At 52.5% G+C, this 57671-nt stretch carries 57 protein-coding genes and 4 tRNA genes (1 of these 61 running past the window's edge); 22 read left to right on the top strand and 39 right to left on the bottom strand.

Translation table 11 applies throughout. The features are described from left to right. Positions 1-1220, bottom strand: partial view of a nucleotide sugar dehydrogenase gene (locus HP566_RS02375; RefSeq protein ID WP_249975650.1) — the 5' portion only. Its footprint begins 73 nt before the window's first position; 1220 of the gene's 1293 nt are visible here — the first part of the coding sequence; its start codon is at positions 1218-1220; its stop codon lies beyond the left edge, outside the window. Between the two features lie 202 nt (positions 1221-1422). On the opposite strand from HP566_RS02375, the gene ubiG reads away from it, so the two are divergent. Further along, positions 1423-2166 carry a bifunctional 2-polyprenyl-6-hydroxyphenol methylase/3-demethylubiquinol 3-O-methyltransferase UbiG gene (gene ubiG / locus HP566_RS02370; protein ID WP_249975649.1) on the top strand — a complete coding sequence of 248 codons (744 nt, stop codon included), beginning with the start codon at positions 1423-1425 and terminating at the stop codon, positions 2164-2166. Beyond that, entirely contained in the window at positions 2166-2846 is a 681-nt protein-coding gene (locus HP566_RS02365; RefSeq protein WP_249975648.1) for an HAD-IA family hydrolase, read from the top strand. Before ubiG ends, HP566_RS02365 begins: the two co-directional genes overlap by 1 nt. 52 nt (positions 2847-2898) lie before the next feature. Here HP566_RS02365 and HP566_RS02360 read toward each other — a convergent pair whose 3' ends face one another. From HP566_RS02360 to HP566_RS02300, 13 genes are all read right to left on the bottom strand, one after another. After that, the gene (locus HP566_RS02360; RefSeq protein ID WP_249975647.1) at positions 2899-3660 is read right to left on the bottom strand and encodes a YciK family oxidoreductase; all 762 of its coding nucleotides are present in this window, start codon (positions 3658-3660) and stop codon (positions 2899-2901) included. A 33-nt stretch (positions 3661-3693) separates the two neighbouring features. Continuing rightward, positions 3694-4488, bottom strand: coding sequence for a tol-pal system protein YbgF (gene ybgF / locus HP566_RS02355; RefSeq protein ID WP_249975646.1), 795 nt, complete (start codon positions 4486-4488; stop codon positions 3694-3696). Positions 4489-4537: 49 nt separating this feature from the next. Continuing rightward, entirely contained in the window at positions 4538-5077 is a 540-nt protein-coding gene (gene pal, locus HP566_RS02350) for a peptidoglycan-associated lipoprotein Pal (RefSeq protein WP_249975645.1), read from the bottom strand. 45 nt (positions 5078-5122) lie between these two features. Next, a complete protein-coding gene (gene tolB / locus HP566_RS02345) occupies positions 5123-6409 on the bottom strand; it encodes a Tol-Pal system beta propeller repeat protein TolB (protein ID WP_249975644.1) in 1287 nt (428 codons plus the stop codon). Beyond that, positions 6409-7572: a cell envelope integrity protein TolA gene (tolA, locus tag HP566_RS02340; RefSeq protein ID WP_249975643.1), complete on the bottom strand. Its 1164-nt coding sequence runs from the start codon at positions 7570-7572 to the stop codon at positions 6409-6411. The genes tolB and tolA overlap by 1 nt, the downstream gene beginning before the upstream one ends. A gap of 13 nt (positions 7573-7585) precedes the next feature. After that, a complete protein-coding gene (gene tolR / locus HP566_RS02335) occupies positions 7586-8023 on the bottom strand; it encodes a protein TolR (RefSeq protein WP_249975642.1) in 438 nt (145 codons plus the stop codon). Positions 8024-8034: 11 nt separating this feature from the next. After that, positions 8035-8730, bottom strand: coding sequence for a protein TolQ (gene tolQ, locus HP566_RS02330; RefSeq protein WP_249975641.1), 696 nt, complete (start codon positions 8728-8730; stop codon positions 8035-8037). A gap of 111 nt (positions 8731-8841) precedes the next feature. Further along, positions 8842-9240: a tol-pal system-associated acyl-CoA thioesterase gene (gene ybgC, locus HP566_RS02325; RefSeq protein ID WP_284041277.1), complete on the bottom strand. Its 399-nt coding sequence runs from the start codon at positions 9238-9240 to the stop codon at positions 8842-8844. Next, positions 9237-10274 (bottom strand): Holliday junction branch migration DNA helicase RuvB, encoded by a 1038-nt coding sequence (ruvB, locus tag HP566_RS02320; RefSeq protein ID WP_249975640.1) that lies wholly within the window; start codon positions 10272-10274, stop codon positions 9237-9239. The genes ybgC and ruvB overlap by 4 nt, the downstream gene beginning before the upstream one ends. Before the next feature lie 70 nt (positions 10275-10344). Further along, positions 10345-10953, bottom strand: coding sequence for a Holliday junction branch migration protein RuvA (ruvA, locus tag HP566_RS02315; RefSeq protein WP_249975639.1), 609 nt, complete (start codon positions 10951-10953; stop codon positions 10345-10347). Between the two features lie 68 nt (positions 10954-11021). Next, entirely contained in the window at positions 11022-11576 is a 555-nt protein-coding gene (gene ruvC, locus HP566_RS02310) for a crossover junction endodeoxyribonuclease RuvC (RefSeq protein WP_249975638.1), read from the bottom strand. A gap of 74 nt (positions 11577-11650) precedes the next feature. Further along, a complete protein-coding gene (gene aspS / locus HP566_RS02305) occupies positions 11651-13432 on the bottom strand; it encodes an aspartate--tRNA ligase (RefSeq protein WP_249975637.1) in 1782 nt (593 codons plus the stop codon). Positions 13433-13498: 66 nt separating this feature from the next. After that, positions 13499-13783: an FmdB family zinc ribbon protein gene (locus HP566_RS02300; RefSeq protein WP_249975636.1), complete on the bottom strand. Its 285-nt coding sequence runs from the start codon at positions 13781-13783 to the stop codon at positions 13499-13501. Positions 13784-13998: 215 nt separating this feature from the next. Here HP566_RS02300 and HP566_RS02295 point away from each other — a divergent pair, with 215 nt between their 5' ends. Then, entirely contained in the window at positions 13999-14949 is a 951-nt protein-coding gene (locus HP566_RS02295) for a D-2-hydroxyacid dehydrogenase (RefSeq protein ID WP_249975635.1), read from the top strand. 50 nt (positions 14950-14999) lie between these two features. On the opposite strand, the gene HP566_RS02290 is transcribed toward HP566_RS02295, so the two are convergent. Both HP566_RS02290 and HP566_RS02285 read right to left on the bottom strand, forming a co-directional pair. Then, entirely contained in the window at positions 15000-15275 is a 276-nt protein-coding gene (locus HP566_RS02290) for an acylphosphatase (protein WP_249975634.1), read from the bottom strand. A 12-nt stretch (positions 15276-15287) separates the two neighbouring features. After that, complete coding sequence (locus HP566_RS02285) at positions 15288-16196, bottom strand: YihY/virulence factor BrkB family protein (RefSeq protein ID WP_249975633.1); 909 nt, start codon at positions 16194-16196, stop codon at positions 15288-15290. 169 nt (positions 16197-16365) lie between these two features. Between HP566_RS02285 and HP566_RS02280 the strand changes: the two genes are divergently transcribed. Beyond that, positions 16366-17460 carry a bifunctional nicotinamide-nucleotide adenylyltransferase/Nudix hydroxylase gene (locus tag HP566_RS02280; RefSeq protein ID WP_249975631.1) on the top strand — a complete coding sequence of 365 codons (1095 nt, stop codon included), beginning with the start codon at positions 16366-16368 and terminating at the stop codon, positions 17458-17460. 18 nt (positions 17461-17478) lie between these two features. Here HP566_RS02280 and HP566_RS02275 read toward each other — a convergent pair whose 3' ends face one another. From HP566_RS02275 to HP566_RS02250, 6 genes are all read right to left on the bottom strand, one after another. Then, positions 17479-18396, bottom strand: a complete 918-nt coding sequence (locus HP566_RS02275; protein WP_249975630.1) for a LysR substrate-binding domain-containing protein — start codon at positions 18394-18396, stop codon at positions 17479-17481. 52 nt (positions 18397-18448) lie between these two features. Further along, positions 18449-19867, bottom strand: coding sequence for a cardiolipin synthase (cls, locus tag HP566_RS02270; protein WP_249975629.1), 1419 nt, complete (start codon positions 19865-19867; stop codon positions 18449-18451). A 105-nt stretch (positions 19868-19972) separates the two neighbouring features. Continuing rightward, complete coding sequence (locus HP566_RS02265) at positions 19973-21478, bottom strand: fumarate hydratase (protein WP_249975628.1); 1506 nt, start codon at positions 21476-21478, stop codon at positions 19973-19975. A 212-nt stretch (positions 21479-21690) separates the two neighbouring features. Next, a complete protein-coding gene (gene uvrB / locus HP566_RS02260; RefSeq protein ID WP_249975627.1) occupies positions 21691-23715 on the bottom strand; it encodes an excinuclease ABC subunit UvrB in 2025 nt (674 codons plus the stop codon). A 41-nt stretch (positions 23716-23756) separates the two neighbouring features. After that, a complete protein-coding gene (locus tag HP566_RS02255; RefSeq protein WP_249975626.1) occupies positions 23757-24164 on the bottom strand; it encodes an OsmC family protein in 408 nt (135 codons plus the stop codon). Then, positions 24164-24361, bottom strand: coding sequence for a hypothetical protein (locus HP566_RS02250; RefSeq protein ID WP_249975719.1), 198 nt, complete (start codon positions 24359-24361; stop codon positions 24164-24166). The genes HP566_RS02255 and HP566_RS02250 overlap by 1 nt, the downstream gene beginning before the upstream one ends. Before the next feature lie 217 nt (positions 24362-24578). On the opposite strand from HP566_RS02250, the gene HP566_RS02245 reads away from it, so the two are divergent. Then, complete coding sequence (locus HP566_RS02245; RefSeq protein WP_249975625.1) at positions 24579-25538, top strand: YgfZ/GcvT domain-containing protein; 960 nt, start codon at positions 24579-24581, stop codon at positions 25536-25538. Positions 25539-25564: 26 nt separating this feature from the next. On the opposite strand, the gene HP566_RS02240 is transcribed toward HP566_RS02245, so the two are convergent. Then, the gene (locus tag HP566_RS02240) at positions 25565-26341 is read right to left on the bottom strand and encodes a TatD family hydrolase (protein ID WP_249975624.1); all 777 of its coding nucleotides are present in this window, start codon (positions 26339-26341) and stop codon (positions 25565-25567) included. Between the two features lie 11 nt (positions 26342-26352). After that, complete coding sequence (locus HP566_RS02235) at positions 26353-27942, bottom strand: peptide chain release factor 3 (protein WP_249975623.1); 1590 nt, start codon at positions 27940-27942, stop codon at positions 26353-26355. A 388-nt stretch (positions 27943-28330) separates the two neighbouring features. Here HP566_RS02235 and HP566_RS02230 point away from each other — a divergent pair, with 388 nt between their 5' ends. Then, positions 28331-28621: a helix-turn-helix domain-containing protein gene (locus HP566_RS02230; RefSeq protein ID WP_249975622.1), complete on the top strand. Its 291-nt coding sequence runs from the start codon at positions 28331-28333 to the stop codon at positions 28619-28621. 115 nt (positions 28622-28736) lie between these two features. On the opposite strand, the gene HP566_RS02225 is transcribed toward HP566_RS02230, so the two are convergent. Next, on the bottom strand, positions 28737-28946 hold the full coding sequence (locus tag HP566_RS02225; protein ID WP_249975621.1) for a hypothetical protein: 210 nt from the start codon (positions 28944-28946) through the stop codon (positions 28737-28739). Between the two features lie 93 nt (positions 28947-29039). Next, the gene (locus HP566_RS02220) at positions 29040-30281 is read right to left on the bottom strand and encodes an NAD(P)/FAD-dependent oxidoreductase (protein ID WP_249975620.1); all 1242 of its coding nucleotides are present in this window, start codon (positions 30279-30281) and stop codon (positions 29040-29042) included. Between the two features lie 325 nt (positions 30282-30606). Here HP566_RS02220 and amt point away from each other — a divergent pair, with 325 nt between their 5' ends. Then, positions 30607-33987: an ammonium transporter gene (gene amt / locus HP566_RS02215; RefSeq protein WP_249975619.1), complete on the top strand. Its 3381-nt coding sequence runs from the start codon at positions 30607-30609 to the stop codon at positions 33985-33987. 136 nt (positions 33988-34123) lie between these two features. Here the strand turns inward: amt and HP566_RS02210 are convergent. The 4 genes from HP566_RS02210 to HP566_RS02195 form a co-directional block, all read right to left on the bottom strand. Further along, positions 34124-34198: transfer RNA gene (locus tag HP566_RS02210), tRNA-His, on the bottom strand. Between the two features lie 33 nt (positions 34199-34231). Next, positions 34232-34306, bottom strand: a tRNA-His gene (locus HP566_RS02205). 60 nt (positions 34307-34366) lie between these two features. After that, positions 34367-34443 (bottom strand) — tRNA-Arg (locus tag HP566_RS02200). Positions 34444-34536: 93 nt separating this feature from the next. Continuing rightward, positions 34537-34613, bottom strand: a tRNA-Pro gene (locus tag HP566_RS02195). Positions 34614-34826: 213 nt separating this feature from the next. On the opposite strand from HP566_RS02195, the gene folD reads away from it, so the two are divergent. Both folD and mtnN read left to right on the top strand, forming a co-directional pair. Next, complete coding sequence (gene folD / locus HP566_RS02190) at positions 34827-35699, top strand: bifunctional methylenetetrahydrofolate dehydrogenase/methenyltetrahydrofolate cyclohydrolase FolD (RefSeq protein ID WP_249975618.1); 873 nt, start codon at positions 34827-34829, stop codon at positions 35697-35699. A 53-nt stretch (positions 35700-35752) separates the two neighbouring features. Next, a complete protein-coding gene (gene mtnN / locus HP566_RS02185) occupies positions 35753-36460 on the top strand; it encodes a 5'-methylthioadenosine/S-adenosylhomocysteine nucleosidase (protein ID WP_249975616.1) in 708 nt (235 codons plus the stop codon). A gap of 71 nt (positions 36461-36531) precedes the next feature. Here the strand turns inward: mtnN and pyrC are convergent, their stop codons facing one another. Continuing rightward, positions 36532-37569 carry a dihydroorotase gene (pyrC, locus tag HP566_RS02180; protein ID WP_249975615.1) on the bottom strand — a complete coding sequence of 346 codons (1038 nt, stop codon included), beginning with the start codon at positions 37567-37569 and terminating at the stop codon, positions 36532-36534. Between the two features lie 161 nt (positions 37570-37730). Here pyrC and HP566_RS02175 point away from each other — a divergent pair, with 161 nt between their 5' ends. The 3 genes from HP566_RS02175 to HP566_RS02165 are packed head-to-tail and all read left to right on the top strand — an operon-like array spanning position 37731 to position 40004. Further along, on the top strand, positions 37731-38147 hold the full coding sequence (locus tag HP566_RS02175; RefSeq protein ID WP_249975614.1) for a hypothetical protein: 417 nt from the start codon (positions 37731-37733) through the stop codon (positions 38145-38147). Between the two features lie 6 nt (positions 38148-38153). Further along, positions 38154-39428 (top strand): ATP-binding protein, encoded by a 1275-nt coding sequence (locus HP566_RS02170; protein WP_249975613.1) that lies wholly within the window; start codon positions 38154-38156, stop codon positions 39426-39428. Between the two features lie 36 nt (positions 39429-39464). After that, positions 39465-40004, top strand: a complete 540-nt coding sequence (locus tag HP566_RS02165; protein ID WP_249975612.1) for a response regulator transcription factor — start codon at positions 39465-39467, stop codon at positions 40002-40004. A gap of 70 nt (positions 40005-40074) precedes the next feature. On the opposite strand, the gene HP566_RS02160 is transcribed toward HP566_RS02165, so the two are convergent. Next, a complete protein-coding gene (locus tag HP566_RS02160; protein WP_249975611.1) occupies positions 40075-40848 on the bottom strand; it encodes a 3-hydroxybutyrate dehydrogenase in 774 nt (257 codons plus the stop codon). A gap of 95 nt (positions 40849-40943) precedes the next feature. Next, positions 40944-41369, bottom strand: a complete 426-nt coding sequence (gene hybE, locus HP566_RS02155; protein ID WP_249975610.1) for a [NiFe]-hydrogenase assembly chaperone HybE — start codon at positions 41367-41369, stop codon at positions 40944-40946. A gap of 140 nt (positions 41370-41509) precedes the next feature. Here hybE and HP566_RS02150 point away from each other — a divergent pair, with 140 nt between their 5' ends. Together HP566_RS02150 and HP566_RS02145 are read left to right on the top strand one after the other, a co-directional pair. Next, entirely contained in the window at positions 41510-41773 is a 264-nt protein-coding gene (locus HP566_RS02150) for a GrxA family glutaredoxin (protein ID WP_249975609.1), read from the top strand. A gap of 119 nt (positions 41774-41892) precedes the next feature. Beyond that, positions 41893-42660, top strand: coding sequence for a DUF1338 domain-containing protein (locus tag HP566_RS02145; RefSeq protein WP_249975608.1), 768 nt, complete (start codon positions 41893-41895; stop codon positions 42658-42660). Between the two features lie 68 nt (positions 42661-42728). On the opposite strand, the gene HP566_RS02140 is transcribed toward HP566_RS02145, so the two are convergent. Continuing rightward, complete coding sequence (locus HP566_RS02140; protein WP_249975607.1) at positions 42729-43388, bottom strand: CoA transferase subunit B; 660 nt, start codon at positions 43386-43388, stop codon at positions 42729-42731. Between the two features lie 56 nt (positions 43389-43444). Continuing rightward, positions 43445-44143, bottom strand: coding sequence for a CoA transferase subunit A (locus HP566_RS02135; RefSeq protein ID WP_249975606.1), 699 nt, complete (start codon positions 44141-44143; stop codon positions 43445-43447). 146 nt (positions 44144-44289) lie between these two features. On the opposite strand from HP566_RS02135, the gene HP566_RS02130 reads away from it, so the two are divergent. From HP566_RS02130 to HP566_RS02120, 3 genes are all read left to right on the top strand, one after another. Continuing rightward, positions 44290-45189: a LysR family transcriptional regulator gene (locus HP566_RS02130; protein ID WP_249975605.1), complete on the top strand. Its 900-nt coding sequence runs from the start codon at positions 44290-44292 to the stop codon at positions 45187-45189. A gap of 120 nt (positions 45190-45309) precedes the next feature. Beyond that, positions 45310-46191 carry an acyltransferase gene (locus tag HP566_RS02125; RefSeq protein WP_249975604.1) on the top strand — a complete coding sequence of 294 codons (882 nt, stop codon included), beginning with the start codon at positions 45310-45312 and terminating at the stop codon, positions 46189-46191. 119 nt (positions 46192-46310) lie between these two features. Beyond that, on the top strand, positions 46311-47096 hold the full coding sequence (locus tag HP566_RS02120; protein ID WP_249975717.1) for a LysM peptidoglycan-binding domain-containing protein: 786 nt from the start codon (positions 46311-46313) through the stop codon (positions 47094-47096). A gap of 91 nt (positions 47097-47187) precedes the next feature. Here HP566_RS02120 and gcvT read toward each other — a convergent pair whose 3' ends face one another. After that, positions 47188-48300 (bottom strand): glycine cleavage system aminomethyltransferase GcvT, encoded by a 1113-nt coding sequence (gcvT, locus tag HP566_RS02115; protein ID WP_249975603.1) that lies wholly within the window; start codon positions 48298-48300, stop codon positions 47188-47190. Positions 48301-48395: 95 nt separating this feature from the next. Continuing rightward, positions 48396-49811 carry an alanine/glycine:cation symporter family protein gene (locus tag HP566_RS02110; protein ID WP_249975602.1) on the bottom strand — a complete coding sequence of 472 codons (1416 nt, stop codon included), beginning with the start codon at positions 49809-49811 and terminating at the stop codon, positions 48396-48398. A 413-nt stretch (positions 49812-50224) separates the two neighbouring features. Between HP566_RS02110 and gcvH the strand changes: the two genes are divergently transcribed. Both gcvH and gcvP read left to right on the top strand, forming a co-directional pair. Next, entirely contained in the window at positions 50225-50614 is a 390-nt protein-coding gene (gene gcvH, locus HP566_RS02105; RefSeq protein ID WP_249975601.1) for a glycine cleavage system protein GcvH, read from the top strand. 83 nt (positions 50615-50697) lie between these two features. Further along, positions 50698-53592 (top strand): aminomethyl-transferring glycine dehydrogenase, encoded by a 2895-nt coding sequence (gene gcvP / locus HP566_RS02100; protein WP_249975600.1) that lies wholly within the window; start codon positions 50698-50700, stop codon positions 53590-53592. A gap of 52 nt (positions 53593-53644) precedes the next feature. On the opposite strand, the gene HP566_RS02095 is transcribed toward gcvP, so the two are convergent. After that, the gene (locus HP566_RS02095; RefSeq protein WP_249975599.1) at positions 53645-54547 is read right to left on the bottom strand and encodes a LysR family transcriptional regulator; all 903 of its coding nucleotides are present in this window, start codon (positions 54545-54547) and stop codon (positions 53645-53647) included. A 159-nt stretch (positions 54548-54706) separates the two neighbouring features. Here HP566_RS02095 and ppnN point away from each other — a divergent pair, with 159 nt between their 5' ends. The 3 genes from ppnN (at position 54707) to HP566_RS02080 (ending at position 57251) form a co-directional block, all read left to right on the top strand. Beyond that, positions 54707-56089 carry a nucleotide 5'-monophosphate nucleosidase PpnN gene (gene ppnN, locus HP566_RS02090; protein ID WP_284041275.1) on the top strand — a complete coding sequence of 461 codons (1383 nt, stop codon included), beginning with the start codon at positions 54707-54709 and terminating at the stop codon, positions 56087-56089. 105 nt (positions 56090-56194) lie between these two features. Beyond that, positions 56195-56920 carry a sulfite exporter TauE/SafE family protein gene (locus tag HP566_RS02085; RefSeq protein ID WP_249975598.1) on the top strand — a complete coding sequence of 242 codons (726 nt, stop codon included), beginning with the start codon at positions 56195-56197 and terminating at the stop codon, positions 56918-56920. Positions 56921-57047: 127 nt separating this feature from the next. After that, on the top strand, positions 57048-57251 hold the full coding sequence (locus tag HP566_RS02080; protein WP_249975597.1) for a hypothetical protein: 204 nt from the start codon (positions 57048-57050) through the stop codon (positions 57249-57251). Positions 57252-57487: 236 nt separating this feature from the next. Here the strand turns inward: HP566_RS02080 and HP566_RS02075 are convergent. After that, on the bottom strand, positions 57488-57671 hold a 184-nt coding region (locus HP566_RS02075), incomplete at its 5' end, for a hypothetical protein (RefSeq protein ID WP_249975596.1).

Genomic DNA, 57671 nt, shown 5'->3' with positions numbered 1-57671 from the left:
TCATAAATGTTACGTCCATCTAATACTAACTTAGCACTTAGCAGCGAGGCTAAACGATGCCAGTCAGGGTTCCAATAAGTTTTCCATTCTGTCACCAGCATTAGCGCATCGGCGCCCTCACAGGCCAGGTACGGGTCCTGCTCAAACGTTGTCAAATCGTTGCGCTGGCCGACCAGGGCACGTAACGCTGGTGTTGCCGCCGGGTCATGTAACTGAACATTAGCACCTTGAGCCCACAAGGCTTCAAGCAGCGTAAGAACGGGCGCATGATCAATTCGCGCTGTTCCCGGCTTGAAGGCAGCTCCCCAGATCGCAATGGTTTTACCTGCCAAATCCCCCTCAAAGAACGACCAGAGTTTTCTAAACAGTGTCTCTTTTTTCTGCTCGTTGATATCCATTACCTGCTCAAGCAGCGCAGAATATCGGCCACTTGCCGACTGCACATCTGCCAAACGCATTAAGTCACGTGAAAAATTGGGGCCACCGAAGCCACAGCCAGGATATAAATACTCAAACCCAATACGGGTATCAGCGCCCATACCCTGGCGCACATGCTCTACGTCCACCCCGAGCGTATCAGCCAGGCCCGCAATTTCATTCATATAGCTTATACGCGTTGCCAGCATGCCATTGATTGCGAGTTTGGTGAGTTCAGCTGCTCTGCACGGCATGCGCTGAAATACTTCGCTACGCCGATTGAAGGCACGTAGTAGTTCACGTGTGACTTGCTCGCCCGTGGCATCGTCACAGCCTAAAAGCCAGCGTAGGGGGCGTGTGAATGAAGCCCACGCTCGGCCCTCCTCCAGGGTATCAGGTAATGCAACACTGCTATGCTGGTCGCCCATTAGCACATGCAGCCGCTCTGTTTCGCCCACCGGAAACGTGGAGTTATTGATCAGTACCGCACCACTGTGGGTTTGGAACAGCGGGTGTTGAAGTAAATCATACCCGGACTGGCGCTGGTCGGGTGATAGTGCCAGCCAAACAACCTCCGGAGTGTCGGCCTGCTCCACCGCGTCAATGATACGCAGCGTACCACTTTCTAACGCCTGCTCTATATGCGTCATCAGCTCCGGTTCGCGCCGTAACCAGTCAACATTGGAGAGCACCGGCCATGGAGCCGACTCATGCAGCAGCCAGTCCACTTGATGCCCCACCCAGGCTAGCGCAGCAGAGGCGGTAGCAGCACTTAGTTCACTTCCATGGAGTAACACGCGCATCTATTAAGCCCCCCGGTAGGATAATAGTCGGGGAAATAGGGTGTTATGAATCATGCAGAGTTCCTTTTCATGCGTTCCGCGCCAGGAATGGTTAGAATGACATAATACTGAACGATGAGCTGGATGCCAGCTTGCTGCTTGATGTCATCAGTGGCAAGGCAACAGCACCCCGCCAACGCTCACAGATAACGGGAGTCAAAACATGCCAGCAACACCTCAGGATAGCACTGCTAATCGCTATCAAGGCAACGTCGATGCAGCGGAAGTTGCAAAGTTTGAGGCACTCGCCAGCCAATGGTGGGATTCACAAAGTGAATTTAAGCCGCTGCACGAAATCAACCCTCTACGGCTTGATTTTATTGATGCCCGCGCCGGCCTTGCTGGCAAGAGCGTTCTGGATGTTGGCTGTGGAGGCGGCATATTAAGTGAATCAATGGCCCACCGCGGTGCGAACGTAACCGGTATTGACCTGGGTGAAGCCCCACTGGGGGTGGCTCGCCTGCATGCCGAAGCAAGCGGTGTAGCGGTGGATTACCGGAATATCAGCGTTGAAGCGCTGGCTGCCGAGCAGCCAGGAAAGTACGACGTGGTTACCTGTATGGAAATGCTGGAACATGTACCTGATCCTGCATCGGTGATCCGCGCCTGCAGTGAGCTGGTACGCCCAGGAGGCTACGTGTTTTTCTCCACACTAAACCGCACGGCAAAATCCTATGCCTTCGCAATTATTGGCGCAGAATATGTACTAAAGTTATTGCCTCGTGGCACGCACGACTATGCGAAATTCATTCGCCCTTCTGAAATGGCCTCATGGTCGCGGTTATCAGGGCTGGAAATACGCGAACAAACAGGCCTAACCTACAACCCGTTGACCCGGCGCTATCGTTTGGTGGCTCACGATGTATCGGTCAACTATATGATGTATTGCCGCAAAGTGAGCCAGTAATGATAACACCTATGCCTGAAGCCATACTGTTTGACCTGGATGGCACGCTGGTGGATACCGCACCGGATTTAGCCCAAGCCACCAACGCACTAAGGCTTCATCATGGCCTGACACCACTGCCTTTTGAACAGATCCGCAGCCAGGTTTCAAATGGCGGCAGCGCACTTGTTATATTGGCAACAGGCCTGGAAAGCGGCACTGATGAGCATAATATTGCCAGGCAGTATCTGCTGGATGCCTATGAACAGGCTGTTGCGGTACATAGCCAGGTATTTAAACCTCTGGACCAATGGCTTATCCGCTGGCACTCCGAAGCGCGCCCATGGGGAATTGTTACCAATAAGCCACGGCGCTATACCCTGCCATTACTGGATGCATTAGCCCTCGAACCAGGTGCACTGCTGTGTGCTGATGACCTGAGCGTGAGAAAACCCGCTCCAGAACCGCTTTGGGAGGCGGCACGACGCCTTAATGTGGCGCCAGAAGCCTGCTGGTATGTCGGTGATCATGTTCGTGATATAGAAGCGGCAAAAGCCGCTGGCATGACCGCAGTAGCCGTTGGCTATGGCTATATTAGCGAAGAGGATGACTATCAGCAGTGGCCTGCCGACATATGGTTTGAGACATGTGACGCCCTGGTCGATGCCTTGAAGGGTTTTTACCACTCGCCTGGTGTTTGATGCTCTAGCAGTCAACCTTTAGAGCAGCAAACACCGTGCCACCCTTAAGCGATTAAACGCGGGGTGGCTGAGCATCCAATCGCTGGCCACTAACGCCAGCACTGTCTGGGCCCATTAGCCACAAGTATGTGGGCATAATCTCTTCAGGCGTACGCAGCGTCTCAGGATCTTCTCCAGGATAGGCTGTCCGGCGCATTTGAGTACGTGTCGCGCCTGGATTCAGGGTGTTGATACGAATGTTAGACTGATTTTCCAGCTCATCTGCCAGCACCTCAACAAACCCTTCAGTAGCAAACTTGGAAACCGAATAGGCTCCCCAGTAAGCCCGCCCTTTCCGACCAACACTGGATGAGGTAAAGATGACTGAGGCATCTACCGATCGCTGGAGCAGTGGCAATAGCGCCTGCGTCATCCAGATCGGGCCATTGATATTCACCTGCATCACCTGCTCCCAAAGTTCAGGATTATACTGATCGAACGGTGTGATGCGCCCTAGTAATCCTGCGTTGTGAAGCAGGCCATCCAAGCAGCCAAACTCTTTATCCAGCGTCTCCGCCATATCATGGAAATCTTTGAGGGTAGCTCCCTCAAAATTGAGCGGAAAAATCGCTGGTTGTGGCCCTCCCGCCGCCTCGATTTCATCATAGACACGTTCGAGCTTTGCGATGGTGCGCCCTAAAAGTACAACAGTTGCCCCATGACGGGCATAGCTCAATGCCGCAGCACGGCCAATTCCATCACCCGCACCGGTTACCAACACGACGCGATTCTCCAAAAGATTGGGCGCTGGTTGATAGTCGATTTTGCAGCTCATGAGGTTTCCTTGAAGCAAATAAGTAATATGGCATTATCCCGCCGACTGGCGTAGAAAGTCGTTCGCAAGCCCGGCTGCACTACTTTGAGGATAGTCGTCACGAACTTGCTCAAGCAGTTCACGGCTGCGTTCAGCCTCCCCCAGACGGGCTTTTACCAGACCTAATTTGTAGAGCGCATCTGGAACTTTACTGCTATTACTGTACTGCTCAATCACACGGCTGAACGCTTCATCCGCAGCGTTCAACTCGCCTTCTGCAGCATAGAGTTCACCCAGCCAATAATGGCCATTGGCCGTCAAGCTGCTATCCGGATGATCGGCTACAAAGGCTTCAAAAGCTTCAATGGCATCACCAAAACGGCGAGCCTGCACATGAGCAAAAGCAGCCTGATAGTCCGCCTGGGCATCTTCACTGACATTGCGTGATGAAGGCGCATTCACCACTTGTTCTGCTGCCTCAGGCTCAACCTGAGGGGTCGACTGCTCAATCTGGCTGGGGCCACTACTCATCAAGCGGTCTTCAATATCCAGATATTGCTGCTGCGATTGACGACGCAATTGCTCCAACTGGTGGCGTAGCTCTTCTATTTCACCACGCAACTGTTGGATTTCCCGCTGGTGTTCCTGCACTTGGTTAAATAACACCAAGCTGCCGCCAGAAGGTTCCTGGCGTTGCATTTGCTGATAGAAACCGTTGGAAGTACCGGATGAGAGATCCTGGACAAGCGGTTGCTGAGCAACGGCAGCCATGGGCAATACGGACAGCGGGAGCACTATGGCTCCCGCACCGCACAGCCTCTCAAAATAGCGTTTGAGACTGTGATTCATGATGACTCCGTAGATACGCTATTGGCGTGCTATCAACACGCCAATGCCATCAATAATTAAATACAACGCGACGGTTCTGGGCGTAAGCGCTTTCGCTTTGACCACTTGCAGCCGGACGCTCTTCGCCATAGCTCACTACACTCATTTGCGAAGAAGATACACCTTGAGTATTCAGGAAGCGCTGAACGGAACGTGCACGACGCTCACCAAGAGCCATGTTGTATTCACGGGTACCGCGCTCATCGGTATGGCCGTGCAAAACAACCTGGGCATTTGGGTTGGCGCGCAGGTAGCGGGCATGGGCCATCACAACGGATTCGTACTCGCTTTTAATTGTATCGCGGTCAAAGTCGAAGTGGATGGTACGAACTTCGGGAATACGTGAGTCAGCCTGCTGACCAGCGCCAGAACCTGTCGTTGAACCATACTGACCACCGGTACCAGCCCCCGCAGTCCCAGCACCCATACTGCTGCCATCCTGGCTTCCGTAAGAGTCACCGTCCTGGGTTCCGCCGGTGCTGGAACAGCCAGCGATAACTACGATAGATAACGCTACTGCCAATGAGCGAGCCAACGGTTTAAGTTGCATAATCAGACTCCTTGCCTGAAAACAGAAAACTAATGCGATTCATCATCAATTTAAGAAAGGTGACCACGCGGGATCGCGGACATCACCCTGTGCTGCGGGCAACCTGAATGACGAACGGCCATCTGCCGATACGGCACTCAACACCGCATTGTTACCCTGTTGGGTAGCGAAGATTACCATGGTCCCGTTCGGAGCAACACTAGGAGATTCATCTCTTGTGGTTTCACTGAGTACAACCAGACGCCCTCCATCAAGATCCTGACGTGCAACCTGATAACCACGGCTTGAACGGTGAATCAGGAATATTTGGTCGCCATCCGGTGAGTATTGGGCACGGGCATTATAATTGCCAGTAAACGTTATCCGATTGGTTTCCCCACTGCCAAATACATACTGGTAAATCTGCGGGCCACCACTTCGATCCGAAGTAAATAACAAACTACGACCGTCCGGCGACCAGTTAGGTTCAGTATCAATACTATTGCTTTGAGTAATGCGCTCCACGGAGCGGTTGGCGACATCCAGAACATAAATTTCCGGCTGGCCGTCCTTCGAGAGCGACATGGCTATACGACGTCCATCCGGCGACCATGTCGGAGCCCCATTAATACCGTCAAATGAAGTAGCCTGAACGCGTTGCCCAGTCGCTACATCTTGAATATAGATGGCGGGACGTTCGGTTTCAAAAGAAACGTAGGCCAGCTTGCTACCATCGGGCGACCAAGCAGGTGACATGATCGGTTGGTCAGAGGTTAGCACCTGCTGACTGTTACGGCCATCAGCATCGGCAACGTATAAGCCAAACTGCATATCGTCACCCAGCCCTTGAGCCGTCACATAAGCGATGCGGGTTGAGAACGCGCCACGGATGTCGGTAATCGCTTCAAAAATCTGATCACTGATATAGTGCGCGGCACCTCGCAGATCGTCGGCGTTGGCAGTAACGGTTTCGCCAATGATACGGCGCTGGCCACTGATATCCATAAGCTCAAATTGAAGCTGATATCCACTGCTGGTTTGCTGGGCACGCCCAACCACCAGATAGCGGACATCCAGCGAACGCCAGGTGCCAAACTCCACGTCATCTGACTGGCTGGGACGGTCAAACATGGCGCTACGCTCAAGCGGTGCAAAGAAGCCGCTACGCTCCAGGTTATCCTGAATAATCTGCGCGACATCTTCCGGCATGTTGTCGCTGCCAGCGAAAGGAACAACGCCTATTGGCAAGGCCTGATCGCTCCCTCGCGTTATCTCAATAGTCAGGTTTGCGCTTGCGACACTGCTGACAAACAGCAATACGCAAAATAGCCATACTTTGCTCAAGGTTTGCATCAGCGAACATCCCCCGGGGTAAATCGCAGATTAATTTGACGTAAATTGCGCTGCTGGTCCGATGGTAAATCACGTAACTCACCAAAGGGTGCAGCATGTTCCACAGCCTGCATGGCAGAGCGGTCGAACGCACTATCGCCGCTTGAAGAAACCACTGACGTTGCCAGCAGCTCCCCAGATGGGCCAAGTCTTACTTGTATCGTAGCACTCATTGAGTCGCTCGCTCCTGGCGGAATCAGCCAGGCTTGCTCCACTGCACGGCGAACGATATTAATAAAGCTATTGGCTGCCTGCTGCGCCTGCTGGGCATTAGCCGCCGCTTCTGCTTCACCTGCCAGTTGGCGCTGCATAGCCGCTTCTGCTGCCTCAGCAGCTCGGCGTTCTTCCGCTTCACGCTGACGCTGGGCCTCCTCTTCACGGGCTTGCTGCTCTTCTGCCTCCCGCTGGCGCTGAGCCTCCTCTTCGCGGGCACGCTGTTCTTCCGCTTCCCGCTGGCGCTGAGCCTCCTCTTCACGAGCACGCTGTTCTTCCGCTTCCCGCTGGCGCTGGGCCTCCTCTTCACGAGCACGCTGTTCTTCCGCTTCCTGTTGACGCTGAGCCTCCTCTTCACGAGCACGCTGTTCTTCCGCTTCCCGCTGGCGCTGGGCCTCTTCTTCGCGGGCGCGTTGCTCTTCTGCTTCCTGCTGGCGCTGGGCTTCCTCTTCACGGGCTTGCTGGGCAGCTTGTTCACGAGCTTGTGCTTCAGCAGCCTGCTCTTCCGCCAGTTGTTGGGCCTCTTCTGCTCGACGCTGGGCTTCCGCTTGGGCCTGGGCCTCTTCTAATGCCAGCGCCTGCTCTGCTGCTTGAGCTTCCGCCTCTCTCTGGGCCGCCTCTTCAGCTGCTTGTTGCTGATCGGTTTCCTGTTGGCTAGGCTCAGGGTCGGGCTCAGGCTCAGCGGCACTATGCAGGGCCGCTTGCTGATCAGTCGCCTGCTGAGCCTGGTCGGTAAAGGTCTCAGTGCTAACAAAAGTCGCTTGCACAATCGAGGATGAGTCAGGCTCGGTGGTTTGGGTCGGTAAACTGATCAGGCTGAATATTACAACCAACGCATGCACTGCAACGGCCAAAATCGTAGGCCATGTGTAGCCAACGTCCTGGGGGTCACGTGGTGAATTGACTGCCATCTGTGTGTCACCCTTACCCATCTTGCGGCGGCTCGGAAAGCAGCCCCACATTAGCGACACCCGCACGCTGCAATGTGCTCATAAGTAGCACAATCTGACCATAAGGAACGTTGCGATCACCACGCACCATAACTGGTGTACCTGGACGCCGCTGTAAAATCGCCACTACACGCTCTGACATCTGATCCAATGAGACCTCTGTTGAATCCTCACCAAGCGTAATGAAGTACCCACCATCACGATCAACAGAGATAATGATTGGATCACTATCGTCTTGATTTTCAATAGGCTCTGATGTCACCTGAGGCAAATCCACCTGAACACCCTGAGTTAGCATGGGTGCGGTAATCATGAAAATAACCAGCAATACCAGCATGACGTCGATAAAGGGGACAACATTTATTTCCCCCATCGGCTTTTTCTTGCCGCTACGGTTGAACGGACCTTGCATGGCAGACTCCCTTAACTGGCGTTGGGTTTGCCGTCACGACCTTGCAAATTACGATGCAAGATAGCGTGGAACTCTTCGGCAAAGTCTTCATATTTACCCAGCAAACGAGCCACATCATTGGACAGCCGGTTATAAAAAATGACCGCTGGAATAGCGGCAAAAAGTCCCATGGCTGTCGCGATTAGCGCTTCTGCAATCCAGGGGGCTACCGTTGCCAGAGTGGCTTGCTCAGTCATGGAAAGTGACTGGAAAGATCCCATGATGCCCCACACTGTACCGAACAAACCGATGTAGGGGCTTGCCGATGCAACAGTGGCCAAAAAGACGAGATGTTGGGTGAGACGATCTTCTTCACGAGACCAGGCAACGCGCATACTGCGCTGAACGCCTTCCAGGATCGTATCGGCACTACGGGTTTTTGGCATCAACCGATTAAATTCACGAAAGCCCGATTGAAAAACATGTTCAGCACCATGGCGCGGATCATCGGCTGGAATGTCCCGGTAAAGCTCGTTCAGGTCGACTCCCGACCAGAAAGCTTCTTCAAATTGGTTGTATTCCTGTTTTGCTCTACGCAGTGCAATGCTGCGTTGAAAGATCACCACCCACGAGAGGATTGATCCCACTACCAGCAGCAACATCACCAGCTGTACAACCGTGCTGGCACTCATTATTAAGTGGGGAATGGACATGGTGTTATCGTTCACAGTTGCCCTCATCAATCAATTTACGCCGGTGTATCCGACTCAGTGGTGATAGTTGCGGTAGTCGCCGCCAGAATTCAAGCTTGCCTGTCATCCCCTACATTGGGATGTTCATCAATCTATCTCGAGTGCATTCAGTAAGGTAGGCCACTTTTTAGGCTTCATTGTCTCCACACTCAAGCACGCTATCTCGACTGTTGCAGCGCACAGGAGTTCCTTATTCCGCCGAACCTGTTGTCCAAACGTCATGCGACAGCGGCCAATACTCTCTACCGACGCACTCACTGTCAGTTCATCGTCAAGACCCGCTGGCTTGGCATAGTGACAGGCCAAGCGGTATACCACCAGCTGTGTACCCTCGTCTAGCAGCATTTGCTGATTTAATCCTAATTTTCTCAGCCACTCGCTACGAGCACGCTCCATAAACTTCAAGTAGTTAACGTAGTAGACAATCCCCCCTGCGTCAGTATCTTCCATGTAAACGCGCACCGGCATGCTAAACCCATTACTCATGGACGGCGTTCTCCTTCCACATCGACAGACTGTTCATGGGGAGTTCTTTCAAAATGCAGCCACGCCTGGCGTGTCACCATACGGCCTCTTGGAGTACGCATCATTAAGCCTTGCTGAATCAGGTAGGGTTCAATGACATCTTCTATCGTATCGCGCTCTTCACCGATGGCGGCGGAGAGCGAATCAACCCCCACAGGGCCTCCGTCAAACTTATCGATCATCGCCAGCAGTAAGCGCCGGTCCATATGATCGAGCCCGTGATGATCAACATTAAGCATATTGAGCGCAGCATCTGCAACAGTAGCGTCCACCGCTCCGTTACCCTTTATCTCTGCGTAATCGCGTACCCGACGCAACAGGCGGTTAGCAATACGCGGAGTCCCACGTGAGCGCCGTGCCACCTCTACTGCTCCTTCTTTACTGGTTTCGACACCTAGCAATCTGGCGGAGCGGGACACAATTTCGGTTAACTCCTCAAGGTTATAAAATTCAAGGCGCTGAACAATACCGAAACGGTCACGAAGCGGTGATGTTAAAAGCCCCGCCCGTGTGGTAGCGCCTACCAGCGTAAAGGGGGGCAAATCCAGCTTGATAGAGCGTGCGGCAGGCCCTTCGCCAATCATAATATCGAGTTGAAAATCCTCCATGGCAGGATAGAGCACTTCTTCGACGACAGGCGATAAGCGGTGAATTTCATCAATAAACAGCACATCGCCCGGTTCCAGGTTGGTCAGCATGGCCGCCAGGTCACCAGCGCGTTCAAGGACGGGGCCTGATGTAGATTTGAGCCCAACGCCCATTTCCGTCGCAATGATATTTGCCAGCGTCGTTTTGCCTAACCCGGGTGGGCCAAATACCAGCGTATGATCCAGGCTTTCCTCGCGCAGCCGGGCAGCACCAATAAATATCTCTAACTGCTCCCGCACCCTGGGTTGGCCGATATAATCCTGGAGCCGCTTAGGGCGGATCGCATGGTCAATACGCACCTCTCCATGCTCTGGTGCAGCAGCGATTAATCGGTCGTGTTCTAACATAAAGGCTCTTTTTAAGATTACTTGCTTAACCGCGAACCGTGTCCGTTACCGTTGAGACAGGTCAGGACACCTACCCATTCATACGCCGTGTTAAAGCCGCTTTAATAAGTGCTTCCGTGGGCTGGTTGGGATCGATGTCAGCCAGCATCTTCGCGGCCTCGGTAAGCTTGTAGCCCAGGCTGACCAATGCCGCTTCAGCATCAGCCAGACTATCACGGGAGGCTGGCCGCCCGCTGGTGGCTTCCAGCGCCAGAGGAGCATGGCTGGCATTTTCCCATTCAGGGAAGCGATCGCGCATTTCAATAATCAGTCGCTCTGCGGTCTTCTTGCCGACTCCGGGCAATGTCGTCAGTGCCTTGCTATCATCATCCCTTACACAGCGCATAAACGCATCTTCATCCATCCCGGAAAGAATGGCTAATGCAAGCTTAGGTCCTACCCCATTAACTTTAATCAACGCGCGAAACAGTGCACGCTCGTGTTCGCGGGCAAAGCCGTATAGCAGATGGGCATCGTCGCGAATGGTCAGGTGTGTGTAGAGTGATACCTTCTCACCCACCGCTGGAAGCGCTACCAGGGTATTCATTGATGTCTCCAGCTCATAACCGACGCCGTGAACGTCAATAACAATCCAGGGAGGCTGCTTTTCCAGTAGTGAGCCACTTAGGCGACCAATCATAATAATACTCGCAGTAACAAAAACAGCCATTTACTATAAAACTGATCTGTACAGATGACCAGTAGTGATTATAGCCGCCAACGCCCGGTTGAACGCCGACTACGCCCCTTGGGAGCATTCACCGAACTTAAGCTGTTACCTGCATAAGCGTGAGTAAGCGCAATCGCCAATGCATCTGCCGCATCCGCCTGAGGAGTGGCGGATAGCTGTAACAATGCGGTCACCATGTGCTGCACCTGGCTTTTATCAGCGCCGCCCTGGCCCGTCACTGCCTGCTTGATCTGCCTTGCGGCGTACTCGCCAATGCACAGGCCGTGATTGGCGATACATACCAGTGCCGCCCCCCGAGCTTGGCCGAGCTTAAGTGCTGAATCGACGTTTTTAGCCATAAAAACGCGCTCAACGGCCACAGCGTCAGGCCGATGAATACTTATGACCTCAGCCAAACCAGCATAGATTTGCGCCAGACGTTGTTCCAGTGCGCCTTCTGCCGTCCGAATACAGCCACTGGCAATATAGCGTGGCGTTACGCCCACCAGGTCGATCACGCCATACCCGGTGATGCGTGAACCAGGGTCAATACCAAGAATCCTTGTGACGGAAACATTCTTGTGCTTTTCCATCTCACGCCCCCTGCTCTGCTAACAAAAACACCGACGCACAGCGTCGGTGTTAGACAAAACAAGTCTTGCGGGCGTTATTCGCTAACAGACTCTGCTTTGGCTTTTTGACGTAAACGAATGTTGAGATCTTTTAACTGCTCGGCACTGACTTCACCGGGCGCATCGGTCATCAAACAGCCTGCGCTCTGGGTTTTCGGGAAGGCAATGACTTCACGAATGGTTTTCGCACCGGCCATCAGCATCACAAGGCGATCCAGGCCGAAGGCGAGGCCGCCATGGGGAGGGGCACCATACTGCAGGGCATCCAGCAGGAAGCCAAATTTTTCCTGGGCTTCTTCCTGGCCAATACCCAGTATTTCAAACACAGTACTTTGCATGGCCTGGTCGTGGATACGAATAGAACCACCACCCAGTTCCGTACCATTGAGCACCATATCGTAAGCACGGGACAGCGCTTTTGCTGGATCGGCTTTTAACTCTTCGGGCGAGCAGGATGGTGCGGTAAACGGATGGTGAAGCGGGCTTAACCGGCCATTGTCGTCAGCTTCAAACATCGGAAAATCAACCACCCATAGCGGTGCCCATGCCTGAGTATAAAGCTCCAGGTCGGCACCCAGCTTAACACGCAGAGCCCCTATAGCTTCATTGACAATGCGTGCTTTGTCCGCACCGAAGAAGATGATGTCACCATCCTCTGCACCCACTCGGTCCAGAAGCTCTTCAACAACGTTCTCCATAAACTTAACGATCGGAGACTGAAGGCCCTCCAGCCCTTTGGCACGCTCATTCACTTTAATCCATGCCAGCCCTTTTGCGCCGTAAATACCAACGAACTTGGTGTACTCGTCAATTTCTTTACGCGACAGTTTGGCACCGCCTGGCACTTTAAGTGCCGCCACCCGGCCATCTTCCGCACTGGCAGGGCCTGAGAATACCTTAAAGTCGACCTGCTGCATAAGGTCGTCAACATCGGTCAGTTCAAGGGGAATACGCAGGTCCGGCTTATCGGAACCAAAGCGATCCATGGCCTCTTGCCATGTCATACGCGGGAACTCGTCTAGCTCCACTCCCAGAACTTCCTGAAAAAGCTGACGAATCATGGCTTCGGTAATACCCATGATGTCGTTCTCTTCTATGAAGGATGCTTCGATATCAATCTGAGTAAACTCAGGCTGACGATCAGCACGCAGGTCCTCATCGCGGAAGCATTTGGCAATCTGATAATAGCGATCAAACCCGGCCACCATCAGCAGTTGCTTAAACAACTGAGGCGACTGCGGCAAGGCGAAGAAGTTACCGGCATGGGTACGGCTTGGCACCAGATAATCGCGAGCCCCCTCTGGTGTGGCGCGGGTTAGCACGGGTGTCTCTATGTCCAAAAAGCCCTGACTTTCCAGATAAGCACGCACCGTATGAGAAATACGCGAACGCAGACGAAGCTTTTCGATCATGTCGGGGCGGCGCAGGTCGATATAGCGGTACTTAAGACGCACCTCTTCACCCACTTTGCCATGCTCATCCAATTGGAAAGGTGGTGTGGCGGCAGTATTAAGCACTTCAACTTCTTTCGCCAGTACCTCAATCATGCCGGTAGGCATATTCGGATTTTGTGTTCCCTCGGGGCGCAACCGAACGCGTCCGGTAATCCGCAGAACATACTCACTGCGAGCGCGGTCGGCATTGGCAAACGCCTCGGCGGTATCAGGGTCTACAACGAACTGAGCGATGCCATCGCGATCGCGCATGTCGAGGAAAATGACCCCACCGTGATCACGGCGACGGTGCACCCAGCCGCATACGGTGACCGTTTGATCCACCAAAGTTTCGTTAAGCTGGCCGCAATAATGGCTGCGCATGTCTAATCCTGTTCTGTTACGTGGCAATGAAGTTGTCTCGGGCCGTCCCGACCCTGACAGCCGCGGCTAAGCCGCGGCGCCTTTTTTCGTTGATGTGCTGCCCGGTTCGCTTTTGGTTCCGGTATCGGCAGAAGCCGTTTGGCCTTCGGCAGCCAGGTTCTTCTTGCTACCGGTTTTAAAATCGGTTTCGTACCAACCGCCCCCCGCCAGGCGAAAACCAGCCGCTGAAACCAAACGCTCCAACCCTTCTTGCTGGCAGGCTGGACAATCTTTTAGCGGATCCGCACTAATCTTCTGTAATTTTTCCATGCGATGGCCGCAGGCCTTGCACTCGTACTCATAGATGGGCATGTTGATGACTCCTGAAAAGCTCAACTCCGACAGGCTAAGTTTTGACGCATACGTTTTGACACAATAGTGGCAAGCCTAAACGTTGCCAGGCTGTGAATATGTGGCCTACCAGGATAAATTCCAAGACTGCGGTTGTTAGAGCCACACATTATACCCTTTTGTGCCCCCTGCCGAGCAAGGCCAAGCGACTATCGGCGGTTAATGGAGAGAATAAAATGCCTAATGCAGTAATGCTGGACGCCCAAAGCCTAGGGCCCAACATCGATTTATCTGCAATTCGCAATGCCGTCACCCACCTGGAAATCTTTGAACAAAGTACGCCGGAGCAGGCGCGTGAACGCCTAAAGAACGCAGAGATAGCGATTGTCAACAAGGTAAAACTGGATGCGGAGACGTTGGCACAGCTTCCGTCACTGCAGTTGATTTGCGTGCTGGCCACCGGGCTCAATAATATTGACCTGGACGCTGCCAAGGCACATAACATTGTGGTTAAAAATGTGACGGCATATGGCACCGCCAGTGTCTCACAACATACGCTGATGTTGATCTTGGCACTGGCTAACCGCCTTCCGCGCTATCAGGCTGATGTTGCCGATGGAAAATGGCAGAGAAGCGACTTTTTCTGCTTGCAGGAACACCCCACTCTGCAACTGGCTGGTAAACAGCTGGTGATGGTTGGCCAGGGGGAGCTTGGCTCTGAAGTGGCTCGCCTGGCTGAAGCCTTTGGCATGCAGGTAACGTTTGCAGCACGCCCTGGTAACGAAGCCAATGATCGCCGCCCAGCGCTGGATGAGCTACTACCTGACGCTGATGTGATTAGCCTGCACTGCCCGCTAAATGAAGCGACGAAGCACCTGATCAACAAGGAGCGGCTGACAAATGCCAAGCCGTCACTGCTGATTATCAACTGTGCACGTGGCGGCATTATCGATGAAGAAGCAGCACTTGATGCCCTGCGCAGCGGCCAGATAGGCGGTCTTGCCGTTGATGTTTTACCTGTAGAGCCTCCAACAGAAGGCCACCCACTGCTGGAGGCACTGGCTGAAGCAGAGCCATTAAACTTAATTGTTACGCCCCATAATGCCTGGATAACTCCTGAAGCCCGCCAAAATATTGTGGCGCTGACTGCCGACAATATTTTGGCGTGGCAACGTGAGTCAAGCTAGGGTTTGTACGAAAAGTCGATGATCGAGCGCAAGCAGTTTTCTTACAGAGCCTAGTAGGTAGCGAAGTGGTCCGGAGCGTGGGCATGATCCAGCACCTCAACGGTGACATGCGTCACCCGCGCTCCTTCGGGCCCTTGCCATAACCATTCACTCAGTTCGGCAATGGCACTTGACTGGCCGCATATGAATACTTCTACACGCCCATCAGGCAAATTCCTGGCATAGCCGGTAATCCCCCGCTTAAGTGCCTGTTCCTGCGTGGCCCGACGATACCAAACACCCTGGACTTTGCCTGTTACATAGGCACGCACACAACGAGTAGACATCCTTCCGCCCCCTTATGGTGTGTTAACCAGCTCCTGCTTAACCAGCACTGCACTGTTGCGTGGAATTAACGGACGCCCACGACATAATAATAGAGAGCGTGTGAAGGCAGCGCCAAACAACAGAATTAGCGAGCTGTAGTAAACCCACAGCAAGATCATTACCACAGAACCTGCGGCACCATAAGTGGAAGCAGTTGCCGTATAAGCCAAATAGACAGCAATAATACTGCGCCCAATGGTAAACAGTACGGCGGTTACCACCGCGCCAATCAGGACATCCTGCCACCGCAGTACCACATCCGGCAGCACCTTAAAGATAGTTGCAAATAGCAGAACCACCATTGCCAATGAGATGAGAGACTCAAGGGTCGTTGTAAAAAAGCTGACATACGGCACCAGATTGTCAGCTGCGTGTAACATCCCCCGGACAACCACCCCAAGCACCAGGGATACGAGCAGAATAAAACCAATAGCAAGCACCACGGTAAGCGACAGCAAGCGGTTTTTGATGAAAATTAAGACGCTGTTTGACGTAGGCTTGGCGGTCACCCCCCAAATGGTATTGAGCGAAAACTGCATTTGTGCAAAAACGGTGGTTGCCCCTACCATCAGCGCAGCAACCCCTAGCAATGTAGGCAGCAAACCTGACTCTTCAATCCTGGACTGCGCTACTGCTTGTTCAATCGCAGATGCGGCTTCAACACCCAATGTGCCCTGCAACTGGGCAACAATTTGCCCTTGTGCGGCATCTTCCCCTAGCACCACCCCAATGACAGTAACGGCAATAATCACAACGGGGGCTAATGAGAACAAGGTGTAAAACGCAAGCGATCCCGCATAGCTAAATGCATTTCGCTCAAGCCATAAAGAGGTTGCGTTCTGGACCACATTCCACCAAAAAACAAGCGTACGTTTCAGCATCTCTTTTCCCTTAACAGTATTAAAGCAGCGTCCCTATAAACCCATAAACGCCAGTACCAGATGATAAGCATACCTAACCATGGCGATGAGCGCAGGTATGATCACATTGCACCCCTTAGCAGGCCACTTCATAATGGCTTCCCTTCTCCCCAACGATCAAGGAAGCGCGATGAACCCAGATGCCGTTCGCTCTGCCACAGCTTACGACTTTGATTGCTTGGTTTTTATCGGTCGCTTCCAGCCCCCCCACCTTGGACACCTTGCCATTATCCGCGAGGCACTGAAGCAGGCACGCCAGGTAATTGTCCTGGTGGGCTCTGCCTGGCAGGCGCGCTCTTTACGCAATCCATGGCATTTTGACGAACGCCAGGCCATGATTCGCTCAGGATTTGATGAACAGGATAATCAGCGCCTGGAGATCACCCCACTGCTGGATGCACTCTATAACGACGATGTGTGGGTCCGGGACGTTCAGCGCAAAGTCCGCGATTTAGCAGCACCTGCCAACGCCCGCCTGCCTCGCATTGGGTTAATTGGCGCAAGCCGTGGCCAATCGAGCTACTACCTTTCGCTCTTTCCGCAATGGGAGTCCGTCAGCGTCCCGTTGGTGGAAGGTATTTCGGCAAGCCAGATTCGAGAGCGCTTATTCCGCTCCCCAGGCTCCACCGACGACTATTTAAGCACTGGCGCGTACCATGACTTACCCCCTGGAGTTGTTAAGCGTGTAGGTAGTTTTTGCCAAGGCCATGACTACCACCAGCTTCTGGAAGAGCAGCAGTTATTGGAGCAATATCGGAAAGCCTGGTCTGAGGCCCCCTACCCGCCTATTTTTGTCACCGTTAATGCTGTGGTCGTACAGTCTGGTCATGTCTTATTGGTCAGGCGAACTGCCGCCCCCGGCAAAGGCCTGTTTGCGCTACCCGGAGGGTTTATTAACCCCCATGAGCGGTTGCTGGATGCATGTCTTAGAGAGCTTCGTGAGCGGTTGAGGCTCAAAGTGCCAGAACCCGTTTTAAAAGGTTCATTACGTGGCCAACGCTTATTTGACGAACCTCATCGCAGCTGGCGGGGACGCACACTGGCCGAAGCGTTTTACTTTGCTTTACGCCCCGACCAGCAACTGCCCCGCTTAAAGCCCGTGAAAGGGGGAGACCACGCCCGCTGGGTGGCCCTGGCCGATTTAAAGCCTGAAACCTTATTTGAAGATCACTTTTTTATTATTCAAAACTTCCTGGGGTTGCCAGCAGACTTCAGCCCCCTTTAGGTGCCTGCCCTGGGAGTGTCACGCCTGTAAAAAATCCCGTGGCAGCTTCATCATTTGCCGCCATAGGCGCTCGACGCCGGGTTTGTGGACCAGCGAGCAGCGGTATAGCCGTATCTCTAGCGGAATATCCCAGCTTTCATCTCCCGCCCGCACTAGCCGACCGCTTTTTAACTCTTCACGAATGCAAAAATCAGGAATCCAGGCAACGCCTACACCTTGCAACACCATACCTTTTAAGCCTTCTGCCATGGCTGTTTCATATACGGTGCGGAGCTGCATACGCAAAGGATCATTTTTAAGCAGCATACGCACACTGCGACCTAAAAAAGCACCTTGAGTATAGGCAAGGTAGGGTATAGAGCTATCCCGTTGCAGCGAAAAAAGCGGCTTGCCACTTTCACCGGGCAGGGAAACCGGCAGCATCTTAACTTTGCCAATCGAAAAAGAGGGAAACACTTCTGCGTCTAACTGCATAGTGGCGAAAGGATCGTAATAGGCCAGCATAAGGTCACAATTACCTTCGCGCAGCACATGAATTGCCTCTCCAACATTCATGGCTACCAGGCGTGTGGGCAACTCCCCCAAGCCTTTTTGCAAACGCGATATCCAGGGAGGGTAAAAACTAAGGGCCAACGAGTGGGCTGCCACGATATCGAGCGCTTCATTGGCGATTGACAAGCCACGCAAATGGCCCAGGGACTCGTTTAACTGCTCGACAAGGTTCCGTGCGGTCACCAGGAACAGTTGACCTTCTGAAGTTAATCCAACAGGCGTGGTTGTGCGGTCAACAAGAGTCACACCAACCGCTTGTTCAAGGGCTCTGATGCGTCGGCTAAAGGCTGGCTGTGTCACATGCCGCTGCCGGGCAGACGCGGAAAAACTGCGTGTATTTGACAATGCAACAAAATCTTCCAACCATTTTGTTTCTAGGTTCACCCAAAACTCCTTGTGCTCAACAATCCGCGGTTATTGACAGCATTGTTATTGATTACTGAATGGGTGCGGTCAGGTAAGCAGCCCGCGAAACGACTTTTTTCCACATGGGTCGTTGGTTTATTTCATCCATAGTGACTCGCCGACAACGAGCGAAGTCCTCTTCCAGCATGACGCGAACACTAGCGGCAAACGCTGGACTGGGAATAAACGCTGTTATTTCGAAATTGAGTCGAAAAGAGCGATTATCCAAATTAACCGTACCGACGGATGCTGCCTCATCATCCACCAAAATGACTTTCTGATGTAGAAAGCCAGGAAGATAACGGTATATTTTAACACCTGCTCTTAACATATCGGGTAAAAATGAAAACGCCGACAGGAAAACCAATAAATGATCTGGCCGCTCAGGAATCATGACCCGTACATCCAATCCACGCATGGCGGCTAATCGTAGTGCATCCTGGACCCCCTGGTCCGGTACAAAATAGGGGCTGGTTACCCATAGCCGCTCATTGGCGCTATGAATTAACTGCTGTATGAGCAGGCTGGCAGTATCTTGTTTATCCGCAGGCCCTGATGGCACAATAACCACCTGGTGGTCTTCTTGCGGATGGGTTTCAGCATGCCAGTTCAGAGTAATGACTTCATCCGTGGCCCAATGCCAATCCTCCCAAAACGCTTCCTGCAGCCCTAAAACACTTGGCCCTTGCAGTGCTAGATGCGTATCCCGCCACGGTCCATGACGGGGATTCTGGCCCAGATACTCAATCCCTACATTGAAGCCACCAATCCACCCTTTCTTCCCGTCAGTGACCATGATCTTGCGGTGGTTACGGAAATTAAGCTGAAAACGATGCTTAAAACCCCGTGATGAACGGAAGGCTTTAACTTCCACGCCTTCTTTTGCCAGGTCTTTAAAGTAACCCTGGCTCAGCTTTCGGCTGCCAACCTCATCATATAGGAAGTAAACACGCACATTGCGTTGGGCAGCCTGGATCAAGTGGCGCTGTAAACGTCGTCCCAGCTCATCATCGCGTACGATAAAAAACTGCAGTAACAGATAGTCCTTTGCATTATCTATCCCGTTGAACAGGCTTGAGAACGTCGCTTCCCCATCAATTAAAAGCTCTGCACTATTGCCTTTGGTTAAAGGCATCATCGCTAACTGCTCAACAGCCTGAATGTCTGCATTGCTGGGTGGCGCAACATGGGGCTTAACATTATTCCGGTAACGCGCTAATACGCGCCGCAGTACATTATCCCGTGCCCCTCTCGCAGTTACATAGCCATAAAAGCGGGGACGGCCAAAAAACCAATAGGCGGGCAAGGCCACATAAGGGAACGTCAGTAATGAGATGATCCACGCCACCGCTCCCTGGGAAGTACGACTCGACATAAGCGCCATAATTGCTGATACCACCCCCAGCAGGTGGATCAGCATAATACCTGTCCCTAGCAACCATGAGGTCATCGACTATTCCTCGTCATACGTTAGGGAGCCCTTGTTGAATGTGTTCATTGTTAATGCACAGAAGCCCCGTATAAACGGGGCTTCCACTATCATGCCATCAGGCCATTAAGCCGTCTGGGCAATAATTTCCTTCCACATGGCGGGGCCGGTCTGATGGACAGAAGTTCCGAGGCTGTCCACCGCAACAGTAACCGGCATATCTTCGACTTCAAACTCGTAGATAGCTTCCATGCCGAGGTCTGCAAAGCCCACAACCCGCGATTTTTTAATCGCTTGAGCCACCAGATAGGCAGCACCGCCCACAGCCATCAGGTAGACAGCCTGGTTGTCACGAATCGCATCAATTGCCGCCTGCCCACGCTCCGCCTTACCGACCATACCCAACAAACCCGTTTCTTCCAGCATAGTACGGGTAAACTTGTCCATGCGCGTGGCCGTGGTTGGGCCGGCAGGGCCAACCACTTCATCGCCAATGGGGTCCACCGGGCCTACGTAGTAGATAAACCGGCCTTTCATATCCACCGGTAAAGGTTCGCCCTTGGCAATCATATCGACCATGCGTTTGTGCGCTGCGTCCCGGCCCGTTAATAATTTACCGTTTAATAACAGCGTATCACCCGGCTGCCAGGTTTGAACCTCTTCTGGCGTCACGGTATCCAGGTCAACACGTTTAACATTATCTCCTGCTTCTCGGGTGATTTCCGGCCAGTCTTCCAGTTTAGGCGCTGGCAATGCAACGGGACCAGTGCCATCCAGAGTGAAGTGCGCATGGCGTGTAGCGGCACAATTGGGAATAATCGCCACTGGCTTGTTCGCCGCATGGGTTGGATAGTCTTTCACCTTGATATCCAGCACAGTGGTTAAACCACCAAGGCCTTGGGCTCCGATACCGCTTTTGTTCACCTTATCAAATAGCTCAAGGCGAAGCTCTTCCGCGCGGTTGCTGGGGCCACGAGCTTGCAGATCCTGAATATCGATGGGGTCCAGCAATGCCTCTTTGGCAATTTCCATCGCTTTTTCGGCTGTACCACCAATACCGATACCCAGCATGCCGGGTGGGCACCAACCTGCCCCCATCTTGGGTAGCTGCTCCATAACCCAATCCACAACGTTATCGGAAGGATTCAGCATGGCGAATTTGGATTTTGCCTCGCTGCCCCCCCCTTTTGCTGCAACATGGATATCCACTTTGTCACCAGGAACAATTTTATGGTGGATGATAGCCGGTGTGTTGTCTTTCGTGTTCTGGCGCTTACCATCCGGGTCGGCAAGCACCGAAGCACGCAGCACATTCTCCGGTAATTGATAGGCGCGGCGAACACCTTCATTGATCATATCGTCCAGGCTTAGCTCTGCGTCCCAGGTCACGTTCATCCCAACGTGAACAAAGACGGTGACGATACCTGTATCTTGACAAATGGGACGATGGCCGGTTGCACACATCCGTGAATTGATGAGGATTTGAGCGATAGCATCCTTGGCAGCAGGGTTTTCTTCACGCTCGTAAGCGGCTGCCATAGCATCAATAAAGTCTTTGGGATGGTAGTAAGAGATGTACTGCAAGGCATCGGCGACGCTTTGAATCACGTCGTTCTGGCGAATCACGGTCATGATAATACTCCTCAGTTATCATCTGATGTGCGGCCTTTATCAAGCGTCAGCCGATTGAACTTGCACTGAAAAACGCCTTAGGCCGTCTATATAAGGAGTATAACGTATTGGTGTATAAGCAGCAGCCAATCTGTCTGAGAACGCTAAAACATTTATTTAGCCGATGAGCTTGAATCGTTATAATAGCTAAATATAGATAACGGTATAACCAGCTACCCAAGCGCCAACTGTTTTTCTTTCATTTGATGCAATTGATCGCGTAACCGGGCCGCTTCCTCGAATTCAAGATTTTGCGCAGCTTCAAACATGGCGTCCTCTAATTGGTTTATCGCTGCCAACAGATCCTGTTGGCTCATCGTGGCAACATCATACTCTGCTGCATGTTCAGCCACTTTGCGGTCAGCACCACGACGACGGCTGCTCTTCTTGCCCGGAGTTTGGGCAGCTTCAAGAATATCCGCCACTGAACGGCTAACGGTAGTGGGCGTAATGCCATGCTTCTCGTTATGCTCCATCTGCTTGGCACGACGACGCTCGGTTTCATCGATCGCTTTACGCATTGAATCAGTGACTCTATCGCCATACAGAATTGCTTTACCGTGAGCGTTACGAGCAGCGCGACCGACGGTTTGAATAAGCGAACGCTCGGCACGCAAAAAGCCTTCTTTATCGGCATCCAGAATGGCTACCAGCGACACTTCAGGGATATCCAAGCCTTCACGAAGCAGGTTGATGCCCACCAGCACATCAAATTTACCCAGTCGCAGATCACGGATAATCTCCACACGTTCAACAGTATCGATATCAGAATGCAGATAACGCACACGAATTCCGTGCTCATCCAGATATTCGGTAAGATCCTCCGCCATACGCTTGGTCAGCGTGGTCACCAGCACCCGCTCACCCACGGCTGTACGCAAGCCTATCTCTGATAGCAGGTCATCGACCTGCGTGCTTGCCGGACGGACTTCGATCTCGGGGTCTAGCAGCCCGGTTGGCCGCACAACCTGCTCAACAATCTGGCTGGCATGCTCTGCTTCATAAGGGCCAGGTGTCGCCGATACAAATATCGTCTGCGGACAGATGGCCTCCCACTCTTCAAACTTCATGGGCCGGTTATCCAACGCCGACGGCAGCCGGAATCCGTACTCCACCAGCGTCTCTTTACGCGAACGATCCCCTTTGTACATCCCTCCGACCTGGGGAACACTCACATGGGACTCGTCGATAAACAGCAGCGCGTCATCGGGCAGGTAATCAAAGAACGTGGGTGGTGGTTCACCTGGTGCCCGACCCGAGAGATAGCGTGAGTAGTTTTCGATGCCATTGCAGTAGCCCAGCTCAAGCATCATTTCGATATCGTATAGGGTGCGCTGCTCCAAGCGCTGGGCTTCAACCAAACGTTCGTGCTTGCGCAACCACTCAAGACGCTCCTTAAGCTCCGCTTTAATGAAGTCAATGGCCTCCAGAATGGTTTCACGCGGCGTCACATAGTGTGATTTGGGGTAGATGGTCATGCGCGGCACCTGCCCCCGGACATCGCCGGTCAGTGGATCAAACAGCCGGATGGAGTCGATTTCATCATCAAACAGCTCAACGCGTACCGCCTCTTCATCGGAATCGGCAGGAAAGATGTCAATGACGTCGCCCCTGACACGATAGGTACCCCGCCGGAAATCCATGTCGTTACGGGTGTATTGCAGCTCTGCCAAGCGGCGCAAAAAGGCACGCTGATCAATTAACTCGCCACGGGTAAAATGCAGCCGCATTTTAAGATACTGATCGGGATCGCCCAGGCCATAAATGGCCGAGACCGACACAACGATCAGCGCATCGCGCCGTTCAAGCAACGCCTTGGTAGCGGAGAGACGCATCTGCTCAATGTGATCATTGATTGATGCGTCTTTTTCGATAAATGTATCTGATGACGGCACATAAGCTTCGGGCTGATAGTAGTCGTAATAAGAAACAAAATACTCAACCGCGTTATCCGGAAAGAAGGATTTAAATTCACCGTAGAGCTGAGCAGCAAGGGTTTTATTGGGGGCCATAACTATCGTGGGCCGCTGTAGTTGCTGCACCACGTTCGCCATGGTGAAGGTTTTTCCCGAACCGGTCACCCCTAATAGCGTCTGATGCGCAAGCCCCGACTCCAACCCGCTAACCAAGCCGCGAATGGCCGCTGGCTGGTCGCCAGCAGGCTTGAATTTAGATTGCAGTCTGAAATCCTTGCTCATCATCACTCCTATCAAGGGATGGGGTTACTCAGTAGCATCTGTTACTCGGTACGTGTTGTAATATCCACTGTGGCCTGGGTCATCAGCCGCTGAATCGGGCAACGATGACTGATCTCTTCGAGTCTGGCACGCTGCTCCGGATCATCAATACCGTGCAGGGTTAAGGTGACTTCAAGCTGGTAAACCCCTTTTCTTTCCTGGCTATCATCGCGCTGCACTTTAACGGTGATCCCCTCCAGGGGCCACTGTTTGCGCTTTGCATACATCTGTACGGTAACGGCTTTACAAGTCCCGAGTGCGATATCAAAGTAGTCATGGGGGTCAGGTGCACTGCCTTCCCCACCAACAATGGGCGACACATCAGCGTACAAATCCTCAATACCCTCTACCTCAATTCGCTGGCGAAACGCGTGGTTTCGCTCGCTGATAACAGTAATGGGCTTGTGCATTACGAGACCTTTATTCCAAGGTTTAGTTTTTCGACAGCTTTGATCAGCACTTCGCGCTTGGCACGCCCTTCTATTTCAGCGCCGTAGCGTCCCACTTCAGCACTATCAACTCCCTCTAGCACCATCAATGCCGTGGTAATTTTATTCACCTGTTCAGCGCTCGTAACACCTTGAAAGGTTAATGATTGGTAAGCCATTCGCTGCCCTTCTTGAGTGACTTCGGTCATGAAGCGTTTATTTGGGAATCTATGCAAAACTGATACAGCCAAAAGAGTCTAGCATGCCACCGCCGCCTTGCAATTGATGAGTAGTGCCCTCACGTAACGAGACGCAGTAACATACATCAACACCTTGGCATAGCCTGCACAAAGCGTGTATTCACGATATTTACCTCCATCCACTAAAGGAGTTTTTATGGCGACCGCCACCTCGCAAACCCAATTGGATCGTATCGTACGTCTAACGCATTTAGGCGCTCTGGATGTGAAGGGGACGGACGCCGAAAAGTTCCTGCAGGGGCAGACCAGCGCTCAAGTCAGTTTAGCCAATGGTCACTTCGCACCACTCACCTGTTTTTGTACCCCTAAGGGGCGAATGATTGCTAATGGCCAGTTGCTGCGTCTTGGTGATGATCATTACCGATTGATCATGAGCGCTACGTTGATTGAGATGCTCACAACCCACCTGAAGAAATTTGCTGCTTTCTATCGCACCGAGCTAATCCCCCAACCATCGCTAACCTTCATCGGCGCCAGCGAAGATGCCCAATCACTGGCAGATTCGGTGGAGCTATCGCTACCCGAACAACCTTATACCCAGCAAAGCAATGATCAGGCATGTGTACTGCGTGTACCGGGTAATACACGCTGGCTATTCTGTCTTAACAGCCCGCCGACAATCGATGTTAGCGATGATAATGAAGCACGCAATGCATGGCAGTTGGAGGACATCCGCAGCGGCTTAGTCTGGTTAACTGACACCCAACAGGATCATTTCCTGCCACAGATGCTGAATTGGGAGGCCCTGGGTGGCATTAGCTTTAAAAAAGGGTGTTACACAGGTCAGGAAGTCGTGGCACGTGCGCACTTCCGTGGCCAGGTAAAAAAGCGTTTGATACGTGCTGAAATACCCGCGTCCGTGTTACCCAACGCTGGGGATACGCTTCTTGGTGGTGATGGAAAGTCTGTGGGCGAAGTTGTCAGCAGTGCCTTTAGTGATGATCAGCGCATAGAACTGCTTGCGGTCATGAACACTAAAGTGGTTGAAGGGGAAACAGGTATATTTTGGGAGGATTGTCCCGTTACCCTATGCACTCTACCCTATGCAGTTGAGCGGCTGGACCCGGAGCAACTTGCGGCCGATTTAGCAGAATAGCACGTAATGATGAGTGCTTGGCAGCGTCACTCAATTGCCAGATTAAATAATCGCACAGCGTTAGCACTGCTTAGCGCTGCCACTTCCTCAGCTGACTGGTGGCGCAAGGCAGCAACCACTTCACATACCTTTGCCACCCGACCCGGTTCATTGCGCTGGCCCTGAAAACCACATAGCGGCATATCGGGGCTATCGGTCTCCAGTACGAAACTATCGTCAGGCAGCCGCGCCACCACACGACGCAAGCGCTGGGCTCGCTCATAGGTAACAGCCCCCCCCAGACCCAACGTATAACCAAGTTTTAAAAATGCCTCAGCCTGCTCGTATGAACCAGAAAACGCATGAATCAGACCACCGCGAGGAAGTACCAGCTGGCGCAACCGCTTACCCACCTGATCATTAGCGTTTACACAGTGAATCACGACAGGCAGTTCATACTGCTTCGCCAGATTTAGTTGGGCATCAAAGTAGTGCCACTGCTTATCGAGCGTATCCTTAAAGCGCCCATCGACACCACACTCCCCCACAGCCACTACACGGCGATGCGCTAGCAGCTGAATAATCAGCTGTTCTAACGCAGCCAGGTCCTGCTCGCGGTGCTCGGAAATAAAGTAAGGATGTAACCCCACACAGACACTGATATCGCCACGGCTACCCAGCGCCAATACATTTGACCAGCCAGCGCGTGTAGTGGCCGGTATTACAAAATGATCAACACCCACCGCCTTGGCATTACTGATAACCTCATCACGATCATCATCAAACGCGGCTAAATCCAGGTGACAGTGGGCATCAATCAACATGGCGAATCGGATTAGTGCTCGCGAGTTGGCTGGAAGCGAATATCGGGCCAGCGCTCCTGAGTCATCTGGAGGTTGACCCGGGTCGGCGCTATATAGGTCAAATAACCACCACCATCGATCGCCAGGTTAGCGCTTGCCTTACGCTTAAACTCTTCCAGCATTTTGGCATCTTCGCAATATACCCAGCGGGCCGTCTGTACATTGACTCCTTCATAAAGGCAGTCAACCTTATACTCTTCCTTTAGACGGTGGGCGACCACATCAAACTGCAGTGTACCAACAGCCCCCAGGATCAAATCGTTATTATCCATGGGCATAAAGACCTGAGTGGCACCCTCTTCAGAAAGCTGCTGCAAGCCTTTTTGCAGCGCCTTCATTTTTAGCGGATCCTTCAGGCGGACCCGTTTGAAAAGCTCAGGTGCAAAGTGGGGAATGCCGGTAAAGCGCATATCTTCCCCCACCGTAAACGTATCACCAATTTGGATGGTGCCGTGGTTGTGCAGGCCAATAATGTCACCGGGCCATGCCTCCTCTACATGGGAGCGATCCGAAGCCATAAACGTCAATGCATCGGCTATCTTCACATCCTTGCCGATCCGCACATGGCGCATCTTCATATTCTTTTCGTACTTGCCTGAGCACACTCTCAGAAAGGCGATACGGTCCCGGTGGTTGGGGTCCATATTGGCCTGGATTTTAAATACAAAACCAGAGAAGCGTTCATCATGGGCAGTCACTTCCCGGGTATCCGTTTCACGGGGCTGAGGTGCGGGGGCATGCTCTACAAAGCCATCCAGCATCTCACGCACACCGAAATTGCCCATGGCGGTACCAAAATAGACCGGCGTCAGCTCGCCACGACGATACGCTTCCAAATCAAATTCGTGGGAAGCACCGCGTACCAGTTCGACTTCCATGCGCAGCTCTTCGGCCTGCTCTTCACCAAGCACCGCATCCACTTCAGCGCTATCCAACCCATTAATACGCTTATCATCAGGAATACGGCTACCCTGACCCTGGGTATAGAGATGAATAACGTCATTGTAGAGGTGATACACTCCCTTAAAGTGCCGCCCCATTCCAATGGGCCAGGTCATCGGCGCACACTGAATATTCAAGACCGTTTCCACTTCATCCATCACTTCAATCGGGTCGCGGATATCACGGTCCATCTTATTGATAAACGTTAAGATAGGCGTCGTACGTAAACGGCATACCTCCATCAGTTTAATCGTACGATCCTCGACCCCTTTCGCACCATCGATCACCATGAGGGCAGAGTCGACCGCCGTTAGCGTCCGGTAGGTATCCTCGGAAAAGTCTTCGTGCCCTGGTGTATCCAGCAGATTGACAATACGGCCGCCATAGGGGAACTGCATCACCGAGGTGGTTACCGAGATACCCCGCTCCTGCTCCATTTTCATCCAGTCGGATGTGGCATGCCGGTCATTTCGCTTGCTCTTTACGGAGCCAGCCATCTGGATAGCATTTCCAAACAGCAACATTTTCTCGGTGATCGTGGTTTTACCCGCATCGGGGTGCGAAATGATCGCAAAGGTGCGTCTAAGCCCCGCCTCATGGGCTAACTGGGTATCTTTCATCTTACCTCTAAAGACATTTGTACTCAGTCACGTACTTAACCTTCAAGCTACTCTGGCTGAGTTATTCAGAATTGGGGGAGATTGTACCGGTAGCAGGGTTCAGGTGCCATGTTCATTAAAACTGCCTGGGGTCCCCTGCCCCTCAAACACTCTCCAGCACTTATGCCCTCCTTTACATTCGCTGAAAATTTATATTTGCGTCATGTACGTCAGTGACGCATAGTAAGTGCATGTACACTATCGCCGAAACAGATATTTTTAAAGCTAGCTGTCATTCATTATAACTGCTTACCGGATGGTAAGATTTGGCTGCTGGTCATCTATACCAAGTCAGTACGCGGGAATATTCCCTCTCACATCCTCAAGCAGATTAAGGAGGAAATTGAAGATGCAGAATGATGACTTTATAACCGGTGAAGAGATTGGCAATACGCTGCTGGCATCCATACGCCAAATGAAGCAAGGTAACCCAGCTCGCGAAACACAGGTAGAAGTTCCCAAAGCCGCAGAAGTGCGTCATCGTATGGGGCTCTCACAAAATGAATTTGCTAAGCTGTTGGATGTAAGTCCTGGCACGCTTCGCGGCTGGGAACAAGGTCGGCGACTCCCAACAGGTACTGCACGCACCCTGTTGCGGGTAGCAGAGAAACATCCTGAAGCGCTAACTGACCTTTCCTAGAGTCACCAACTATAAGGTCACCCACATGCGGTGGCTTTTGTTGTAAGGCATTAAAAAAACGCCGAGCTAAGCGGCGTTTAGATGTGTTCAATATCAATTGTCTAGCGCGTATAAATCAGGCGTAGGTATTAACCTGTGTTCCCCGGCTACCTTCTTGGGCAAGATCAGGCTGTGCTCCCAGGTCAGCCGAAGCAAGCACTTCACTGACTTGTTGAGCCTGCTGTTCAAGGGCCTGCTGAAACACCTGCATTTGGGCCTGCTCTGCTGTTTGCGCTTGATTCATATAGAGTGCGGTACTTACTGCGCTGCTAGCGGCAACATCCATCTTCCCACCTCGCATCTTAATAAAAGATATATCAAGAGTAGCAAAACTCCTGCCGTTACACCACTTTCACCACCGCACTCTTTGCGTGGTAATTTAGAAGCGATCAGCGCGAAACGGCGCCATATCAATTGCCGTTGGCTTGCCTTCTATCATGTCGGCCAGTAACTGACCGGTCGCAGGCCCAAGAGTAAACCCCTGGTGCCCATGCCCAAATGCCAGCCATAACCCGGGATGCCGGGGAGCCGGACCAATCACAGGCTTCATATCAGGCAAGCACGGACGCGCCCCTTTCCAGGCTGATGGGTCACGTCGCTCGCCAAGCGGGAAAATAGTGCGTGCTACGCTCTCTGCTGCCCCAAGCTGCTGCTCGTGGGAAGGGGAGTCAAGCCGATCAAGCTCAGCCCCTGTGGTCAGTCTTACCCCAGCGTTCATGGGCGCCAGTAAATACCCCACTTCAGCATCCATAACCCAATAATGCAGTTTGGCATCAGGTTGAGTAGCATAATGCATATGATAGCCACGCTTTACGAACGTGGGGAAATGATACCCTAGTGACTTCATCCAATCGCCCGACCATGGCCCCAGAGCGACGACCACCTCATCGGCCTCCAAAGTGTCGGTGGCCATCTCCACCTGCCAACGCTCTTTATCTTGTTTTACGCCTTTGATGTCCGCTTGCAGTATTCGCCCTCCTTGTTGAGTAAACGAATTTGCGTATGCTTCCACCAACCCACCAGGGTCAGCGACTGTCCAAGGGTCCAGCCAGTGAATAGCCCCTATGATGTCACTTCCTATATCAGGCTCTTTCTCAGACAGCGCCGCGCGGTCCAATACAGCGAACTGAACGCCGTAAAGGTCACGCGCCTCTTCTGCCTCTTTTACGCGTTTGGAGAGCTTTTTGGGGGTACGATAAATTTCCAGCCACCCTTTACGCTGCACCAGATGGTTGGCCCCCGCCGCTTCAATCATCGGCCCATGGCCTTCCAGGCACAGTTGAATAAGTGAAGCGTATTCAGGAACGATTTTTTGATACCGCCGTGCAGAAGAGTTATGCCAGTAACTGAACAGAGGTGATGCAGCGTTCACCATACCTGCCGGACGATAGCGAATATCCACCCGCTTATTGGGCAGCACACTCAGAATCGTTTTCATATCCCGGGGAAAAGGATATGGCCGCACAGCCTCTCGCTGAATAATTCCCGCATTACCAAAGGAGGTTTCACGGCCAGGTTGGCGCCGGTCAACCAACGTCACGCTATGACCACGCTTTTGCAAGTGCCAGGCAATACTGACACCAACCATTCCTGCCCCTAACACCACCGTTTGACGCGCCATTATGTTGCACTCCCCCGAACGTTATCTGTGCAGCCCTCGCCAGCAAACCCAGCGAAATCAAGTAGTTTAAAAAATATCACCAAACAAATGGCATTCACATAGCTTAAAAAACTTTTTTAATGGCATTTTATGGATAAATATGTCGACATATTAGTATAAACGGATGACTTGACTATTAGCGGCACAACTATTGCTTTATTAATACTTAAGGATGCTAACAGCACGACAAAGACATCACCGGTCATGATCTGAAAAGCGTCTGCACAAGCCATGGAAGCACTAAAAAAGAGCGGCCTTCGCACCAACAAAGCTCAAGGAAATATCAATGTCAGACACTCTCAGCCTGGATACCACTCTACTGGACATATTTTGGGTACTTTGGGCGGCTGCACTGGTGTTTGTAATGCAGGCAGGCTTTCTATGCCTGGAAGCCGGCACCACCCGTACAAAGAACGCAATCAATGTGGCGATGAAAAACCTGGCCGATTTCGCTATTGCGTTAAGTGTATTCTGGTTTGCGGGTTTTGGCATGATGTTTGGGGACTCTTTAGGCGGCTGGGTAGGTACATCGCTATTTGGCTGGCATCTGGACGGAAGCCAATCCTGGACCATTACGGTGTTTATTTTTCAGGCCATGTTTTGTGCCACCGCTGCCACTATCGTGGCAGGGGCAGTGGCGGAGCGTCTGCCGTTTTTAGCCTATCTGTGGATAGCCTTTTGGGTAGCGCTGCTTATTTACCCGATATTTGGACACTGGGCATGGGGAGGCCTGCTCGGCGGCACTACCGGCTGGCTGGCAGCCATTGGCTTTGTGGACTTTGCCGGCTCGACCGTGGTGCATAGTGTCGGTGGCTGGGTAGCGTTGGCAGCCGTCCTGGCCATTGGCCCGCGCATCGGAAGGTTTCAAAATGCCAAAGCCCCCTCCACATTTCCAGCAGGCAACCTACCCCTTGCCATGCTGGGCGCCTTGTTTATGGTACTTGGCTGGTTTGGCTTTAATGGCGGCAGCACACTGGCCTTGAACCATGCTGTTCCTGGCATATTGGCCAATACCATTCTTGGAGCAGTTGGCGGCATCTTGTCGGCCATGTTAATTGGCTGGAGAACACGACGATACGCCGATGTCATGTATGCCATCAACGGCGCCATCGCGGGCCTGGTGGCGGTCACCGGTGGCGCCCACGCACTTGGCATACCCGCTGCCTTTTTGATGGGCGCCATCAGCGGCGTGCTCATGGTCTTCGCCAGTGAATGGCTACTCAAAAAACGTATTGATGATGCGGTTGGCGCGATACCTGCCCATTTAGTTTCCGGTATATGGGGCACTCTGGCGTTACCCTGGTTTGCCGACCTCACTCTGCTGGACACTCAATTGAGCCGGGGCGGTCAATTCGGCGTGCAGCTGCTTGGTGTCATCGTATGCGCCCTGTGGAGCTTTGGGATAGCGTGGTTGCTCTTTCGCATCACCCGCCACTTTTTACCTATGCGGGTCTCTGTTGAAGCCGAAAAGATGGGCCTGAATCTGGCTGAACATGGTGCTACCAATGAACTGAATCAGCTATTGGAGCACATGCGCCAGCATGAACAACAGGGAGATATGCGTCAGCGCATCGAGGCGAACCCGTTTACCGAGGTTGGTGAGATCGCTGCCAGTTATAACCGGGTATCGGCAGCCCTTGAAAGAGCGGTCGGTCACACTCAAGTGATGCTGAGAAACCTGCGGGATGGCGTGATCACCTGGCGATCGGATGGAATCCTAACCAGCCTCAACCCTGGCGCAGAAACACTGTTTGGCGTTAAAGCATCCACACTGGTTGGCCAGCCTGTCAGTGAACTGCTACCCAATAAGCGGCTTGAGCCAGGGGCACGTCACGAAGTCAAACTACGCACCAAAGACCAACAGGTGCGTTACCTGGAAATCCAGGTTAGCGAAGGTGCAACGGGGTCTGCTTCCGAATGCTCAGGCATGGTGCGCGACATCACCGAACGCAAGCAACTCCAGGATCAATTGAATCGTGAGCGGGATTTAGCCCGCACCACGCTTGCCTCTATTGGCGATGGCGTCATTACCTGTGATGCCAGCGGCGATATTACGTTTATGAACGCCGAAGCGCAGCGATTAACCGGCTGGGAGCTAAAAGACATCCTCAACAAGCCCATTCAAATGGTTTACCAACTACGTGATGAACTGACCAATGAGCCTCTCAATAACCCTGCAAAGCAGGTTCTGACCCAACACCGCGCCGTTCAGTACAGTGAACACTGCATGCTTATTAACCAAATGGGTAAACGCTATCCCATTCAACATAGCGCCGCACCCATACGCTCACGAAGTGGTATCACCTTAGGCGCAGTAGTCGTATTTCAGGATGTCAGCTTAACCAGAAAGCTATCCGAACAGCTTAACTATCAGGCGACCCACGACAACCTCACAAGCCTTGTCAATCGCCGCGCTTTTGAGACCACACTTACCAGCTTACTAGAACAGCCCAATCGCTATAATGTGCTTTGCTATCTGGATTTGGATCAATTCAAAATTGTGAACGACACCTGCGGACATCTGGCGGGAGACGAACTGCTTCGCCAGGTTGCCTTAAAGCTGAAAGCACATGTGCGCAACAGCGACACCGTTGCCCGTCTTGGCGGTGATGAGTTCGCCCTGTTGCTTCCCGACTGCCCGTTAGAAAAAGCACGCCTTATTTGTGAAGCGGTGCGCAGCGATATCGAGAGCTTCCGCTTCGCTTGGCAGGGGCATACCTTCGGTATCGGTGTAAGCATTGGCCTGGTCGCCATTACCCCCGAATACCCCATGCGTTTAACCGATGCACTGCATGCAGCAGATGCTGCCTGCTATACCGCCAAAGAGGCAGGACGCAACCGCCTTCATTGCTTTAAACCCAATGACCATGTGCTATTAGAGCGTAATGGCGAACTGCAATGGGTTCAGCGCTTACAAAATGCTCTGGATAACGATACATTTCGTCTCTATGCGCAACCAATTCGACCCATTTGTGCCACAGGGCCGGGCTACCGGGAAATATTGTTGCGTCTTGAAGAAGATGGCGAAATTATTTCGCCGGGAAGTTTTCTGCCGGCAGCCGAGCGCTACCACTTTATGCCTCGCATAGACCGCTGGGTAGTGCGCAATACGCTTGCCTGGCTGACCGATCACTGCCGAAGCGATAATCATCAGGAGGTCGGCTCCTGGGGAATCAACCTGTCTGGGGAATCACTGTCAGATAGCGACTTCTGTAAGGATCTCATCCAGCAGGTGCAGGAAGCGGGCTTACCCATGGGTAGCTTGTGCTTTGAAATCACTGAAAGTGCCGCCATCGCTCAATTATCGAAAGTCAGTGAGCTTATTCAATCGCTACAGGCACTGGGCTGTCGTTTTGCACTGGATGATTTTGGTACAGGCCTCTCTTCGTTCAGCTACTTAAAACAGCTGTCCGTGGACTATTTAAAAATCGACGGCAACTTTATCCGCAACCTACATCAGGACCCAATAGACCGTGCAATGGTAGAAGCCATCCATGCAGTAGGCAAAGCATTGAATATTGATACAGTGGCTGAATTTGTTGAACACACGTCAACATTATCCATATTGCAGGAATTGGGCATTGATTACGCGCAGGGGTACTTACTGGGCAAGCCAGAACCACTAACCTATATGGCCGGAAAAAAAATAAAAGTAATGCCCAGATAAAAGCCACAAGAGAAAGGAGAAATAGTAAATCAGGTTAAAAATAGCCGGTTAAATGGCTAAGGATTAAATGACCAGGAAGATGACGTTAGAACAACTGGGAGGGGGATAAAACAAATATAAGCATGTATTAGGAAAATGGGGTGGATGATGGGGATCGAACCCACGACCACCGGAGCCACAATCCGGGGCTCTACCACTGAGCTACATCCACCACAACCTAAAACTGGAACGCACTTAACATCGATGGGGTGGATGATGGGGATCGAACCCACGACCACCGGAGCCACAATCCGGGGCTCTACCACTGAGCTACATCCACCATTGACGAAGCACTTGCTTGAACACCTGAACTGAAAACGACCATCTAGCAGATCATTAATGGCACGCCCAGCAGGACTCGAACCTGCAACCTACGGCTTAGAAGGCCGTTGCTCTATCCGGTTGAGCTATGGGCGCACATAAAGCATTCTAGACAGCTGAATACTGATGAGCACTTGACCACAGCCAAAGTCTGGAAAAGCAAATTACCACCTTCCGCGTTAGGTAATGTGGTCGGGATGGAGGGATTCGAACCCCCGACATCCTGCTCCCAAAGCAGGCGCGCTACCAGACTGCGCTACATCCCGATTTCCTACCTTAGACGCTGCTGCATGGCCCGTCTCAAGCGAGGCATATATTACTATTTCTAATTTTAAAGTCAACACTTAAAGTGGTTGATTCGATAGATGCTTTGCCTTGCCGCCCTGGCATGCGAAAATTGATCATCTCGATAAGCATGCCACCACACGTGCTTTGCGCAGTCTGCTTTGCTTTTCAATCTTTCATAGGGACCTCATTACATGACCGCCCAACTCATCGATGGGAAAGCCATCGCCGCTAATGTCCGCCAACACGTTGCCGAGAGGATCAGCGCACGCCAGCAAGCTGGTGCTCAAGTACCCGGACTAGCCGTTGTAGTGGTCGGAGAGGACCCAGCTTCTCATGTTTATGTAAGCAATAAGCATCGGGCCTGCGAGCAAGCTGGCATCCTCTCTTTTCAGCATGCCCTGCCCGCCGATACTCAGCAGCAGGAGCTTGAAACACTGATTGATCAATTGAATGATGACCCATCAGTTGATGGCATACTCGTCCAGCTTCCACTGCCAGAACACCTTGATGCCCGCCCAATCCTCGAGCGCATACTGCCCGATAAGGATGTGGACGGCTTTCATCCTTACAATATTGGTCGCTTGGCACAGCGCATGCCGTCGCTGCGCCCCTGCACTCCGAAAGGGATTATGACCATGCTTGTCCATAGCGGCATTGCGGTTCGTGGGCTGGATGCCACTGTGGTGGGCGCCTCTAATATTGTGGGTCGCCCCATGGCCTTGGAGCTTATGCTGGCCGGTTGCACCACCACGGTGTGCCATCGCTTCACACAGAACCTGGAGGCGCATGTCAGCCGTGCGGATGTGGTGGTGGTTGCTGTCGGTAAACCGGGAATTGTAAAAGGGGAGTGGATTAAACCCGGCGCGATCGTGATTGACGTGGGTATCAATCGACAAGCTGATGGCTCCTTGGTAGGTGATGTTGATTTCACCGCAGCTGCCGAACGCGCCAGTTTTATTACGCCAGTTCCCGGCGGCGTTGGCCCAATGACAGTCGCCACTCTGCTGGAAAACACCCTGGAAGCCGCTGAGCGTCACGATAAACATCGTCATCAATCCCAATGAGCACGCTATCAACAGCTGCTTGACGTTAACAGGTAATACAGGAGTATGTAGTCGTGCAACGGATTGGAATTATTGGCGCTATGGCGCAAGAGGTCAGTATTCTGGCGGGTCAGCTTGAAAATGCTGAGCGCTATGAACATGCAGGCTTTGTGTTTTATACCGGTACTCGCCATGGGCTGGATATTGTGGTGCTGCAATCCGGCATCGGAAAAGTCAATGCAGCGGTTGGTGCCGCCCTTCTTCTGGAACGTCACCAACCCGACGCCATTATTAATACCGGTTCAGCTGGCGGCTTCGCGACCGATCTTAATATCGGCGATGTCATCATTTCTGATGAAGTACGCCATCATGATGTAGATGTCGTTGTGTTTGGCTATGAGCCGGGCCAGGTGCCCGGTATGCCAGCTGCCTATCAAGCGGACCAACCGTTACGTGACATTGCCCGCAGTGCTATTGCGGCATTGGGAGAAGTAAAAGTACGTGAAGGCTTGATAGCCACAGGCGATGCTTTCATGGCTGACCCGGAGCGAGTGGCAACCACTCGCGCTCAGTTCCCCACCATGCTGGCCGTTGAAATGGAAGGCGCCGCTATTGCGCAAACCTGCCACCTTTTCGGGTGCCCCTTTGTGGTGATCCGTGCCCTTTCCGATATTCCTGGCAGTGGTGACAACCACCTTTCCTTTGAGCAATTCCTGGAAGTTGCCGCAGACCACTCCTCACGGATGGTCGATCACATGCTTAAGGTGCTGGGCAACGCCTGAACCTCGCCAGCGCAAACGGAGCCGGTTGGCTCCGTTTGTTAGCTGCTCCCGGCATGCCTATGCCACCGCACTTATGCTTTAAGCGCCCATGGCAAGCTTTCTCCCGCCATTAAAGGAATGATATTTTGATTGGCGGCATAAGGATAACACTCGGGTAAACGCCAGCTGGAACGCTCAAGTGTCACGGTATCTTTATTGGGTGAAAGCCCGTAAAAACGTGGGCCATTGAGGCTGGCAAACGCTTCCAACTGATCAAGCGCCTGCCTCTCTTCAAATGCCATCGCATAAAGCTCAATGGCGGCAGGAGCGGTATACGCCCCCGCACAGCCACAGCTTGACTCTTTATCACCCTGGGCATGGGGAGCACTGTCCGTCCCCAGAAAGAACTTTGGGCTTCCGCTGGTCGCAGCTTTCAATAAAGCCTGACGATGCTGCTCGCGTTTAAGAATAGGCAGGCAGTAGTAGTGAGGACGAATGCCCCCAACCAGCATTTTATTGCGATTAAATAACAAATGGTGAGCCGTGATGGTAGCGGCAATGTTGTCAGAGGCTGCTGCCACAAACTCAGCCGCCTGCTGAGTGGTGATATGCTCAAACACCACTTTTAAATTCGGATGGCGTGCCAGCAGAGGCTTCATTACCCGTTCAATGAACTCGGCTTCACGATCAAAAATATCAATGTCGTTATCCGTCACCTCCCCATGCACCAACAGCGGCATACCCACGTTTGCCATCATCGCAATTGTTTCATCACAATGAGCAATGTCGGTCACACCTGAGGCAGAGTTAGTCGTAGCACCTGCTGGATAGAGCTTAACGGCCTTAACCATCCCACTTTCCACTGCTTTTACGATCTCATCCGGCGACGTAGTATCCGTTAGATATAGCGTCATCAGTGGCTCAAAGCGACTACCACCCGGTAAAGCCGCCAAAATCCGCTCCCGGTAGGCAATCGCCTGTTCCGTAGTGGTTACGGGGGGCTTGAGGTTTGGCATGATGATCGCCCGGCCCATTTGTGCAGCGGTATGGCCAATCACGGCTTTTAGCGCCTCGTCGTCGCGCAAATGCAGGTGCCAATCATCGGGGCGGGTGATGGTAATAGCGTCCACGGCAAATCCTGTGCTGATCTGGTGTTAGAAGTAAGTCAGTGCAATAAGATCCGCACAGTATACCCAATCCCGCCAAGGTATAAATCCATCGATCTGCCCCACAGCTCTCATCAAGTGTCGTATCATGGCGTCACTTTGTAAGATCAAGGATTGTGTTGTTTATGCAGAATGTGCGTCGTTATGCAGACATTATCGCCAGTATTGAAGGGTTAATGTGGCTTGGGCTGGCCTGGTCGATCTCAATTTCAATGCACAAAGGCAGCACCGAACCTACCCTGGCGGTGCTGTTCGTGGTCGGCACACTGGTACTGTTTAGCTGGGCACATCGGCCACTGCGTTACTTATTGCGACGCTACCATATTCGTAAGCGGCGCACGGATATGTGGATACACACGCTTGCGTTACCGCTGCTGCTGGCCATGTTTTTCCACATTATGCTTGAAGCGCTACTTGGCAGCGCATGGCTCCCCCCCAAGATGCTGCTCTTCAATCTATTGGCATCCGCAGGCTGGATGACTTATGTCATGACACTCTTCTTCAAGTTTGTCATTCACAGCGTTAAAACATCGAGCAAATAGTACGTTATGCCTACCGCTCTGCCTCTACCCCTATCCACACCTAACCGCAACCTGGTTCGGTTGACTATTGTTCGGGGTATTACCTGGACTGGCTTCTTACTGGCCATTATCGTGGGTATTGAGCTACTGGCGTTTGATTTACCGGTCACTGCCGTTGTCGGCGTCGTTATTGCCATGGGTGTGCTCAATATTGCCACCTGGTGGCGACTCGGCAGACCCAGAGCAGTAAGGCACCTGGAGTATCTTTCGCATCTATTGGCCGATATTGCAGGCCTGACACTGTTATTTTATTTTTCCGGGGGGTCTACCAACCCCTTTATCACCTACTATTTAGTGCCTGTTACGATAGCGGCGGCTACCCTGCCCTGGCGTCACGCCTGGATCGTTGCTGCCTGCTCCATGGCCGGTTACACCTTCCTGATGTTTTATTACCACCCTATCCCCCAGTTGGGGCATATCAACAGCGATGGCCCACTGAGTCTGCATGTGCTTGGCATGTGGCTTAACTTTGGTCTTTCGGCAGGACTGGTGACTTTTTTCATTTACAAAATGGCACATGCCCTCCGCAGCCGTGATAAGGCCTTATCACTGACTCGTGAGTCAGCGCTGCGTAATGAGCAGGTGCTCGCAGTGGCCACTCAGGCAGCAGGTACTGCCCACGAGCTTGGCACACCACTCTCGACCATGGCCGTACTGCTTAAAGAGATGCAGGCAGAAGCCCCTCAAGGAACGGCTCTGCAAGACGATATAGCCCTACTACGCCAGCAAGTTGATATATGTAAGTCACGTTTACAGCATTTGGTAACGAACGCGGATCGTCGGCGCATGGCAGAGCCAGAGGTTCTGGATGCAGAGGAATGGCTCACGGGGGTAGTGCAGCGCTGGCTCGTCATCAGACCCGATGTAAGCCACCATTTTGATGTGGCAGAAAAACGCGGCCGTCCATGGCTTGCGGTAGATGCCACACTCGACCAGGCACTCACTAACCTGCTTAATAATGCTGCAGATGCCAACCCGGAACAGATTGCGATTCGGTTAGACTGGCAGGAAGAGAGTGTCATTATCGATATTCGCGATCATGGACCCGGCATTGCCATGTCCATTGCCGACCAGCTCGGCGATACTTTTGTGTCAACCAAAAGTAAAGGCATGGGCATTGGCTTGTTCCTAACTCATGCCACCATTAATCGCTTTGGCGGCGGTGTGAGCCTATATAATCACCCTGAAGGTGGCACCTTAACGGAAGTAACACTTCCACGCTGCTCAGCCCCTGATAGGTAATAGCAGCCTGGTAGTCACCAAAAAATCGAGGACATCATGCAGACGCAAGACCAACGCCTTCTCATCATTGATGATGACGAAATGTTTTGTCATGTATTAAGCAGAGCACTCACCCGGCGCGGCGTTGAGGTGATGGTCGCTCACGATGCGGATCAGGCGCTAACCGTAGCGGCACAGTTCACCCCTACACTGGCAACGCTTGACCTCAAACTGGAGCATAGTTCCGGCCTGAAGCTGCTCCCTGAATTACTCACCACAGTACCTGGCTGCCGTATTGTCGTGCTGACAGGGTACTCAAGCATTGCAACCGCCGTCGAGGCGATCAAGCTGGGCGCGGTAAACTATCTCTGCAAACCCGCGGATGCAGACGATGTTATTAACGCCTTCGACAATCAGCAGGGCGATCCCAATATTGAGCTTGCGGACAATCCTCCGTCAATTAACCGTATTACCTGGGAGCATATTCAAAAGGTCTTACAGGAACATGATGGCAATATTTCCGCCACTGCCCGGGCACTGGGCATGCACCGGAGAACACTACAGCGCAAATTACAGAAACGCCCGGTACGCCGTTAGCGCTGTAATGCATATACCAGCTGCCCCTTTGCAGATAATCCAAAATAGCATCAGGGGCAGCAGCCGTGCTTTAGTGAGCCGTCCACCCGAGATCAATATTCCAGCTTGAGCCGGTCACCGCACCCGCTGCATCCGATGCCAGATAAGCCACCATCTGTGCCACTTCGGAAGGCTCAATTAACCGCTTCACAGCAGCATCCTTGAGCATGATTTTTTCGACCACCTCCTGCTCATCCATTCCATGCAACTTTGCCTGATCTGCAATCTGATTATCCACCAGTGGCGTTTTAACGTACGCAGGACAAATGGCATTGGCCGTAATACCCTGTTCGCCCCCCTCCAGCGCAGCGGTCTTCGTAAGACCGATCATGCCATGTTTGGCGCTGACATAAGCCGATTTGCCCGGTGAAGCCACCTGGGCATGAATAGAAGCAATATTAATCACCCGCCCCCAGCCTTTTTCACGCATTAACGGCCACGCCGCCTGGGTAAGCAAAAAAGGCGCGGTTAGCATCAGGTCAATAATCTGACGCCATTTTTCTTCCGGAAAGTTTTCAATTGAGGCGACATGCTGGATGCCTGCGTTGTTCACCAGAATATCCACACTACCGTAACGTTTCACCGCATCGGCAATTGCACCGCGACACGCCTCAGGGTCTGTCAGGTCAGCCTGGTAAAAGGCGGCGCCTGCAGCATCAGCCACTTCTTTACCTGCGGTGTTAAAATCAACAGCCAATACCTGGTGGCCCTGCTCGCAAAAGTGTTTGACGACAGCAGCCCCAATGCCACTGCTGGTGCCGGTCACAACAGCAACACGGGGAGTTGTACCTGTTTGAGAGTTCATCTGCGATTCCTTTGCTGTAACGCTAAATAGCATCAAGGTTAAGAATAGGGGTAAACGGTTACGAGTATAGAAGTACGTTATACGGCCTGCGTACCTTACTTAGGTGTCATCAGGCGTAACATCATGTGCTGAGCCAACCTGGATGCCTCCTGTATACTTGCCAGCTCACTTAAGTCCTCCAGGATGGCCCGTTTGTAAATTTCATACCCCCCAGGTAACCGTTCCAAAGCGAGCAGATAACGGCCTGAGGGTAATTCAAGCGGCAACGTCTCAGGAAGCGGCGCTATCAACGTCGCCTGGTCAGGCACAGCCACCAGCCATAACTCACAGGGGGTAATTAAAGCGCCGACCATCAGGGATGCTCCTTCCACTGTGGCATCTATATACTCGAAACAGAGCGCATCAACCCCCAGATACGGATTTCGATAATGGCTGTTTTTCATCCCAGGCAGGTAAACATCACGGTAGGCCTGGGCCATTGCGGCTAAATGTTGGTACTCCTCAGGAGCTAAGCTCGGCATCCTTTCTCCTTGATAAAAACGCAGTAATAACACATCTCAATGATAAGCGTAGCCTGGTGCTATTGGCGAAACACACCCGGCTACGTCACAATGGTCACAACATTATTATTGATAACGATTCTCTTAAGGGAGCACCTATTATGTTTCTGGTTATTTTTGGTCGCATGACCTGCCCTTTCTGCGTACGCGCCAAACACCTTGCAGATCATCTTGAAAGCATTGAGAAAATAGACGGTTACCGCTACGTCGACATGCCCTCTGAAGGTGTCACCAAGGAGGATATTGCAAAAACAGCAGGTAAGCCCATCCACACGGTTCCACAAATATTTATCGACCAGCAACATATTGGTGGTTTTACTGAATTTGAACAGTTTGTACGTGAAAAGCAGTTATTAGCCTCTTAATTTTGGCGTTAAAAGCGCCGTTAACACCCGTTGAACCCCTGTCATCCTGGCTTGCCTATACTGAGCGTTCAAATAACGACTCAGCGTAAAGAGTCGATCATAGGCGGCGAGGACACCCCATGCAGCGCGAGGAGTTCATACAACAGCTGTGGCTGGACTATATTCACACCCACCCAGACCTGGGGGCGCTGAGGCTATGGCCGCTAAATACTTCAGCGGAATATCTAACACTGGTAACACTCAACCATGGCCCCTTCTCCGCTAGTGCATTGGAAGCGAAATTGGCCCATATGGGCTATCGCTCTGTTGGCCACTATGCCATGGCCGATAAAGGCCTGTTAATACACTTACTCTCTCCTGGCGACAGCGGTAGCTGGCTGGTGCTGGCTGAACTTCAATTAGGCACGCTCTCCAAGTCTCCTCGTAAAGCCTTGACCGGTCTCGTTATGCAAAGCCACCCCGCAGACTGCAAGGGGCAAAACTTATTATGCCGTGGTCGCCCATGGCCTATGCCTTCCTGGACGCTGTACCAGCAGCTTCAGACAGCTCACCCGCTTGCCTCATGGCTGGCAGTCATGGGCCCCCGTCTGCACCATGCAGGATTCGATTGCGCTACACTGGGCGAGTCCCTGGAAACCCTCAACACTCGGTTGGAAACGGCGGGTATGGCAAGCCTGAAAGGCCAGCAAAACGGTGTTTTTGCGGTATCCACACTGTTGGATCACCGGTTCTATCCGGCCATACCACAGAAAATAGCTTTTAGTGATGGGGATGAACACCGGCTATGTCTGGGGGGACTCGCTCTGGCACAAAAGCACGTAGGCGATGACCACGAACGGATTGCAGAAATCCTGCTCCCCTTTCATACCCGCTGTGAAATGGCGTGAGCCCTATAGAGCGGCCCACACCTATTGAATCAATCAGTGATTTTGCAGCGTTCGTTACTACTCGAAGGTTACTCGAAAGTCATTTCAGGAACATGATCGGGCACAATGAGCTTACCGGCGGTCTTTTCGACAATTTCTTCAACGCTTACACCCGGTGCACGCTCTTTCAGGATGAAGGCACCCTCTTTAATTTCCAGGTAAGCCAGATCCGTCAGGACGCGGTTAATACACCCGGCACCAGTCAGTGGCAATGAACATTTTTCCAGCAGCTTCGATTCACCATGTTTTGAAGCATGGGTCATGGTACAGATAATATTATCAGCACCTGCCACCAAATCCATGGCGCCCCCCATCCCTTTAATCAGCTTTCCAGGGATCATCCACGAGGCAATATTGCCTTCCTGATCCACTTCAAAAGCACCCAGCACGGTTAAGTCCACGTGACCACCACGGATCATGGCAAAAGACTCTGCTGAAGAGAAAATAGCGGCCCCTGGTCTTGTGGTAATGGTCTGCTTCCCAGCGTTAATCATGTCCGGGTCAACTTCCTCCTCGGTTGGAAAACGCCCCATGCCCAGCAAGCCATTTTCTGACTGCAGCATGACATCGATACCCTCGGGAACATAGTTGGCTACCAGAGTGGGTATACCAATACCCAGATTCACGTAAAAGCCATCTTCAAGTTCACGAGCAACGCGCTGTGCCATCTGTTCACGTGTTAAAGCCATGGTGTTTACCTCATCGTCAAACCGGTTGAGAAAATTGTATTAAGCGTTTTAAGTGATCAACTACGCACCGTGCGCTTTTCAATACGCTTCTCGAAAGTGCCTTGAATAATACGATCCACATAGATTCCTGGGGTATGGATCTGGCTTGGTTCAAGCTCTCCCGGCTCTACAATTTCCTCAACCTCGACCACGGTAATTTTCCCAGCGGTTGCCGCCATGGGGTTGAAATTCTGGGCAGTGTGGCGATACATCACATTGCCATATCGGTCCGCTTTCCACCCCTTCACAATAGCGAAATCGCCGGTAATAGCCTCTTCCAGGATGTAGTGTCGACCATTGAATTCGCGCACTTCCTTGCCTTCACCGATAGGCGTGCCATAGCCAGTGGCGGTATAAAAGGCAGGAATGCCAGCACCACCGACCCGCATCTTCTCGGCCAGGGTACCCTGGGGAGTTAGCACTACATCGATTTCGTCATTAAGCATCTGCTGCTCAAACATGGCGTTCTCGCCCACGTAGGAGGCAACAATCTTGCTGATCTGATGATCTTCCAGCAACAACCCCAGGCCAAACCCATCAACACCACAATTATTCGATACAACAGTGAGGTTTGTAACACCCCTACGCTTGATTTCTGCAATAAGGTTTTCGGGTATGCCACAAAGACCAAAACCGCCAGCGATGACGGTCATGCCATCTTCGATACCTTCCATCGCTTCCTCATAGGAAGCCACACGCTTATCAAATCCTGCCATTGTTGTGCCTCACATTATTGTCGGTGGTACGTTGAGCGCATCATATCGATGCTTCTGCGCGATAGTGCCAGTGTTGTACCAGATGATATATTTGTTAAGTTTGTTTTTCTTATCAATTTATTTTAACAACTTATAAAAGAGCCGCCATGACCGTCAAGCAACTCCGCGCCTTTCTTGCGGTAGCTCAAACACTCAGTTTTACCCTGGCCTGCGAACGCCTCCATCTTTCGCAACCTGCACTGAGTCTGGCTATCAAAGGGCTGGAAGACTCACTGGGAGGCAAGCTTTTAATACGCAGCACTCGCAGTGTACGACTCACCCCTGAAGGTGAATCGCTACTACCGCTGGCCAAGCATCTACTCGCCCAGTGGGATAATACCGAAGAGCGGTTACGCCAGCGTTTTACACTTCAGCTTGGTCGCTTAAGCGTAGCAGCTATGCCCTCCTTTGCCTGCAATCTACTACCTGGGGCACTGGTCAAATTCCGCCAGCAATACCCCAAAATCAACATTACCGTTCACGATGTTATCAATGAAGAAGTCACCGATATGGTTCGCTCACGTCAGGTGGAGATCGGCATTGCGTTTTCGCCTGAAGGAACGGGCAGCTTGACGTTTACGCCCCTGTTTGAAGATCAGTTTGTGGCTGTTGTGCCACCCACCTCTCCACTCAGGCAGGCGAGCCATCTGTCCTGGGCCACTCTTCTGAAGAGCGATTTTATAACCCTTCAGCGCCCCTCCATGGTGCGCCGCCTACTGGAACAAGAACTGGGGAAACGTCACATTGAGTTACCGGTGGCATTTGAAAGCCATCAACTCTCCACCGTCGGCAGGATGGTGGCTGATGGATTGGGTGTTAGCGCGGTGCCCTCTATGTGCATTCGACAAATGCAGGAACTGGGTGCTGGTTGCGTGCCGCTCACCTCTCCAGGCATCGTCTGCCGGGTGGGCATATTGACTCAGCAGGAACTGTCAGTGGCAGCTCACGCGCTCCGAACAGTACTTCTTGAGAACGTTAAAACCCCCACGCTCCATGCGGTCGACTGAGACATTGGCATACTCAGTTCACTGTTATGCTGGGCAGTATGCCCTTGATCCATTAGCATTTACTCTAAATTGCATGGTCATATACCAGGCAGATAAGTATTCGTGTCGAGGAATTGCGGTATGCCGATAGTTAAAGGAGTTGTCAGCGTTTCACTACTGACGTTATGCACGCTTTTCTGGGGCGTACCTCTCATCTTATTAACGCTACTCAAGGTGATAGCCCCCACCCGCAGGCAAAAGCAATGGTTGCTAAAAGGCTTGTGTGCCGTCGCCTTGAACTGGATCGGCATCAATTTATGGTGGATGCGACGCTGGCTCAAACCAAACCTGACCATCAGCACACCGGATACACTAAATCAGGAGCAGTGGTGGCTGGTTATTTCGAACCATCGCAGTTGGACCGACATTTTTATCCTTTTCATGGCACTGCATCGCAGGATTCCTATGCCTCGCTTCTTTCTGAAACGCCAACTGATCTGGATCCCCATCGTGGGCCTGGCATTTTGGGCACTGGAGTTCCCTTTTATGCGACGTTTTAGCCGCGAACAGATTGCCAAAAATCCCAAGCTCGCTACCATTGACAGGGAAGCCACTGAGCGTATTTGCCGACAGGCTCGCCACAAACCAATAGCGATTTTTAATTTTGTTGAAGGCACCCGTTTCACGACGGCCAAACGAGACGCTCAGCAAAGTCCTTTTCGGCATCTACTAAAACCCAAAGCGGGTGGTATTGCCCAGGTACTTAGCCTGCTAGGAAATCAATTAGATGGTATCCTTGACGTCACGATCAGTTACGTGAATCCATCACCTACCTTTTGGGGATTTCTGTGCGGAAAAGAAGCCCCTATTACGCTTGAAGCAAGGCAGCTTGCTGTTCCCCAGTGGATGCACGATGCCAATTATCATGAAGAACCGCAGCATAAGGAACGCTTCCACGCATGGATCAATTCACTCTGGCAGGAAAAAGACACCTTGCTGGACAACCAAACCGATCACGACTAGCCCATTGGATAGCCGCTTGTCTTTTAATCGGACTACTGACGGGATGCGCCAGCTCTGCGCCATCCACTGATCAGCGCGCGCCGACAGCCAGTAGCGCCAGTCAAATCAACGGCCAATGGATTGAGGTACAGCGAGGCGATACACTGGGGCAGCTTGCCGCACGAGCCAATGTTCCTCTTGAACGACTGGAGCGTTTTAACCCAGGTGTCGATGCCAGGCGCTTAAACGTGGGGCAGCGCTTACTGATTCCTACGCAGCAGGAACGAGCGCCATCAGGAGGCCCCTACCGTTATCAAATCAGGCCGGGGGATACTTACTCAGGCATTGCCCGCCACTTTGGCACTACCTCCAGTCGCATACAAAGCGCCAACCCTGGTACCCCGGCGACGGCCCTACGGGTTGGTCAGATAGTCAGCGTACCGCTTGGCAGCGGCGCTACACGCAGCAGCTCAACAGCCAGTAGCGGTGGTGGAGCAAGCCCCCCGGCGGCAACACCTGCGGCGCCGACTCCCAGTGCCAGCCTACCCGCCTCTGCGCGCCGCTGGCCGTGGCCATTAGAGGATTACCGGATTGTCCGCCGCTTTGGTGCAGATAGCCGTGGCACGCTACAACCGATGCTGCTGGCCACCCAGGCGGGCGCCAATGCCCTGGCCGTCGCCCCTGGCGAGGTACGCTTTGCCGATAGCATGCGCCAGTTAGGTGAAGTCGTCATTGTTCACCATGCAGATAACCTGCAAACGGTTTACGCCCTGTGTGAACGCATCATAGTGCGCGTTGGCCAGCAGGTCAGCGCTGGCGACCCACTATGTGAGGTGGGGCAAAGCAGTTCATCGCAACGCTACGACCTGCTTTTTGATCTACGCCAGGGCGGTAAGCCAATCGACCCTCGCCAGGTATTGCGATAACTGGTGAAGTGGCGGAAAGCCACTATCGGAAGTAACCACAAAAAGCCCCTGATATCAGGGGCTTTTGCATGGTGCTACTATTCACACGATATTAGCCGCGGTAGTATCCCGGCTTTACAAAGGGAGTGGGTGTCACCACCATTGGCAACGGCTTACCGCGCACCAGGGCGTAAACAGTGGTTTCCGGCGCTTCCCATTCGCGACGCACATAGCCCATCGCAATCGGTTTACCTATACTTGGGCCAAAACCCCCTGAGGTAACAACCCCAATCTCGTTACCTGCTTCATCCACCAACGTGGCGCCCTCACGTACAGGTGCACGCCCCTGTGCTACTAACCCTACTCTTTTACGCCGGTGATCCTTGGCATCCACCTGATGGAGAATCAGGTCAGCGCCCGGAAAGCCAGCAGAACGTTCGCCTCCGTGGCGACGAGGCTTACCGATGGCCCAAATCAGTCCTGCTTCAACGGGAGTGGTTTCCAGGGTTATATCATGCCCATACAGGCACAGCCCCGCTTCCAAACGCAGTGAATCCCGTGCCCCCAGGCCAATCGCTTCAACTTCGGGCTCTGCCAGCAACTGCTCTGCAAACGCCGCACACGCCTCCGCCGCCACCGAAATCTCAAAACCATCCTCCCCGGTATAGCCACTGCGGCTAATCCAGACTTCATTCCCTGCCATGGTAAACCGACCATGCTGCATGAATGTCAGCTCACAGGCCTGAGGGCATAAACGCTGCATAACATCACGAGCCAGAGGCCCCTGTAAAGCCAGCAAGCCACGATTCAATACCTCTATGTCATGGCTAGCGCCCAGACTGGTACGCAGGTGAGCAATGTCCTGCTCCTTACAAGCAGCATTAACAACCAGATAGAAGTGATCACCCGCATTTACCACCATCAAGTCATCAATAATCCCGCCATCGGTACTGGTGAACAGCCCATAGCGCTGCTCTCCTTCCTTTAGCCCAACCAAATCGGCAGGAATCAATGTTTCAAGTGCTTCAGCGACATCGCTGCCTGATACCAGAATCTGTCCCATGTGAGAAACATCAAACAAGCCGCACTGCTGACGTGTGTGTTCATGCTCTTTTTTGACGCCCAATGGATATTGCACCGGCATATCGTATCCAGCAAAGGGCACCATTTTGGCGCCGAGCCTGGTATGCAGTGCATACAACGGCGTTTGTTTTAGTTCACTCATGGGGGTTCCTCAGTCGAAAAGAGAAACGGGAAGCCATGACGTTGGCTTCCCGGCTCTAAGGCTACTCATTATATCCGCAGGATAATCACTACGGCCTACTTGTCATGATCTAACGCTTCACCGGGCAGTACCTCTTTACCCGAGAAGTAATCCCTGGTCAGTTTAAAGACCACAGGAGAAAGCAGCGCCAGGGCAATCAGGTTTGGTATCGCCATCATAGCGTTAAAGGTATCCGCCATTAGCCAGATAAAGCCAAGTTGCGCAATCGCGCCGAGCGGAATTGCCAATACGAACAGCACACGATAAAGCATGATTGAACGCGTACCGAACAGGAACTGAAAGCATTTCTCACCATAGAAAGACCAGCCAAGGATGGTAGTAAATGCAAAAATTGCCAGCGCAATGGCAACGATCTGGTTACCAAACCCAGGCAGTGCCGCATCAAACGACAGCGCAGTGAGCGATGCGCCCGCCTCACCATCCATCCATACTGTAGAGGTTAGAATCACTAATGCCGTAATCGTACAAACAATGATGGTATCAATAAACGTCCCCAGCATGGCGATCAGGCCCTGGCGAACCGGGTTTTTGGTTTGTGCGGCGGCGTGGGCAATTGGCGCACTGCCCAAGCCCGCTTCATTTGAAAAAATGCCCCGCGCCACACCAAAGCGAATAGCCGCCATGACGGCCGCTCCGGCGAAGCCACCCGCGGCAGCGATCGGGTTAAAAGCGTAGTAAAAAATCAAACCAAATGCTTCGCCAATCTGCCCTGCGTTGACAATCAGCACCAGCAGCCCGGCAATAACATAAGCAATCCCCATGATCGGAACCAGCTTACCTGCCACTTTAGCGATACGCTTGATCCCTCCCAGGATGACGGCACCGGCAAGCACCATGATAATGACACCGGTTAGCCAGTGCGGTACGCCAAAGGTTGCATCCATGGCATCGGCCACTGAATTGGACTGAACGGTATTACCAATCCCAAACGCTGCAATAGCGCCGAAAAACGAGAACAGACCACCAAGCCAGAGCCACTTTCGGCCCAGACCGTTTTTGATATAGAACATCGGCCCACCAACATGGTAGCCGGTACTGTCGGTTTCACGATAACGAACAGCCAGGACGGCTTCGGCAAACTTGGTGGCCATCCCCACCAGCGCCGTAATCCACATCCAGAACACAGCACCCGGACCACCCAAGGCAATCGCCGTTGCAACACCGGCGATATTGCCGGTACCAATAGTCGCAGAGAGCGCTGTCATTAGCGCATTAAAGGGGGAAATCTCTCCCTCATCACTGGCTTGGGTAACCGGCTTGCCATCTGGCCCTGTTTTGGGCTTGGCATCGCGCCCTTGCCACATTAGCTTGAAACCCATGCCGAGTTTGCGAATCGGCATCAGTTTCAAGCCAATCTGAAGGTAGATACCCACACCTAACAGTAAGACCAGCATCAACGGGCCCCAAACCACCCCGTTAATTGCGCCCAGGAGGCTAGTTAATGTTTCCACGCGTATCTCCTTATCCTTTCGTTTGCTAAATTATTATGGGTGTCAGGCAGCCGTGCTGCCTTCTCTATTTTGCTTATACTGACCACACAGAGGTGCTTACCATAGCGCTTCTTTTGCCAAGTAAAAACGTATGATTCGCATGTTTTACACCTTTTTCCTAGCATCTATCCATGGTGATGTCGCCTTTTGACAGAGAAAGACTCTCTTGGATAAATTCGTATCAGTGTTTAAACCCAGCGAAACCATACGCATTTTTGTACCATTATGACGCGTTCAAGAAACTTGTTTCCGATCAGAAACACGGTACCATACGCAGGTATTCGCCCCTCGTCAGGCTGTCCAACAGTCGCCAAGGCGAACGACAAGCGCTAGTATGCCCTCGTCCAGACAACCGTTTCGTAAAGGGAATCATCATGAGCAATCTTCCTGCTAATCTTCGTTACGCTGAAAGCCATGAATGGGTGCTAGACCACCAGGATGGCACCGTCACTATTGGCATTACTGACCACGCTCAAGAAGCGTTGGGCGATGTGGTATTCGTTGAACTCCCTGAAGTAGGCCAGGAACTCAGCAAAGGCCAGGAGTTTGGGGTCATCGAATCGGTAAAGGCCGCCTCTGACCTTTACTCACCGGTTAACGGTGAAGTCATAGAAGTGAATGAAGCGCTTGAAGACGCCCCTGAAACAGTTAATGAAGCCCCCTATGAGGGTGGCTGGATGATGAAAGTACGCCTGACCGACCAAAACCTGGAAGGCCTGCTTGACGCCGAGGCGTACCAGGCAACACTTAGCTCAGACGACTAATTGCGCCAAGGGCCTACCCCCATTGGGCAGGCTTTTGATCATTCGCCCCTGCACGGTTTTCTCATTACGTCCGGAACCTTCCCATGCCTTTTGAAACACGCCGCTTGGCCGAACTGGCCGACCACGATGCTTTTATCAAACGCCATAACGGGCCCAGCCCCACTGATGTGGCCACCATGTTAAAAGCGCTCAATATGCAACGCATGGAAGATCTGATTGAGCAGACCGTGCCAAGCGATATCCGCCTTGGCCGTGAACTGGCGCTGGACGATCCGCGCAGTGAAGCAGAAGCACTGGAGTACTTAAGCCAGTTGGCTCGCCAGAACCGCGTTGCCAAAAGCTATATTGGCCAGGGCTACTACGGCACCCATATGCCTGCAGTGATTCAACGCAATGTATTGGAAAATCCAGGCTGGTATACCGCTTATACGCCGTATCAGCCGGAAATTTCCCAGGGCCGCTTGGAAGGGCTGCTGAACTTCCAGCAGGTCATCATGGATTTAACCGGCATGGAGCTTGCCAATGCCTCCCTGTTGGATGAGGCCACCGCAGCAGCTGAAGCGATGGCGTTATGTAAACGTAGCAATAAAAAAAGCAAATCAAGCGCCTTCTTTGTTGCCGACGACCTCTTCCCACAAACGCTGGATGTGGTGAAAACCCGAGCCGATTTTTTTGGCTTTGAACTAATTAGCGGGCCGGCAGCCACACTGGCCGAACACGATGTGTTCGGCGCACTGGTGCAATACCCATCAGCGAATGGCGAGATCATCGACCTGGCGCCGATGCTTAACGCCGCCAAAGAGCGTGGCATTATGACCTGCGTCGCCACCGACCTTTTGAGCCTGGTGCTGCTTAAAGAACCCGGCGCCCTCGGCGCTGATATTGTGGTGGGTAACTCCCAGCGCTTTGGCGTACCCATGGGCTTTGGTGGCCCACATGCGGCCTTTTTTGCTACGTCGGATAAACTCAAGCGCGCTATACCTGGCCGTATTATTGGCGTATCCAAAGACAGTCGCGGCAACACCGCGTTGCGAATGGCCATGCAAACCCGCGAGCAGCATATTCGCCGTGAAAAAGCGACCTCTAACATCTGTACCGCCCAGGCGCTGCTAGCTAATATTGCCGGTTTTTACGCCATCTATCATGGTGCAGAAGGGTTGCGTAAAATTGCAGGCCGTGTGCACAGGCTAACGACTGTTCTGGCCCAGGGGCTTAAACAGGCAGGTGTTACGCTTGCCCACAACAGCTGGTTCGACACGCTGCGGCTGACCCAGGTGGATGCTGGCAAAATTCATGGCCGGGCCATGACCCACGATATCAACCTGCACTACTTTACCGACGGCGATGTCGGTATCAGCCTGGATGAGACAACGACCGCACACGATGTGGCGACACTGTTTGATATTTTATTAGGTGCCGAACACGGTTTATCCGTCGCGACGCTTGATGAAACGGTCGTGACACAAAAACTCAGCGGTATTCCCGCCGCCTATCAACGGGAAAGCAGCTATCTGCAGCACCCCACCTTCAAGCGCTACCGCAGTGAAACTGAAATGCTGCGTTACCTGAAGCGCCTGGAAAACAAGGATCTTTCACTGGCCCACGCAATGATCCCCCTGGGGTCATGCACCATGAAACTTAACGCCACCAGTGAAATGATCCCCATCTCCTGGCCAGCGTTTGCACATTTGCATCCGTTCGCGCCACGCGATCAGGTAGCGGGCTATCACCAAATGATTGATGAGCTGGCCGCCTTCCTGGTAGAAGTAACCGGCTACGACCATATTTCCATGCAGCCCAACTCTGGCGCCCAGGGGGAGTATGCAGGCCTGCTTGCAATCCGTCGTTATCAAGCGGCCCAGGGGGAAGCCCATCGTGATGTGTGCCTGATTCCCAGTTCAGCCCACGGCACCAACCCTGCCTCAGCAGCTATGCTAAGCATGCAGGTAGTCGTCGTGGAGTGTGACCAAAACGGCAACATCGACCTCAATGATTTAACCAGTAAAGCCGAGCAGTACAGTAACCGCCTCTCTGCGGTAATGATTACTTACCCATCAACACATGGTGTATTTGAATCCCACGTGCGCCAGGTGTGTGAGGTGGTGCATCGCCATGGTGGTCAGGTCTACGTTGACGGTGCCAATATGAACGCTCAGGTAGGACTCACCCGCCCTGGCGATTTTGGCGGTGATGTTTCCCACCTTAACCTACATAAAACGTTCTGCATTCCCCATGGCGGCGGCGGCCCAGGCATGGGACCCATTGGTGTAAAAGCACACTTGGCCCCTTACGTTTCCAACCATGTGGTGACACCGATTAATGGCGTAAACCCAGAAAGTGGTGCTGTTTCCGCCGCTGCCTTTGGTAGCGCATCGATTCTGCCTATCTCCTGGGCCTACATTAAAATGATGGGCGCGCGTGGCCTGCGGGAAGCTACTGAGTTGGCGATTCTGAATGCCAATTATATTGCCAAGCGGCTGGCAGATGCGTACCCCATTCTCTATCGTGGCCAAAACGGCAACGTTGCTCACGAGTGCATCATTGATATCCGCCCGCTGAAAGGCACGTCAGGTATCAGTGAAGAGGATATTGCCAAACGCCTGATGGACTATGGTTTCCATGCGCCCACCATGTCGTTTCCGGTACCTGGCACACTGATGATCGAGCCAACGGAGTCCGAATCGTTATACGAAATCGATCGCTTCTGCGATGCAATGATTGCCATCCGCGAGGAAATTGCCAGAGTGGAAAGTGGTGAGTGGCCGCTGGATAATAATCCGCTGGTAAACGCCCCGCATACCCAGGCGGACCTGATGGATAGCGCTTGGCAACGCCCCTACGACCGCAAGCTGGCTGCTTTCCCAAGCGATGCGGTGGCTGCGGCTAAATACTGGCCTTCGGTAAACCGTGTCGACAACGTGTTTGGTGACCGTCAGCTTATCTGCTCATGCCCGGGTATTGATGAGTATCGCAATTAATACGCTGTATCGAGTCGTGATATAACGATGAGGAAAACGCCCCTGGCCCCTGTTATTCGGGCACCAGGGGCGTTTTTTCCTGCAAGCGCTGTTGGTGAAAACCGTCAAGCAATTTCTCATAGCGCTTCGGTAACACCGAGTCCTGCCTGCGCAGGAGATACAGCACCTCATTGATAGCATGGGGCAACGTTAACGCTTTAACCTGGCGCTGCCAGGGGGATGTCTCCAGGACCAGGCGCGAAACCACGGTAAAACCCAGCCCTCGGGCCACTGCATCCAACACCATCCCCACTTCGTTGGTAAAGCCCTGATGGCGAAAGTGCGTCATGGAGCGAAACTCATCAGGGTAGTTGGCCCGCAGTAACGCATTGGCGTGGTTAATGCCGTCGTAATAGTTAATAAAGCCGATGCCCATCAGTTCAGAGAGGGTGTTGCCGGCAAAATCAGCTGGCACCACCAGACAGAGCGGCTCTTTATGCCAAACAGTACAGCTCAGATCGGCATGATTAACCTGCTCTGTCACAATGCCAATATCGTAACGCCCATCCAACAGATCACTGACAATCTCATGGTTAAACGCAAAACTGTAATTAACCGTTAGATTAGGATGCATCTGCTGATGACCAAGAATATACGGATAGAGCATTAAGCCAACACTGCCAGGCGATGCAATGCGACACTCTCCACTATCCAGGGAGTCATCATCCAGGCCATGACGGAACTGTTCATGTTCAGCAAACAGCTTTAACGCGTAATCGTATGCTCGCCGCCCGGACTCCGTAAGCGTAAAGCTTTTACCCTTACGTTCCAGCAGCGTTTTATTAAGATAGCTTTCCAATTTGCGAATATGCTGGCTTACACCCGGCTGCGTCATTTCCAGGCGGCGCGCTGTTCGAGTGAAACTCCCGGTTTCCACCAACGTGATAAATGTCCGAAAATAGTGGGCATTAAACATAATGAAGCGCCATCTTTACCAGCCACCGTATCCTCTCAACGTGGGCATAGAGTAGCACATAAGCGTTTGGGTGGGCGGCCTCACCCACCATGCTGAACCGGCTGTAACGGCGTGATAATATGCACATTGTTATTTACATGATCAGGGATAGCCACACTAATGACGCAACTGCCAGCGCCACACGCAACGATTTCCAGCATTATCTCTCCCGAGGGAAGCCTTGAGGTTCTCTCCCAGCATGAAGTCAACCGTCTGAAAAGCACCTCCAAAAGCGGCTTGCACGATCTGCTGCGTCGCTGCGCACTCGCAGTGTTGAACTGTGGCAACCCTACTGATGATAGCCTGGCAATATTGGAAGCCTATAAAGACTTCGATATTGAAGTCTTACAGCAAGACCGCGGTATTCGCTTAAAGCTTACCAATGCTCCCGCCGAAGCCTTTGTAGATGGCCGCATGATCCGCGGTATTCGTGAGCACCTGTCATCGATCATTCGGGATATCGTTTACGTTTACAATGAAATTCAGCACCACAAACGCTTCGACCTGAGCACCGCAGAAGGAACCACCAATGCTGTGTTTCACATTCTTCGCAAAGCAGGCACTTTACAGCCTGGCCGTGACCCAAGCCTGGTGGTGTGCTGGGGCGGGCACTCCATTTCCAGAGAAGAGTACGAATATACCAAAGATGTAGGTTATCACCTTGGGCTGCGCGACCTGGATATTTGTACCGGTTGTGGCCCCGGCGCCATGAAAGGCCCGATGAAGGGTGCCAATGTGGCCCATGCCAAACAGCGTCGTAAGGATAGCCGTTATCTGGGGATTTCTGAGCCAGGCATTATCGCCGCTGAGGCACCCAACCCAATCGTTAACGAATTGGTGGTCATGCCAGATATTGAAAAGCGTCTGGAGGCCTTCGTGCGCCTCGGCCATGGCATTATCGTTTTCCCCGGCGGCGTAGGTACCGCAGAGGAAATACTCTATTTGTTGGGCATTCTGCTCCACCCCAGCAATAACGATACCCCTTTCCCATTGATTTTTGCCGGCCCCACCTGCACTGCCAGCTATTTCCAGAAAATAGATGAATTCCTGGTTTACACACTGGGAGAGGATATTCGCCGCTACTACACGATTATTACCGGCAACCCAGCGGAAGTGGCTCGTAAAATGCGCGCGGGTGTAGATGAAATTGCCAACTTCCGCCGCCAGCATCAGGATGCGTTTTACTATAACTGGCGACTCACGATTGCCCGAGATTTTCAGGCACCGTTTGAGCCGACCCATGAAGCCATGCGCGGGCTGGCCCTTCATCGCCAACAGCCAACCCACGAGTTGGCAGCCAACCTGCGCCGTGCCTTCTCAGGCATTGTAGCGGGTAACGTAAAGGAGTCAGGTATTCGCGCCATAGAGGCCCATGGCCCCTTTGAACTGACCGCCGAGCCTGAGTTAATGCAGCGCCTGGATGACCTGCTAAGCTCGTTTGTTGCCCAAGGGCGTATGAAACTGGGTGGTCAACCCTATACGCCTTGCTATGTTCTTAAATAGCCAGGGGTCTATAACCGCCACCCGTACTGCCACACAGGCACACGAATAAAAGTATAACTGGCAGGCTCAGCACATGCTGAGCCTGCTGCAATTAGGAAAACAAACGTGATTATTGCTCTGCTAACGCTGCTGGCCGCAGGAGTCATTAAAGGGGCAATTGGTTCTGGCGTTCCCGTTATTGTCATCCCTGTTCTTACCATGCTCTACGATGTAAAACTGGCTATTGCAGTACTGGTGGCACCCAATCTATTCAGTAATGCGCTACAGCTGTGGCAATACCGCCACCACCTTTTACCCCTACGTTTTTTAGCGGCATTTTCCATCGCAGGCGGAGTGGGTATCGTGCTGGGAACCTGGGGGCTGGTGGTACTGTCGCCCACCCTGCTCTCCCTTGGTGTTGCCGTGGCCATCATACTCTATCTGGTTGTTAAACTGACCCGGCGAAAAATGGCACTTCCGTTTTCAACTGCCGAGCGCGTTGTTCTTCCGGTAGGGCTATTAGCGGGCATACTGCAAGGCGCCGCGGGAATGTCAGCTCCCGCATCAATCACCTTTCTAAACGCCATGCAGTTGGAACGACGGGTATTCATCGGTTCAATATCGGTATTTTTTGCGGCCATTACCCTGGTGCAAATTCCCGCTCTGCTGAGTGCAGGCCTGTTAACCTTTGAGCTATCTGTTTATAGCCTGATCGCACTTATGGTGATTCTTGCCGCCATGCCGCTTGGGGCACAGCTCGGAAAACGACTGCCACACCACTGGTTCGATAATTTGATTATGCTGTTACTGGCAGGTATCGCGTTAAAAATTATTACCGACGTGGTGTTATAAGCCAGCCACAAGCGTAGCTATCAGCGCAATCACACTGAACCCGCTACACTGACTATTTTCACCGACCATCTTCAAACCGGTTATCGACACACCCGGTATAGCCCTTACCAAGGAAAAGGAGAAAAGCATGCAGATGATTGATCAGTTAAAGGACGGCAAGACCAAAGCCTTTGCCAAGCACTGTTTTGAAAGCAGCACACCTGAAGAGCTGGACGCTGCCGCAGAAGGCGCTCCTGACCACGCCCAAATCGAGCACTGGGGAATCACAGAAGGCCAGTGGGAAGAGGCCGTTGCCGCCGCATTGGCAGACCACCAGGCCCAAGCCAAGTAAGGTAAAGTAACCGAGATCAAATAGCGAGGCTGCTGACACGGATACGATGTGTCAGCAGCCGTACATGATCGCCGTCCTGCCTCCAACCTGCTTACTCAGCAAGTACTATGGAAAGGAATTATGTGGGCGTGCCATGCTAATGTGGCCTCACCTACGGGGCATTGCACTGTTTTTGATTGAAAATGCTCATTCATACACCAGCAATATTTGCAAGCCTCCCTGTTGTAAGCCATTTCTTAAAATTTTGTACGATATCGCTTACATTGTTGTAAGACATCGCTGACACCTGCCTCCAAGGGGTTGTGCTGGGCTCCTGGCTCGTTATTATCACTGTTTCTCATTAACAGTTGATGATTCCAGGAGGGAGCATGGCACTTAGCATGGCGCTCAGCACGGGACTGCACTTCACCATCACACTGC

Source organism: Vreelandella olivaria, from assembly GCF_023507745.1.
GTDB classification, from domain to species: Bacteria; Pseudomonadota; Gammaproteobacteria; order Pseudomonadales; family Halomonadaceae; genus Vreelandella; species Vreelandella olivaria_A.
This window is presented reverse-complemented; position numbering and strand designations above follow the sequence as displayed.

Coding starts and splice junctions, on each gene's coding strand:
- HP566_RS02175 (WP_249975614.1), top strand. CDS start 37,731: ATGCAGAATGTGCGTCGTTATGCAGACATTATCGCCAGTATTGAAGGG.
- HP566_RS02255 (WP_249975626.1), bottom strand. CDS start 24,164: ATGCACAAGCCCATTACTGTTATCAGCGAGCGAAACCACGCGTTTCGC.
- HP566_RS02130 (WP_249975605.1), top strand. CDS start 44,290: ATGACCGTCAAGCAACTCCGCGCCTTTCTTGCGGTAGCTCAAACACTC.
- HP566_RS02230 (WP_249975622.1), top strand. CDS start 28,331: ATGCAGAATGATGACTTTATAACCGGTGAAGAGATTGGCAATACGCTG.
- amt (WP_249975619.1), top strand. CDS start 30,607: ATGTCAGACACTCTCAGCCTGGATACCACTCTACTGGACATATTTTGG.
- HP566_RS02285 (WP_249975633.1), bottom strand. CDS start 16,196: ATGCTGAAACGTACGCTTGTTTTTTGGTGGAATGTGGTCCAGAACGCA.
- tolB (WP_249975644.1), bottom strand. CDS start 6,409: ATGCAAACCTTGAGCAAAGTATGGCTATTTTGCGTATTGCTGTTTGTC.
- HP566_RS02240 (WP_249975624.1), bottom strand. CDS start 26,341: ATGTTGATTGATGCCCACTGTCACCTGGATTTAGCCGCGTTTGATGAT.
- HP566_RS02250 (WP_249975719.1), bottom strand. CDS start 24,361: ATGGCTTACCAATCATTAACCTTTCAAGGTGTTACGAGCGCTGAACAG.
- uvrB (WP_249975627.1), bottom strand. CDS start 23,715: ATGAGCAAGGATTTCAGACTGCAATCTAAATTCAAGCCTGCTGGCGAC.
- HP566_RS02145 (WP_249975608.1), top strand. CDS start 41,893: ATGCAGCGCGAGGAGTTCATACAACAGCTGTGGCTGGACTATATTCAC.
- HP566_RS02245 (WP_249975625.1), top strand. CDS start 24,579: ATGGCGACCGCCACCTCGCAAACCCAATTGGATCGTATCGTACGTCTA.
- HP566_RS02135 (WP_249975606.1), bottom strand. CDS start 44,143: ATGGCAGGATTTGATAAGCGTGTGGCTTCCTATGAGGAAGCGATGGAA.
- HP566_RS02125 (WP_249975604.1), top strand. CDS start 45,310: ATGCCGATAGTTAAAGGAGTTGTCAGCGTTTCACTACTGACGTTATGC.
- ybgF (WP_249975646.1), bottom strand. CDS start 4,488: ATGAATCACAGTCTCAAACGCTATTTTGAGAGGCTGTGCGGTGCGGGA.
- gcvT (WP_249975603.1), bottom strand. CDS start 48,300: ATGAGTGAACTAAAACAAACGCCGTTGTATGCACTGCATACCAGGCTC.
- tolA (WP_249975643.1), bottom strand. CDS start 7,572: ATGGCAGTCAATTCACCACGTGACCCCCAGGACGTTGGCTACACATGG.
- gcvH (WP_249975601.1), top strand. CDS start 50,225: ATGAGCAATCTTCCTGCTAATCTTCGTTACGCTGAAAGCCATGAATGG.
- HP566_RS02160 (WP_249975611.1), bottom strand. CDS start 40,848: ATGAACTCTCAAACAGGTACAACTCCCCGTGTTGCTGTTGTGACCGGC.
- HP566_RS02300 (WP_249975636.1), bottom strand. CDS start 13,783: ATGCCCATCTATGAGTACGAGTGCAAGGCCTGCGGCCATCGCATGGAA.
- folD (WP_249975618.1), top strand. CDS start 34,827: ATGACCGCCCAACTCATCGATGGGAAAGCCATCGCCGCTAATGTCCGC.
- ruvA (WP_249975639.1), bottom strand. CDS start 10,953: ATGATTGGTCGCCTAAGTGGCTCACTACTGGAAAAGCAGCCTCCCTGG.
- ubiG (WP_249975649.1), top strand. CDS start 1,423: ATGCCAGCAACACCTCAGGATAGCACTGCTAATCGCTATCAAGGCAAC.
- HP566_RS02095 (WP_249975599.1), bottom strand. CDS start 54,547: ATGTTTAATGCCCACTATTTTCGGACATTTATCACGTTGGTGGAAACC.
- HP566_RS02165 (WP_249975612.1), top strand. CDS start 39,465: ATGCAGACGCAAGACCAACGCCTTCTCATCATTGATGATGACGAAATG.
- HP566_RS02290 (WP_249975634.1), bottom strand. CDS start 15,275: ATGTCTACTCGTTGTGTGCGTGCCTATGTAACAGGCAAAGTCCAGGGT.
- tolR (WP_249975642.1), bottom strand. CDS start 8,023: ATGCAAGGTCCGTTCAACCGTAGCGGCAAGAAAAAGCCGATGGGGGAA.
- HP566_RS02220 (WP_249975620.1), bottom strand. CDS start 30,281: ATGGCGCGTCAAACGGTGGTGTTAGGGGCAGGAATGGTTGGTGTCAGT.
- gcvP (WP_249975600.1), top strand. CDS start 50,698: ATGCCTTTTGAAACACGCCGCTTGGCCGAACTGGCCGACCACGATGCT.
- aspS (WP_249975637.1), bottom strand. CDS start 13,432: ATGCGCAGCCATTATTGCGGCCAGCTTAACGAAACTTTGGTGGATCAA.
- HP566_RS02360 (WP_249975647.1), bottom strand. CDS start 3,660: ATGAGCTGCAAAATCGACTATCAACCAGCGCCCAATCTTTTGGAGAAT.
- HP566_RS02365 (WP_249975648.1), top strand. CDS start 2,166: ATGATAACACCTATGCCTGAAGCCATACTGTTTGACCTGGATGGCACG.
- HP566_RS02140 (WP_249975607.1), bottom strand. CDS start 43,388: ATGGCTTTAACACGTGAACAGATGGCACAGCGCGTTGCTCGTGAACTT.
- cls (WP_249975629.1), bottom strand. CDS start 19,867: ATGACCTCATGGTTGCTAGGGACAGGTATTATGCTGATCCACCTGCTG.
- pal (WP_249975645.1), bottom strand. CDS start 5,077: ATGCAACTTAAACCGTTGGCTCGCTCATTGGCAGTAGCGTTATCTATC.
- HP566_RS02225 (WP_249975621.1), bottom strand. CDS start 28,946: ATGGATGTTGCCGCTAGCAGCGCAGTAAGTACCGCACTCTATATGAAT.
- ruvC (WP_249975638.1), bottom strand. CDS start 11,576: ATGGAAAAGCACAAGAATGTTTCCGTCACAAGGATTCTTGGTATTGAC.
- ruvB (WP_249975640.1), bottom strand. CDS start 10,274: ATGTTAGAACACGACCGATTAATCGCTGCTGCACCAGAGCATGGAGAG.
- HP566_RS02080 (WP_249975597.1), top strand. CDS start 57,048: ATGCAGATGATTGATCAGTTAAAGGACGGCAAGACCAAAGCCTTTGCC.
- HP566_RS02265 (WP_249975628.1), bottom strand. CDS start 21,478: ATGACCGTGATTCGCCAGAACGACGTGATTCAAAGCGTCGCCGATGCC.
- HP566_RS02150 (WP_249975609.1), top strand. CDS start 41,510: ATGTTTCTGGTTATTTTTGGTCGCATGACCTGCCCTTTCTGCGTACGC.
- HP566_RS02295 (WP_249975635.1), top strand. CDS start 13,999: ATGCCTAATGCAGTAATGCTGGACGCCCAAAGCCTAGGGCCCAACATC.
- HP566_RS02280 (WP_249975631.1), top strand. CDS start 16,366: ATGAACCCAGATGCCGTTCGCTCTGCCACAGCTTACGACTTTGATTGC.
- hybE (WP_249975610.1), bottom strand. CDS start 41,369: ATGCCGAGCTTAGCTCCTGAGGAGTACCAACATTTAGCCGCAATGGCC.
- ybgC (WP_284041277.1), bottom strand. CDS start 9,240: ATGAGTAATGGGTTTAGCATGCCGGTGCGCGTTTACATGGAAGATACT.
- HP566_RS02235 (WP_249975623.1), bottom strand. CDS start 27,942: ATGAAAGATACCCAGTTAGCCCATGAGGCGGGGCTTAGACGCACCTTT.
- ppnN (WP_284041275.1), top strand. CDS start 54,707: ATGACGCAACTGCCAGCGCCACACGCAACGATTTCCAGCATTATCTCT.
- HP566_RS02170 (WP_249975613.1), top strand. CDS start 38,154: ATGCCTACCGCTCTGCCTCTACCCCTATCCACACCTAACCGCAACCTG.